The 57,671-nt window shown below is 66.8% G+C and carries 45 protein-coding genes (1 of these 45 running past the window's edge); 27 read left to right on the forward strand and 18 right to left on the reverse strand.

The window, feature by feature from the left end:
- The 10 genes from INR38_RS22745 to INR38_RS22790 all read left to right on the forward strand — a co-directional run.
- On the forward strand, positions 1 to 192 hold a 192-nt coding region (locus INR38_RS22745; RefSeq protein ID WP_207475998.1), incomplete at its 5' end, for a TonB-dependent receptor.
- Between the two features lie 119 nt (positions 193 to 311).
- A complete protein-coding gene (locus INR38_RS22750; RefSeq protein ID WP_207443300.1) occupies positions 312 to 818 on the forward strand; it encodes a sigma-70 family RNA polymerase sigma factor in 507 nt (168 codons plus the stop codon).
- Positions 797 to 1,810, forward strand: coding sequence for a FecR domain-containing protein (locus INR38_RS22755; protein ID WP_207443301.1), 1,014 nt, complete (start codon positions 797 to 799; stop codon positions 1,808 to 1,810). Before INR38_RS22750 ends, INR38_RS22755 begins: the two co-directional genes overlap by 22 nt.
- Positions 1,811 to 1,899: 89 nt before the next feature.
- Positions 1,900 to 4,392 (forward strand): TonB-dependent receptor, encoded by a 2,493-nt coding sequence (locus INR38_RS22760; RefSeq protein WP_207443302.1) that lies wholly within the window; start codon positions 1,900 to 1,902, stop codon positions 4,390 to 4,392.
- 126 nt (positions 4,393 to 4,518) lie between these two features.
- Positions 4,519 to 5,001, forward strand: coding sequence for a sigma-70 family RNA polymerase sigma factor (locus INR38_RS22765; RefSeq protein ID WP_183019228.1), 483 nt, complete (start codon positions 4,519 to 4,521; stop codon positions 4,999 to 5,001).
- 5 nt (positions 5,002 to 5,006) lie between these two features.
- A complete protein-coding gene (locus tag INR38_RS22770; protein WP_207443303.1) occupies positions 5,007 to 5,990 on the forward strand; it encodes a FecR domain-containing protein in 984 nt (327 codons plus the stop codon).
- A 141-nt stretch (positions 5,991 to 6,131) separates the two neighbouring features.
- Positions 6,132 to 8,666 carry a ferric-rhodotorulic acid/ferric-coprogen receptor FhuE gene (gene fhuE / locus INR38_RS22775; RefSeq protein ID WP_207443304.1) on the forward strand — a complete coding sequence of 845 codons (2,535 nt, stop codon included), beginning with the start codon at positions 6,132 to 6,134 and terminating at the stop codon, positions 8,664 to 8,666.
- 104 nt (positions 8,667 to 8,770) lie between these two features.
- The gene (locus INR38_RS22780) at positions 8,771 to 9,280 is read left to right on the forward strand and encodes a sigma-70 family RNA polymerase sigma factor (protein WP_047470604.1); all 510 of its coding nucleotides are present in this window, start codon (positions 8,771 to 8,773) and stop codon (positions 9,278 to 9,280) included.
- Complete coding sequence (locus INR38_RS22785; RefSeq protein ID WP_207443305.1) at positions 9,277 to 10,287, forward strand: FecR domain-containing protein; 1,011 nt, start codon at positions 9,277 to 9,279, stop codon at positions 10,285 to 10,287. Before INR38_RS22780 ends, INR38_RS22785 begins: the two co-directional genes overlap by 4 nt.
- 163 nt (positions 10,288 to 10,450) lie before the next feature.
- Entirely contained in the window at positions 10,451 to 12,997 is a 2,547-nt protein-coding gene (locus tag INR38_RS22790) for a TonB-dependent receptor (RefSeq protein ID WP_207443306.1), read from the forward strand.
- Positions 12,998 to 13,053: 56 nt separating this feature from the next.
- Here INR38_RS22790 and INR38_RS22795 read toward each other — a convergent pair whose 3' ends face one another.
- Positions 13,054 to 13,323, reverse strand: a complete 270-nt coding sequence (locus tag INR38_RS22795) for a hypothetical protein (RefSeq protein WP_207443307.1) — start codon at positions 13,321 to 13,323, stop codon at positions 13,054 to 13,056.
- A gap of 3 nt (positions 13,324 to 13,326) precedes the next feature.
- On the reverse strand, positions 13,327 to 13,707 hold the full coding sequence (locus INR38_RS22800; RefSeq protein ID WP_207443308.1) for a hypothetical protein: 381 nt from the start codon (positions 13,705 to 13,707) through the stop codon (positions 13,327 to 13,329).
- 407 nt (positions 13,708 to 14,114) lie between these two features.
- Between INR38_RS22800 and INR38_RS22805 the strand changes: the two genes are divergently transcribed.
- From INR38_RS22805 to INR38_RS22840, 8 genes are all read left to right on the forward strand, one after another.
- On the forward strand, positions 14,115 to 15,470 hold the full coding sequence (locus INR38_RS22805) for a sigma-70 family RNA polymerase sigma factor (protein ID WP_207443309.1): 1,356 nt from the start codon (positions 14,115 to 14,117) through the stop codon (positions 15,468 to 15,470).
- A gap of 132 nt (positions 15,471 to 15,602) precedes the next feature.
- On the forward strand, positions 15,603 to 18,098 hold the full coding sequence (locus INR38_RS22810) for a TonB-dependent receptor (RefSeq protein ID WP_207443310.1): 2,496 nt from the start codon (positions 15,603 to 15,605) through the stop codon (positions 18,096 to 18,098).
- 205 nt (positions 18,099 to 18,303) lie between these two features.
- Complete coding sequence (locus INR38_RS22815) at positions 18,304 to 18,639, forward strand: DUF3649 domain-containing protein (RefSeq protein ID WP_049801421.1); 336 nt, start codon at positions 18,304 to 18,306, stop codon at positions 18,637 to 18,639.
- A gap of 1 nt (position 18,640) precedes the next feature.
- Complete coding sequence (locus INR38_RS22820; protein WP_207443311.1) at positions 18,641 to 20,356, forward strand: PepSY-associated TM helix domain-containing protein; 1,716 nt, start codon at positions 18,641 to 18,643, stop codon at positions 20,354 to 20,356.
- A complete protein-coding gene (locus tag INR38_RS22825) occupies positions 20,353 to 20,730 on the forward strand; it encodes a DUF3325 domain-containing protein (protein ID WP_123691405.1) in 378 nt (125 codons plus the stop codon). Before INR38_RS22820 ends, INR38_RS22825 begins: the two co-directional genes overlap by 4 nt.
- 49 nt (positions 20,731 to 20,779) lie before the next feature.
- Positions 20,780 to 22,012, forward strand: coding sequence for an efflux RND transporter periplasmic adaptor subunit (locus tag INR38_RS22830; protein ID WP_207443312.1), 1,233 nt, complete (start codon positions 20,780 to 20,782; stop codon positions 22,010 to 22,012).
- Positions 22,012 to 24,006: an ABC transporter permease gene (locus INR38_RS22835; RefSeq protein ID WP_052155350.1), complete on the forward strand. Its 1,995-nt coding sequence runs from the start codon at positions 22,012 to 22,014 to the stop codon at positions 24,004 to 24,006. Before INR38_RS22830 ends, INR38_RS22835 begins: the two co-directional genes overlap by 1 nt.
- Before the next feature lies 1 nt (position 24,007).
- The gene (locus tag INR38_RS22840) at positions 24,008 to 25,477 is read left to right on the forward strand and encodes an efflux transporter outer membrane subunit (protein WP_207443313.1); all 1,470 of its coding nucleotides are present in this window, start codon (positions 24,008 to 24,010) and stop codon (positions 25,475 to 25,477) included.
- 70 nt (positions 25,478 to 25,547) lie between these two features.
- Here the strand turns inward: INR38_RS22840 and INR38_RS22845 are convergent, their stop codons facing one another.
- The 4 genes from INR38_RS22845 to INR38_RS22860 all read right to left on the reverse strand — a co-directional run bounded on the left by INR38_RS22845 (position 25,548) and on the right by INR38_RS22860 (position 30,567).
- Complete coding sequence (locus INR38_RS22845; RefSeq protein ID WP_013802791.1) at positions 25,548 to 26,822, reverse strand: acyl-CoA dehydrogenase family protein; 1,275 nt, start codon at positions 26,820 to 26,822, stop codon at positions 25,548 to 25,550.
- A 79-nt stretch (positions 26,823 to 26,901) separates the two neighbouring features.
- Positions 26,902 to 27,987, reverse strand: coding sequence for a phosphotransferase (locus INR38_RS22850; RefSeq protein WP_013802790.1), 1,086 nt, complete (start codon positions 27,985 to 27,987; stop codon positions 26,902 to 26,904).
- Positions 27,988 to 28,138: 151 nt separating this feature from the next.
- On the reverse strand, positions 28,139 to 28,858 hold the full coding sequence (locus INR38_RS22855; protein ID WP_012205125.1) for a Crp/Fnr family transcriptional regulator: 720 nt from the start codon (positions 28,856 to 28,858) through the stop codon (positions 28,139 to 28,141).
- Positions 28,859 to 29,028: 170 nt separating this feature from the next.
- Positions 29,029 to 30,567 (reverse strand): 3-hydroxyacyl-CoA dehydrogenase, encoded by a 1,539-nt coding sequence (locus INR38_RS22860; protein ID WP_207443314.1) that lies wholly within the window; start codon positions 30,565 to 30,567, stop codon positions 29,029 to 29,031.
- Between the two features lie 58 nt (positions 30,568 to 30,625).
- Between INR38_RS22860 and INR38_RS22865 the strand changes: the two genes are divergently transcribed.
- The gene (locus INR38_RS22865) at positions 30,626 to 33,385 is read left to right on the forward strand and encodes a hypothetical protein (protein ID WP_347566769.1); all 2,760 of its coding nucleotides are present in this window, start codon (positions 30,626 to 30,628) and stop codon (positions 33,383 to 33,385) included.
- 136 nt (positions 33,386 to 33,521) lie between these two features.
- Here INR38_RS22865 and INR38_RS22870 read toward each other — a convergent pair whose 3' ends face one another.
- The 5 genes from INR38_RS22870 to INR38_RS22890 form a co-directional block, all read right to left on the reverse strand.
- Complete coding sequence (locus INR38_RS22870; protein ID WP_207443315.1) at positions 33,522 to 33,794, reverse strand: hypothetical protein; 273 nt, start codon at positions 33,792 to 33,794, stop codon at positions 33,522 to 33,524.
- A gap of 115 nt (positions 33,795 to 33,909) precedes the next feature.
- The gene (gene thiE, locus INR38_RS22875) at positions 33,910 to 34,833 is read right to left on the reverse strand and encodes a thiamine phosphate synthase (RefSeq protein WP_207443316.1); all 924 of its coding nucleotides are present in this window, start codon (positions 34,831 to 34,833) and stop codon (positions 33,910 to 33,912) included.
- Between the two features lie 11 nt (positions 34,834 to 34,844).
- Positions 34,845 to 35,654, reverse strand: coding sequence for a thiazole synthase (locus INR38_RS22880; protein WP_013802786.1), 810 nt, complete (start codon positions 35,652 to 35,654; stop codon positions 34,845 to 34,847).
- Positions 35,655 to 35,686: 32 nt separating this feature from the next.
- On the reverse strand, positions 35,687 to 35,884 hold the full coding sequence (thiS, locus tag INR38_RS22885; RefSeq protein WP_012205130.1) for a sulfur carrier protein ThiS: 198 nt from the start codon (positions 35,882 to 35,884) through the stop codon (positions 35,687 to 35,689).
- Positions 35,885 to 36,003: 119 nt separating this feature from the next.
- Complete coding sequence (locus INR38_RS22890) at positions 36,004 to 37,122, reverse strand: FAD-dependent oxidoreductase (protein WP_084027393.1); 1,119 nt, start codon at positions 37,120 to 37,122, stop codon at positions 36,004 to 36,006.
- 354 nt (positions 37,123 to 37,476) lie between these two features.
- Between INR38_RS22890 and thiD the strand changes: the two genes are divergently transcribed.
- A complete protein-coding gene (gene thiD, locus INR38_RS22895) occupies positions 37,477 to 38,358 on the forward strand; it encodes a bifunctional hydroxymethylpyrimidine kinase/phosphomethylpyrimidine kinase (RefSeq protein WP_207443317.1) in 882 nt (293 codons plus the stop codon).
- Positions 38,359 to 38,406: 48 nt separating this feature from the next.
- On the opposite strand, the gene INR38_RS22900 is transcribed toward thiD, so the two are convergent.
- Positions 38,407 to 38,883: an SH3 domain-containing protein gene (locus INR38_RS22900; protein ID WP_207443318.1), complete on the reverse strand. Its 477-nt coding sequence runs from the start codon at positions 38,881 to 38,883 to the stop codon at positions 38,407 to 38,409.
- Between the two features lie 201 nt (positions 38,884 to 39,084).
- Between INR38_RS22900 and INR38_RS22905 the strand changes: the two genes are divergently transcribed.
- The 3 genes from INR38_RS22905 (at position 39,085) to INR38_RS22915 (ending at position 44,871) form a co-directional block, all read left to right on the forward strand.
- Positions 39,085 to 39,849 (forward strand): ankyrin repeat domain-containing protein, encoded by a 765-nt coding sequence (locus INR38_RS22905; RefSeq protein WP_012205134.1) that lies wholly within the window; start codon positions 39,085 to 39,087, stop codon positions 39,847 to 39,849.
- A gap of 115 nt (positions 39,850 to 39,964) precedes the next feature.
- Positions 39,965 to 42,166, forward strand: a complete 2,202-nt coding sequence (locus INR38_RS22910; RefSeq protein ID WP_207443319.1) for a TonB-dependent siderophore receptor — start codon at positions 39,965 to 39,967, stop codon at positions 42,164 to 42,166.
- Between the two features lie 584 nt (positions 42,167 to 42,750).
- The gene (locus INR38_RS22915; protein ID WP_207443320.1) at positions 42,751 to 44,871 is read left to right on the forward strand and encodes a S8/S53 family peptidase; all 2,121 of its coding nucleotides are present in this window, start codon (positions 42,751 to 42,753) and stop codon (positions 44,869 to 44,871) included.
- Between the two features lie 912 nt (positions 44,872 to 45,783).
- On the opposite strand, the gene INR38_RS22920 is transcribed toward INR38_RS22915, so the two are convergent.
- From INR38_RS22920 to INR38_RS22945, 6 genes are all read right to left on the reverse strand, one after another.
- Positions 45,784 to 46,569, reverse strand: coding sequence for a peptidylprolyl isomerase (locus INR38_RS22920; protein WP_123691391.1), 786 nt, complete (start codon positions 46,567 to 46,569; stop codon positions 45,784 to 45,786).
- 81 nt (positions 46,570 to 46,650) lie between these two features.
- Entirely contained in the window at positions 46,651 to 46,932 is a 282-nt protein-coding gene (locus tag INR38_RS22925; RefSeq protein WP_013802780.1) for a BolA family protein, read from the reverse strand.
- The gene (locus INR38_RS22930) at positions 46,929 to 47,528 is read right to left on the reverse strand and encodes a septation protein A (protein WP_207443321.1); all 600 of its coding nucleotides are present in this window, start codon (positions 47,526 to 47,528) and stop codon (positions 46,929 to 46,931) included. The genes INR38_RS22925 and INR38_RS22930 overlap by 4 nt, the downstream gene beginning before the upstream one ends.
- 126 nt (positions 47,529 to 47,654) lie before the next feature.
- Positions 47,655 to 48,068 (reverse strand): peptide-methionine (R)-S-oxide reductase MsrB, encoded by a 414-nt coding sequence (gene msrB, locus INR38_RS22935; protein ID WP_012205139.1) that lies wholly within the window; start codon positions 48,066 to 48,068, stop codon positions 47,655 to 47,657.
- Positions 48,065 to 49,603: a protein adenylyltransferase SelO gene (locus INR38_RS22940; RefSeq protein ID WP_071955434.1), complete on the reverse strand. Its 1,539-nt coding sequence runs from the start codon at positions 49,601 to 49,603 to the stop codon at positions 48,065 to 48,067. The genes msrB and INR38_RS22940 overlap by 4 nt, the downstream gene beginning before the upstream one ends.
- Positions 49,604 to 49,672: 69 nt before the next feature.
- The gene (locus tag INR38_RS22945) at positions 49,673 to 50,689 is read right to left on the reverse strand and encodes an AraC family transcriptional regulator (RefSeq protein WP_012205141.1); all 1,017 of its coding nucleotides are present in this window, start codon (positions 50,687 to 50,689) and stop codon (positions 49,673 to 49,675) included.
- A gap of 190 nt (positions 50,690 to 50,879) precedes the next feature.
- On the opposite strand from INR38_RS22945, the gene INR38_RS22950 reads away from it, so the two are divergent.
- From INR38_RS22950 to INR38_RS22965, 4 genes are all read left to right on the forward strand, one after another.
- A complete protein-coding gene (locus INR38_RS22950) occupies positions 50,880 to 52,592 on the forward strand; it encodes a carboxylesterase family protein (RefSeq protein WP_207443322.1) in 1,713 nt (570 codons plus the stop codon).
- Between the two features lie 102 nt (positions 52,593 to 52,694).
- Entirely contained in the window at positions 52,695 to 54,530 is a 1,836-nt protein-coding gene (locus tag INR38_RS22955; RefSeq protein ID WP_207443323.1) for a CocE/NonD family hydrolase, read from the forward strand.
- Positions 54,531 to 54,641: 111 nt separating this feature from the next.
- Entirely contained in the window at positions 54,642 to 56,279 is a 1,638-nt protein-coding gene (locus INR38_RS22960; protein WP_207443324.1) for a 3-(methylthio)propionyl-CoA ligase, read from the forward strand.
- 169 nt (positions 56,280 to 56,448) lie between these two features.
- Positions 56,449 to 57,671 carry the 5' portion of a branched-chain amino acid ABC transporter substrate-binding protein gene (locus tag INR38_RS22965; protein WP_013802774.1) on the forward strand. 13 nt of this gene lie beyond the right edge of the window, so 1,223 of the gene's 1,236 nt are visible here — the first part of the coding sequence; its start codon is at positions 56,449 to 56,451; its stop codon lies off the right edge, out of view.

Here is a 57,671-nt window from a genome sequence, read left to right on the forward strand (position 1 = left end):
TCGTTCACCCTGGTGGATGCCTCGCTGCGCTATGACCTGGGAAAGATGCGCAGTGACTGGCGCGGGGCCAGCGTGAGCCTGACGGTCAAGAACCTGTTCGACAAGTACCACACGGCGTCGTGCTTTTCCGCCAATGCCTGCAACTACGGCGAAGCGCGCAACATGGTGGTTCGGTTCGGGTACATCTGGTAGGCCTTGCGGCATCAGGCCGGTCGAAAGCGCGGTCGCACGCTCCCTGGCATGGATACAATCGAATAAGAATGATTCTTGTTTGATTGCGGGCCTCGCCCCCAAGGGAATCGGGACCCGCCATGCCATCCGCCTCCACCCCCCAGCACCGAGAAGCCGCCTCCCTGTACGCCGCCCACCATGGCTGGCTGCAGGGCTGGCTGCGCCGCAGGCTGGGCAACGGGGCGGATGCGGCGGACCTGGCGCAGGACACCTTTGTGCGCATCCTGGGCGTGCGCGACCTGGCCGGTGTGCAGGAGCCGCGTGCCTACCTGACCACGGTGGCCAAGGGCGTGCTCATCAACTGGTACAAGCGCCAGGCGCTGGAGCGCGCCTACCTCGAAGCCCTGGCCGCGCTGCCCGAGCCCGTGGCGCCGTCGCCCGAGCAGCGCGCCCTGGTGCTGGAGACACTGCACGAGATAGACACCATGCTGGACGCGCTGCCGCCCATCGTGCGGCGCACGTTTTTGCTGTCCCAGCTGGACGGCATGAAGTACGAGGACATCGCGCAGCAGCTGGAGGTCTCGCTCACCAGCGTCAAGCGCTACATGGCCCAGGCGTTTCGCCAATGCCTGGTGGCAATGGCGTGATGGAGACGCCCCTGCAAGCGCGCGTGCTCGACGAGGCCGCCGAATGGCTGATGCGCCTGCACGACAGCGGCGCCACCGACGCCGACCGCGCTGCCTGCGAGCGCTGGCGCCAGGCCGACCCCCAGCATGCCCTGGCCTGGGAGCGTGCCGAGCGGCTGCTGGGCAAGTTGGGCGGCCTGCCTGCAGCGCTGGCCATGCCGGCGCTGGACCGGCCCCGAAGCCACCGCGCCCAGCGCCGCGCCACCGTGGCCCGGCTGGCCGCGCTGCTGGCCGTGGCGCCTGCAGGCTGGCTGGCCTGGCAAGCCTGGTATGCGGCGGACCAGCGCGGCTGGGGCTCCGACCTGCGCACCGCCACCGGCGAGCGCCGCACCGAGCATCTGGCCGATGGCAGCCGCCTCCTGCTGGACACGGCCAGCGCGGTGGACATCCGGTTTGATGGCGCACTGCGCCTGCTCACCCTGCGCCAGGGTGCGATTTCCATAGAAACGGCGGCAGATACCGCCACACCGCACCGCCCCTTTGTCGTGGACACCGCCCATGGCCGGCTGCGCGCGCTGGGCACCCGCTTCACCGTGCGGCAGGAGGGGGGCAGGGCGGACGGCGGCCCCGTGCGCCTGGCCGTGACCGAGGGAGCCGTGGAAGTGACGCTGCGTGGCGCCGCCAGCCCGGCGCTGGTCGTTCAAGCCGGTCAGCAAACGGTATTGCGAGCGGGGGAGGTGACCTCGCCCCAGCCCCTGCAGCCCGAAGCCACGGCCTGGACCCACGGCATGCTGATGGCCGACGCCATGCCGCTGGCCGCGTTCTGCGCCGAACTGTCGCGCTACCGGCCCGGCCTGCTGCAGTGCGCGCCCGAGGTGCGCGCGCTGCGCGTGTCCGGCTCCTTCCCGCTGGGCGATACGGACCGGACGCTGACCATGCTGGCCTCCACCTATCCCGTCGACGTGCAGACGCGCATGCGCGGCTACTGGATCACCGTGGTCGCCAGGAACTAAAAAAATCGAGGCAGGGTGACACTTTTTCGGATCTCGGCTGGCAACGGGGAAAGAGCTTCTTTCTTCACCGTCTCCAAGGACCGATTTCCATGCCTGCCGTACCGATGCCGCACCCCGTCTTCCATCCCCTGGCGCATGCCGCCCGACTGGCCCTGCTGGGCATGGCATTGGCCGCAGGCGCCGTGCAGGCGGCCGAACCGGCACCTGCTCCCACACCTGCTCCCGCACCCGCTCCCGCAGCCCAGACCTACCAGATCGCGCCCGGGCCGCTGGGCCGCACGCTGGCCGGCGTGGCCACGGCGGCGGGTATTTCGCTGTCCTTCGATCCTGCGCTGACCGAAGGGCTGACCAGCCCGGCCCTTTCCGGGCACTACGCGCCGCAGCAGGCGCTGCAGCGCCTGCTGGCCGGCAGCGGGCTGGACATGGTGGCGCGCAGCGATGGCAGCTACACGCTGCGCAGGCAGGCCGCACCGGCCGGCGCTGGTGCCGGTTCCACCACGGTCCTGAACGAAGTGCAGGTGACGGCCCGCGCCGAGCGCAGCGCCACCAGCGAAGGCACGGGCAGCTACGTGGCCCGCGCGGTCACGGTGGGCAAGGGCGAGCAGGCGATCAAGGACATCCCCCAGTCCATCAGCGTGATCACGCGCCAGCGCATGGACGACCAGAACCTCAACACCGTGGACGACGTGCTGGCCAGCACCACGGGCATCACGATGTACGACAGCCCCATGGGCGGGCGCTATGTCTACTCGCGCGGCTTCCGCGTGGACACCTACCAGTTCGATGGCGTGAACCGCGCCTTCTACTACCCGCAGGCCGACAACTTCACCAGCAACGCCGCCACGCTGGACCGCGTGGAAGTGGTGCGCGGTGCCACGGGGCTGCTGCAGGGGGCGGGCTCTCCCAGCGCGGCCATCAACATGGTGCGCAAGCGCCCCCTGGCAGAGCGCCAGCTGGAGGTATCGGCCAGTGTTGGCTCCTGGAACAACCTGCGTAGCGAGATCGATGCCACGGGCCCGCTCAACGAGGCCGGCACGCTGCGCGGGCGCGTGGTCGCCAGCCTCAACAGCCGCGACTATTTCTACGACGTGGCCAGCAGCCGTACCGGCGTGCTCTACGGCGTGCTGGAGTACGACCTCACCCCCCAGACCCGGCTGACGGTGGGCGCCACCCACGAGCGGCTGCGCTCCACGCCGTTCTTCCAGGGCCTGCCGCGCTATGCCGACGGCGCAGACCTGCGGCTGCCGCGCTCCACCTTCCTGGGCGCGGACTGGAACCGCTGGGACAGCGAGCAGACATCGCTTTTTGCCGAGCTGCAGCACCGCTTCAACGCGGACTGGACCGTCAAGGCCACGGCGGGCTACACCCGGGAAAAGCACGACATGAAGTACGCCTTCGCCCTGGGGGCCATCAATCCCGCCACGCTGGCGGGCAACGAGATGTATGCCGGCCTGTTCGATGTCACCACCGACAACAAGACCCTGGACGTGGCGGTGGACGGCAAATTCGACGCCTTCGGCCGCCGGCATTCGCTGAGCTTTGGCGCCAACACGGGCCGCATGGTCAACGACAGCGACTATTCGCTGATCCGCATGGGCCTGCCCAACAACGTGTTCGACCCGAGCGCCGCCATCCGCGAGCCGTCCCGCGCGGAATTCCTGGCCAACCGCTATCGCGGCGATGAAAGCCGCACCCGCATGACCCAGTCCGGCGCCTACGGCGTGGCGCGGCTGGGCCTCACCGATGCGCTGACCCTGATCGGCGGCGCCCGCGTCACCCGCTTCACGGGCAGCAGCAACTACCGCAACACGGGCGAGGCCTACAACGACCCGTACAAGGAAAGTGGCGTCATCACGCCCTATGGCGGCCTGGTCTATGCGCTCAATGACCAGTGGTCGGCCTATGCCAGCTACTCCGACATCTTCCAGGCCCAGAACGCCGTGACGGCGGCCGGCGACCTGCTGGCACCTATCGAGGGGCGCAATCTGGAAGTGGGCATGAAGGGCGAATTGCTGGACGGCAGGGTGAACGCGGCCGTGGCCCTGTTCCGCATCGACCAGAAGAACCGCGCCGAAGAGGACCTGGTCAACCCCTGCTCGGCCAGCACCTACTGCTATGTCTCCGTGGGCAAGGTCCGCAGCCAGGGACTGGATGCGGAGATCAGCGGCGAGGTGGCGCGCGGCTGGCAGCTGTTTGCCGGCTACACCTTCAGCCATTTCAAGTACCTGGACAACACCTCCAATGCCGGCGTGGAGTTCGCCAGCACCTACACGCCCAAGCACATGCTGCGTGTCTGGAGCGACTACCGCCTGCCGGGCGAATGGAGCGCCTGGAACGTGGGCGGCGGCGTCAACTTCCAGACCGCCAGCTCGCGCGCGGTGGGCGCCATCACCGATGTGCAGCCAGCCTATGCCGTGTGGTCTGCCCGCCTGGGCTACCGCATCGACCGCAACTGGTCCGTGGCACTGAGCGTGGCCAACCTGTTCGACAAGACCTACTACCAGACCATAGGCGCGCCGGCCTGGGGCAATGTCTACGGCGCACCGCGCAGCGCGACGCTCACCCTGCGCGGCAAGTTCTGAAACACGGCCAGGAGGAACGGACTGCAGCAGCGGGCGGAAGAGCAGGGCCGCAAGAGGGTCGCAGTTGCCTATAATTGAGAATTATTCTCAATCTCGGGTCGCCGCGTGTCCAGCCCATCGCCCTCCTTGTCCGCCCATGTCGAATCCCTGTACCTGGCCCACCACGGCTGGCTGCAGGGCTGGCTGCGCAAGAAGGTGGGCAATGCCTTCGACGCGGCCGATCTGGCGCAGAGCACCTTCCTCAAGGTGCTGGGCGCCCAGGGCCTGGACCAGCTCCAGGAGCCGCGCGCCTACCTGACCACCATTGCGCGCAACCTGCTGATCAACCAGGTGCGGCGCCGCGCCATCGAGCAGGCCTATCTCGATGCCCTGGCCGCCATGCCCGAGCCCGTGGCGCCGCCGCCCGAGGTCCGGCTCATGGTGCTGGAGACCCTGGTGGAGATAGACCGCCGCCTGGGCCGCCTGCCCGCGCTGGCCAAGCAGGCCTTCCTGCTGGCCCAGCTCGAAGGGCTTGGCCATGGCGAGATCGCTGCCGAGCTGGGCATCTCCATCTCCACGGTCAAGCGGCATCTGGCCAAGGCGGCCATGCGCTGCTTCTTCCCGGAGTAGGCGGCATGCAGGCGTTCCCTTCCGCTTCTTCCCCCATTTCTGCCGAAGTGGCCCGCCAGGCCGTGCAATGGTGGCTGCAACTGAACTCCGGCAAGGCCCAGGCCCGGCAGCACGATGGCCTGCAGCGCTGGCGTGCGGCCAGCCCCGAGCATGAGGCCGCCTGGCAGCGCATCGAATCCATGGGCAGCCAGATGGCCGGCATCCCCATGCCGCTGGCGCGGGCCGCGTTGGCCGCACCCGGCTCGGCCGGCAGGCGCCGTGCGGTGCAGGCGCTGGCCGTGCTGCTGGTCTCGGGCGCAGGCTCTGCGGCCGTCGTGCGCTCGCAGGCCTGGCGCGGCTGGACGGCCGACGAGGTGGCTGCCGTGGGAGAGCAGCGCACGCTGCCGCTGCCCGATGGCGGCAGCGTGGTGCTCAACACCGGCAGCGCCCTCAATCTGCGCTACGGCGCGGCCGAGCGCGTGCTGGAGCTGGTGCGTGGCGAAATCCTCGTGCAGACCGCGCCGGACAGCCTGCACCGTCCCTTCATCGTGCAGACCGCCATGGGCGCCGTGCAGGCCCTGGGCACGCGCTTCACGGTGCGCGAGCGCGCGTCCGGCGTTGAAGTGGGCGTGCTGCAAGGCGCCGTGCAACTGCGGCCCGCGCATGCCCCGCATGCCGCGCAGCGCATCGATGCGGGAGAGCAGGGCACGTTCACGGCCCAGCAGGCCGTGCACTCCGGCGCGCTGGACACGGCGGCCAGCGCCTGGGCCGAAGGCATGCTGGTGGCCTCGCGCATGAGGCTGGAGGATTTCCTGGCCGAGCTGGGCCGCTACCGGCGCGGGCGCCTGGGCTGCGACCCGGCCGTGGCCGGCCTGCACGTCTCCGGCGCCTATCCGCTGGCCGACACCGACCGCGTGCTGGCCGCGCTGACTTCCTCGCTGCCCGTGGAAATCCACTCCTTCTCGCGCTACTGGGTGATGGTGCGGCCTGCCGGGGCGGCCAAGGCATGAGCGGCACGGCCTGCATGAAGGCCTTCGCACTTTCCTGAAAAAAATTTGAGCTGATTTGCCGGCGATGGCTGTCAACAGAGACAGGAGCGCACCGCAGCGTGCGCCAACGCTTCTCTACAACCATTGCAACAAGGCCTTTCCATGCGCCCTCAGACCATGCGCCAGAACTCCATGCGGCAGACTGCCGCCCCCACCGTCCGTCCATCCCAGGCAGCCCCGGCGTTGCGGCCCGTGGCGCTGGCGCTGCAGGTGCTGTGCGCGGGCACGCTGGCGGGGCTGGCCGCCGCGGGCGCCCTGGCTCCGGCACAGGCCTGGGCGCAGCCGGCTGCCGGTGCTTCGCAGCAACGCCAGTACGACATTGCAGCCGGCCCGCTGGAAAGCGTGCTCAACCAACTCGGGCGCGAGGCCGGCGTGCTGGTCACCTTCGGCTCGGCCGTCACCGAAGGGCTGCGCAGCGGCGGCGTGAGCGGGCGCTTCACCGTGGAGCAGGCACTGGACCGCGCCTTGCTGGGCACGCCGCTGGCGGCCGTGCGCTCTGCAGGCGGCGGCTACACCCTGCGCGAGATGCCCGTGGTGCCTGCCGCCTCCGGCGCGGCGGGTGCTGCGGGTGCGGCAGGCGCGGGGTCCTCCCAGACACTCAGGACCGTGCTGGTCACGGCCTCGGCCCAGGCCAGTCCCACCACCGAAGGCTCGGGCTCCTACACCACGCCGGCCACGGCGGCGGCCACGGGCCTGAGCCTGTCGCTGCGCGACACGCCGCAGTCCGTCAGCGTGCTCACGCGCCAGCAGATCGAAGACCAGGGCCTGCTCTCGCTCAACGACGCCATGCGCAGCGTCACCGGCATCCATGTCGTCAGCTCGGACAGCGACCGCTCGGACTTCTACTCGCGCGGCTTCTACGTGGACAACCTGCAGTACGACGGCGTGCCCACCTCCATCGGCCTGTCGTTCTACGGTGACTCGGGCACCGATACCACCATCTATGACCGCGTCGAAGTGGTGCGCGGCGCCACGGGCCTGCTCACGGGTGCGGGCAATCCGTCGGCCTCCATCAACATGGTGCGCAAGCACGCCAACAGCAAGGTGTTCACGGGCTCGGCCTCGGCCAGCGTGGGCTCGTGGAACCACCATCGCGGCACGGTGGACCTGTCCATGCCGCTGACGCAGGACGGCCGCATCCGCGCACGCGTCGCCGGCATGGCCGAAGAGCGCGACTCCCATGTGGATCTCTACCACGCGCGCAAGCAGGTCTTCTACGGCGTGATCGATGCCGACCTCACGCCCGACACCACGCTCAGCGTGGGCGCCGACTACCAGTCCAACCGGCCCACCGGCTCGACCTGGGGCGGCCTGCCGCTGGTCTTCACGAACGGCATGCCAGCCGACTGGAGCACCTCCAAGACCACGGCCGCGAACTGGACGCGCTGGAACAGCACCAACAAAAACATCTTCGCCAACCTGCAGCACCGCTTTGGCAACGACTGGAAGCTCAAGGCCAACTTCGTGCACCGCGACAGCGCCTACGACGCCAAGCTGCTGTACCTCATGCGCCAGCCCGACATCACCACCGGCCTGGGCATGGCTGCCCTGCCCAACTACTCCGAATACAGCTTCCAGCAAAACAGCGCCGACCTGCAGGTGACGGGCGGCTGGGAACTGGGCGGGCGCCGCCATGAGGCCGTTGTCGGCCTGAGCAGCAGCCGTGCCCGCGAGCACAAGGCCGGCCATGCGCGCACCAGCCCCCTGCAGGACGTGGGCAACTACTACCAATGGGACGGCTCCTATGCCGAGCCCACCTGGGGGCCGCTGACCACCAGCAGCCTGGACCACACGCGCCAGGACGCGCTGTACGGCGCGCTGCGCCTGTCGCTGGCCGATCCGGTCAAGCTCATCGTGGGCGGGCGCCAGAGCAGCTGGAAGGTGCGCAGCCTCAGCGAGGTGCGCGACCACAACGTCTTCATCCCCTACGCAGGCCTGGTGCTGGACCTGAGCGAAGGCTTCTCGGCCTATGCCAGCTACACCGACATCTTCCAGCCCCAGAACTACCGCGACCGCGGCGGCAGCTACCTGGACCCCGTGGCGGGCAAGAGCTTCGAGATCGGCATCAAGGGCGAGCACCTGGACGGCAGGCTCAACAGCTCGCTGTCCGTCTTCCGCATCCAGCAGGACAACGTGGCCCAGCTGGACGAAGGCCAGGTCGTGCCCGGCACCACCGACTTCGCCTACTACGGCGCCAAGGGCGTGACCAGCAAGGGCTTCGAGGCCCAGGTCTCGGGCGAGCTGGCCACGGGCTGGAACCTGTCGGCCGGCATTGCCCACACCGTCGCGCGTGACGCCCAGGGCCTGTCCATCAACGCCTGGGCGCCCAAGACCCAGGCCCAGCTGTTCACTTCCTACCGCCTGCCCGGTGGATGGAATCAGCTCACCGTGGGCGGCGGCCTGCAATGGCAAAGCCGCACCCGCGCCAGCGTCTTCGTGGCGGGCAATGACCTGGTCTTCGAGCAGAAATCCTTCGCCACCGCCAGCCTCATGGCGCGCTATGCCTTCAGCCCCAGGCTCTCGCTGCAGCTGAACCTGAACAACCTCTTCAACAAGAAGTACTACGTCAACATCGACGGCCAGGGCCAGTTCGGCACGCCGCGCCAGGCCATGGCGGTGCTGAACTACAAGTTCTGAGTGGACAGGGCGGCGGGGCAACAGCGCAGGCCAACCGTTAGAATGCAAATGAGAATTGATCTCATATTTCGGGCCAGCCGCCCACGCATTCCTCCTCCCGCGCCATGCCTGCCGCCGAAACCTCCCTTCACCGCGAAGTCGCCACGCTCTACACCGACCACCACGGCTGGCTGCAGGGCTGGCTGCGCAAGAAGCTGGGTGATGTGCACCAGGCGGCCGATCTGGCGCACGACACCTTTGTGCGCCTGCTGGCGCGCGACGAGCCTGTGCAGGCGCGTGAGCCGCGCGCCTTCCTGACCACGGTGGCGCAGCGCGTGCTGGCCAACCACTACCGGCGCCAGCAACTGGAGCGCGCGTATCTTGAGGCGCTGGCCCAGGCGCCGCAGTCCTTTGCCATCTCGCCCGAGGAGCGCGCGCTGCTGCTGGAGGCGCTGGACGAGATCGACCGCATGCTCGACGGCCTGCCTGCTCCCGTGCGGCGGGCCTTTCTGATGGCCCAGCTGGACGGCATGAAGCAGGCCGACATTGCGCGCGAGCTGGGCCTGTCGCTGACCACCGTCAAGCGCTACCTGGTGCAGGCCGGCATGCACTGCTATTTCGCGGTGGATGCATGACGGCGCCGGGAGCCGGCCTGCCGCCCGAGGTAGCGCGCAGCGCCATCGAGTGGTGGCTGAAGCACCAGGAGGGCGGCCTGTCCGATGAGTTGGCCCGCGAATGGCAAGCCTGGCAGGCCTGGCGCGCGGCCGATCCCCTGCACGAGCAGGCCTGGCAGCGCATCACTGCCGTCAACCAGCGGCTGGCTGGGCTGGTGGCGCCGCCGCAATCACCGATAGCCCGGGCTGCGCTGGCTCCGCGTGGTTCCGCTCGCCGGCGCGTGATCCGGTCCCTGGCCGTTGCGGCCTTTGGTGCCGGCATTGCTTGGCAGCTGGAGCAGCGCCTGCCCTGGCAAGGGTGGGTGGCCGATGCACGCACGGCGTGGGGCGAGCGTCGGCAGATGGCGTTGCCGGACGGCACGCAGATCGTGCTCAACGGCGCCAGCGCGCTGGACATCGAATACAGCCGGCGGCACCGCCGCCTGCGCCTGCTGCAGGGCGAGGTGCTGGTCACCACGGCCAATGACACCGAGCAGCCCGCCCGGCCCTTTGCCGTGCAGACCACTGCGGGCGAGGCGCTGGCCCTGGGGACGCGGTTTTCCGTGCGTGCGTTCGCGGATGGTGATTTCCAGGTGGGTGTGTTCGAAGGTGCCGTGCGCCTGACCCCCCGGCTGGCCGGCCACAGTGTGCTGGTGCTCAGCGCGGGCGAGCAGGCCACGCTGCGGGCCGATGGCGTCTCGCCAGCCACCGCCGTGCATGAGGACAGCACCGCCTGGACCGAGGGCATGCTGGTGGCGCGCGGCATGCCGCTGGCCCGGATGCTGGAGGCGCTGCAGCCGTACAGCGATGCGGCCCTGGCCTGCGAGCCCGAAGTGGCCAACCTGCGCATCTCCGGCACCTATCCGCTGGCCGAGGTGCCGCGCGTGCTGGCCGTGATCGGTGCGCTGCCGGGACTGGAGCTGCGCTCCATGACGCGCTGGTGGGGCCGGCGCGAGGTGGTGGTGGGCAAGAAATCGGCAGGGGCTTGAAGGGGTCTGCGCAGTTTTTTTGAAGAAATCTGCGCCCGGGGTGGTCTGTTTCGAGAACTCGCGGGACATGGAGGAAGAGGGGGGCTTGCCATGCCGGGCCCGCCCATCGATTCGTCCATCCATCCGTTTGTCTTTTCCTTCCAGGCCCAGTCCTTCGCACACCATGGCATATCCCTCAGCGCCCCGGCGCTTTCCCTGCGCCTTGCGCCCCTCCGTCGTCTCGTCCCGTGGCCTGTTGCTGGCTTTGGCCTGCGCGGGGCTGGGCAGCAACCTGTGGGCGCAGGCGCCTTCGCCGTCCGTCAACACCACGGCCGCCACAGCACCCACACGCAGCTACCAGATTCCGGCGGGCACGCTGGAGGACGCGCTCAACCGCTTCGGGCGCGATTCGGGTTTGCTGCTGTCCTTCACCCAGGACCAGGTCCAGGGCCTGCGCAGCCCGGGGCTGCAGGGCAGCCACACCGCGCAGGCCGGCCTGGCCGCGCTGCTGCAGGGCACGGGGCTGGAGGCGGCGGTGCAGCCGCAAGGCGGCTATGTGCTGCGCCAGCGCGCCGTGCCCGATGCCCGGGCGCCAGACGTTGCCCCGCGCTCGGTGTCGCTGGCCGAGGTGCGCGTGGCCGCGCGCCGCGCCGGTGACGGCACGACCGAAGGCACGGGCTCCTACACCAGCCGCGTGACCAGCATTGCCTCCAAGACGGACCAGTCGTTCCGCGAGATTGCGCAGTCGGTATCGGTGGTCACACGCGAACAGCTCGACGACCAGCGCGTGACCGATGTGACCGAGGCCCTCAAGCTCACGCCCGGCGTGGTCGTGGCCAATACCGTGGGCGACTTCTATTCGCGGGGCTTTCAGATCACCAGCATGCAGATCGACGGCGGCGCGCCGCTGGCTTTGGGCGCCTACACCTATTCGCCGCAGCAGGACATGGCCTTCTACGACCGCGTCGAAGTCATGCGCGGCGCCTCGGGCCTGCTGGGCGGCGTGGGCGATCCGGGCGGCATCATCAACCTGGTGCGCAAGAAGCCGCTGGCCCAGCGGCAGTTCAAGGCCGCGCTGTCGGCCGGCTCCTGGAGCCGGCGCGGCGTGGAGCTCGATGCCAGCGCGCCGCTGGCCGACGACGGCCGCGTGCGCGGCCGCGCCGTGCTGTCCTACCACAAGGGTGACTCCTACATGGACCTGCGCAGCAGCGAAAAGCCGTCGCTCTACGGCGTGCTGGAGGCCGACCTCACGCCAGACACCCTGCTGACCGTGGGCGGCAGCTACGGAAAGACCCATGAGAACGGCGACTATGCCGGCCTGCCGCGCTTTGCCGACGGCAGCAGCCTGGGCCTGCCGCGCCACACCAACTTCACCCAGCCCTGGGCCTATTACGACTACGAGACCAAGGAGCTGTTCGCCCAGCTCGAGCACAAGTTCGACAACCGCTGGAAGGCCAAGCTCAACGTCTCGCGCGTGGAGACCGAGCTGGACCGTTTCTGGGTCTACATGGGCGGCGCCATCAACCCGCAGACCCTGGCGGGGGCGGTCTGGCGCGGTGGCCACATCCAGTCCGGCAATACGCAGGAGGTGGTGGACCTGAGCCTGGGCGGTCCCTTCCAGCTCATGGGCCGCACGCATGAATTGCTGCTGGGCGCGGACTGGCAGCGCGTGGAAAGCTTCTGGCAAAGCGCCAATTTCACTGGCAGCGGCACCGTGGCCAGCAATCCGTTTGCCCCCAGCATCTGGACGCCGCCCACGGAAACCTACTTCAACACCCGCTACGGCCCTTGGGGCCAAAAGCAGATGGGCGGCTATGGCGTGCTGCGCCTGCATCCCACGGACAGGCTGCACCTCATCCTGGGTGCGCGCGCCAGCCGCTACGACTTCCAGCAGTCGGTCTGGAACCTGGATGCGCAGGGCAACCGCACGCCCTGGTCGAACACGCCGTTCAAGGAACCCACCAAGATCACGCCCTATGGCGGGGTGATCTATGACCTGAACAGCCAGTGGTCGGCCTATGCCAGCTATTCGTCCATCTTCAAGCCGCAGGCGCTGAGCATGGCCGGACCGGCGCCGGGCACCTCGCTGCCGCCGGTCAAGGGCGCCAGCTACGAGGCCGGCCTCAAGGGCGAGCTGATGGACGGGCGGCTGAACGCCACCTTCAGCGTCTTCAATGTGGAGCGCACGGGCACGGCCGTGGTGGACCCGCGCTACGAGACCAGCAACAGCCGCTGGAGCGGCAACTGCTGCTACCTGGCACAGGGCAAGGTCACCAGCCGGGGCTTCGACATGGAACTGGGCGGCGAGCTGCAGCCCGGCTGGCAGCTGGCAGCGGGCTACACCTTCAACAACACCCGCGACCGCAGCACCGAAAAGACCTACAGCAGCATCACGCCGCGCCACCTGTTCAAGCTGTCCACGGCCTATACGCTGCCGGGCGAGCTGTCGCGCTGGAAAGTGGGCGGCAGCGCCCAGATCCAGAGCACGCACTACGTCAGCGGCACGGCGCTGTCGGCGGCGGGCACGTCCGTGCCCTTTGACTTCACGCAGGGCGGCTACGCGCTGTGGAATGCCATGGTGCAGTACCGCATCGACCCGCGCTGGACGGTCACGCTGAACATCAACAACCTGCTCGACAAGACCTACTACCAGACCCTGGGCACAACGTTCAGCAACAACCTGTATGGCGCACCGCGCCACGCCATGCTCACGCTGCGCGGCAGCTTCTGAGGACGGCGGCGCAGGCGTTCGGGCCGCCGTTGTGCAGCCAGCGGCCTTGCGGGGGATCACACCACGCGCCGGGCCTCCACCTTCACATGGCCGGCCAGCAGGTCGGCGCTGTCGCGGATGGCGCGCAGCGCATGGGCCAGGGCCTGCTGGCTGTGGTGCTCCTGCGGTGCATGCACTGCCGCCAGGGCCAGTTGCGCCAGGGCCGAGATGGCGGTGCAGTTTTCCTGCACGCTGCCGTGGATCTCGGTGATGGCGCTGGTCAACTGGTGCAGGCTGGGTGGCTGTGTCCTGGGGGAGTCCTTGTCCTTCTCCTTGTCCATGGCCATGCCTCAGCCCTGCGGGCGCACCGGCTCATGGGTGCGGCATTCGAGCAGTTGCGCCATGGCTTTGGCGGCTGCCTCGGCCGCTTCGGCTCGGCGCATCTCGGCCGCGTCTTCGAATCCGCAGCCCATGGCCTGGGCCTCGGTGCCGGCGTAGTCGGCCAGTGTCTCGGCGCTGTCGCGGATGCTTTGCAGGGCGCGGGCCACCACGTCCATGTGGCGATGGCCCTTGGGCGTCTCCAGCCATGCCAGGGCCAACTGGGCGATGGAGGAAATCTCTGCACAGCCTTGCTGCACGAGATGGTCCACCTGGGTGAGGGCATTGGACAGCTGCCCGGTGCTGTGGCTGTCCGTGGCGGGGGTGGGCTGGTTTGGCTGGGTGGAGGTCATGCCATGTCCCTCCGTGTCTGGCGCTGCGTGGATGGCAAGCGTGAGGGAGGGAGCGCGCAAAGAAAGGGCGCGCGGGTCTGCCCGAGAAAAACGGTACTCATGTTTCGATGCTCCATTACGTATCGAATCCACGGGCCATTGCAATCTGCATTGGCTGGTGGATTCGGTGTGCAAGCCTCGCTTTCGGAGAGGCGGTGCCGCTTGCTAATGGGTGTTTTGAAGCACCGGCCCCGGGACAGGGGGCTGGTGCGGATGATAGCGCGTGCGGCGTGCGCAAAGTCGCTTCGCGGCCCGTTGCACCTTGCGATCGCGCCCTTTCGGGGATGGCCCAGGGACCGCTGAAAGAGCCCGGCATGCATTGCGTTTATTGAGAATGATTCTTCTTTGCGCGGTTATGATCCAGCCCCATGGATTTGTCCGCCTCCTTCACCCGCGCTCTGCTTTCCGGCTTTGACCGGGCTTATGCCGACCTGGTGCGTGCCGCCACGCGCAGCACGGGCAGCCGCGAGGAGGCGGGCGACCTGGTGCACGACACCTGGCTGCGGCTGGCGGAACACGCGCGCAGCGCCCCGGCCGAGGGCGCAGACCTGGCCGGGGCCGCGAATCCGGCCCAGATGCCGCGCGACGCCACGGCCTATCTGGCCGTGATGGCCCAGCACATGGCGCTGGATGCGCACCGCCGCCGCCAGCGCCATGCCCGCTACCTGGGCGAGGCGGCAGTCCATGAACAACTGGCGCCCAGCCATGCGCCCGATGTGGCCGACTCCGTCATGTACCGCCAGGCGCTGGCCGTGCTGGAGTCCGCCTTGCACAGCCTGCCCGAGCGCTGCCGCGCCGCCTTCATCGCCCACCGCGTGCAGGGCGAGCGCCAGCCCAAGATCGCCGAGCGCCTGGGCGTCAGCCTCAACACCGTGGAGCGCGACCTGATCCAGGCCAGTGCCTGCATAGAGGATGCGCTGCACCGCTGGCGCGGTACGCGGCCCGGCAGCGCCGTTGCACGACATGCAGGTCGGCGGCGCAGCCTGGCCGCGCTGCTGGGCGTGGCCGGTTTCGGCCTGGGCGGCAGCCTGGGCTGGCAGCAATGGCGGCATTACCGCGACACGCATGTGCAGTGGCAGGCCGGCTGGTCCAGCCTGCGCGGCCAGCAGGTGCGCCATGGCCTGCCCGATGGCTCCAGCCTGCTGCTGGACGCGCTCAGCAGCGCGCAGGTGGAGTATTTCGCCACGCGGCGCGTGGTGCAGCTGACGCAGGGCGCAGCCTTCTTCGAGGTGGAGCGGGACGAGGACCGGCCCTTCACCGTGCAGGCCGGCGGCGTGCGCGTCACCGTGCTGGGCACGCGCTTCGGCGTGGAACTGGCCACGGGCGCCCAGGGGCAGGAGCGGGTCACGGTGCAGGTGGAGTCGGGGCGTGTGCGCGTGCAATCCGACGCGGATGGCGGGCGCTTCTATGAATTGTCTGCAGGCCATGGCCTGCGCATGGAAGGCACGGTGGCCACGCAGACCCGGGGCGATGCGGGGCAGGCGGCCTCCTGGCGGCATGGCGAGCTGGTGTTTGCCGACGCCACGTTGGGCGAGGCCCTGGCGCGGCTGTCACGCTATGCGCCGTTCGACCTGCAGGCCACGCCCGAGGCCGCGCGCCTGCCGCTGAGCGGGCGCGTGCGCATCGCCAAGGCCCATGCCTGGGTGCGGGCGCTGCCCCATGCGCTGCCGGTGCAGGTGCGCATGCAGGCCGATGGCGGCCTGCTGGTGGCCGCGGCGGGCTGAGGCGTGACGGTGGCAAGAGCAACTGCATGCGCACGGCAGCGGGGCGCACATTGTTTTTCAGGAGTTTTCCTGGCCAGTCGTCATGGCAGTGATCCCTGTGGGTCCCTTCCATCACTGCCAAGGACGATTTCCATGCATCCGCTTTTCCCTTCTTCGGGCGCCTGCCGCGCCGCCCTCCATCCGCTGGCCCATGCCGTGCTCTGCCTGGGCCTGGCCATGCCGCTGCAGGCGGCGCTGGCCCAGCCGGCCGCACAGACGCTGCGCTTCGACATAGCGGCGCAGCCGCTGGCCAGCGCGCTGGACCAGTTCGCGCGGCAGGCCGGGCTGCAGCTGGTGTTCACGCCCTCGCTGGCCGCCCAGCGGCAGGCGCCGGCCGTACGGGGCGAGCTGCCGCTGCGCCAGGCGCTGGATGATTTGCTGGCCGGCAGCGGCCTGCAGGGCCATGTGCAAGAGGGCACGCTGACCGTGCAGCCCGTCGCCGCCGTCGAAAAGACGCTGGCCGAAGTGCGGGTGAGCGCGCGCCGGGCCATCGACGGCACGACCGAGGGCACGGGCTCGTACACCAGCCGCGTGACCAGCATCGCCTCCAAGACGGACCAGTCGTTCCGCGAGATCCCGCAATCGGTGTCGGTGATCACGCGCCAGCAGCTCGACGACCGCCGCATGACCGACATCCGCGACGCGCTGGCCGCCACGCCCGGCATCACCACCAGCCAGATCAATTTCGACTCCACCTATTTCTATTCGCGCGGCTTCCAGATCGACAGCATGCAGATCGACGGCGGCGCGCCGCTGAACATCGCCCAGTACACCTACAGCGTCAACCAGAGCATGGACTTCTACGACCGCGTGGAGGTGATGCGCGGCGCCTCGGGCCTGCTGGGCGGCGTGGGCGACCCGGGCGGCATCATCAACATCGTGCGCAAGAAGCCGCTGGCCGAGCCGCGCTTCGTGGTGCAGCAGTCCATCGGCAGCTGGAACAACTACCAGACCATGGTGGATGCCACGGGGCCGCTGGCTCTTGATGGCCGGGTGCGCGGCCGGGCCGTGCTGTCCTACCAGGACACGGACCAGTTCGTGGACATCAAGCACACGCGCGCTCCCCAGTTCTACGGCGTGGTCGAGGCGGACCTGACGCCCGACACCCTGCTGACCGTGGGCATGAGCCGCAGCAAGATCCGCACGCGCGGCGATGGCGGCGGCGACGTGCCGCGCTACAGCGACGGCAGCGATATCGGCCTGCCGCGCCACACCAGCTTCACCCAGCCCTGGGCCACGGGCCGCAAGGACAACAGCGAGCTGTTCGGCGCGCTGGAGCACCGTTTTTCCGCACGCTGGAAGGGCAAGCTCAACCTGACCCGCAGCAAGTCCAGCTATGACGGCTCCACGGTGTTCGGCTACGGTGCGCTGGACCCCGCAACCGGCCTGGGCGTGAACTGGAACGGCGGTGGCCACTACCTGTACGAGAACCGGCAGACCGTGCTGGACGCCAGCCTGGCCGGCAGCTTCGACCTGGGCGGGCGCACGCACGAGATCCTGCTGGGCATGGACCGGCAGAAGGTGGAGAGCTTCTGGAACGTGGGCTATTCCACCGATGCCACGGGCGTGGAGCCCATCGATGTCTACAACCCCGGCGCCTGGCGCCCGGCGCCGGCCGGCGAGATCTCGCGCCGCTACAACCCCTGGGGCCAGGACCAGTCGGGCGGCTATGGCGTGCTGCGCCTGCATCCGACGGACCGCCTGCATGTGATCGTGGGCGCGCGCTATGCCAAGTACCGCTTCAACCAGGTCTATGAGTCGCTGAATGCGGCGGGCCAGTGGGAATTGGCATCGGGCAGCCGCTTTTCCGAGCCGGCCAAGTTCACGCCGTATGGCGGGGTGATCTATGACCTGAACAACCAATGGTCGGCGTATCTGAGCTATTCCTCGATTCTCAAGCCGCAGGCGCTGTCCAAGTCGGGGCCTCCTCCGGGCAATTCGCTGGACCCGGTCAAGGGCAAGAGCTATGAGGCCGGTTTCAAGGGCGAATTGGCCGATGGCCGGCTCAATGCCACATTCAGCCTTTTCAACGTGGTGCGCACGGGCACGGCGGTGACGGATACGCGCTATCCGAGCAATCACGAGGAATGGTCGGGCAATTGCTGCTTTCTGCCGCAGGGCAAGGTGACCAGCCGCGGCTTTGACGCCGAGATCGGCGGCGAGCTGCGCCCGGGCTGGCAGATCGCGGCCGGCTACACCTACACCACCACGCGCGACAAGACCGAGGATGCGCCCTACAGCAGCATCACGCCGCGCCATCTGCTCAAGCTGTCCACGGCCTATGTGCTGCCGGGCGAGCTGTCGCGCTGGAAGATCGGCGGCAGCGCCCATATCCAGAGCAAGCACCATGTGCGCGATACGCTGTATGACGCCGACTGGAATGAAGTCGGCCGCTACAACTTCACCCAGGGCGGCTATTCGGTCATCAATGCGATGGTGCAGTACCGGATCGATCCGCGCTGGACGGTTTCCCTGAATCTCAACAATATCTTTGACAAGACGTACTACCAGACCGTGGGCTATGCGAGCGGCGGCAATTTCTATGGAAAGCCGCGCAATGCGGTGCTGACGCTGCGCGGCACCTTCTGAGGGCCGGGGCGGGGTCCAGGAGGGCCCGCCCCAGTCCGACCCAGGCCACTGGCCGCAATGGCGAAAACCATTGCGGCTGGCCTTTTTTTCGATCTCGTTTGTCATGTATGAGGAGGGCCTTGAGGGCCGCCGCATCACGGCATCCGTTTTGGCCCCTTGTTTGCACGCATTCGTGCGTTCCTGTGCTTATCCGAATACCCATTACATGCCCCAATCCCAACCCGCTGATCCTGCAGATATCACCCAGGCCGACAGGCCCGTCCATCCGGGCCTGCTTGTCCTGTCCCGCCTGCTGGCTGCCGTCTTCGGCGGCTATGCGCTGGCCAGCGCGCTGGCGGCCTTCCTGGCCGCTGCGCTGCCCGGCGCGCGTGTCGATGCCGTGATCGCCGGCATGCAGTGGAGCTTTGCGCTGCACGCGCTGGCGGTGATCTGGGCGTTCTCGCCGGTTTCGGCGGGCCGGGTCTGGCTGGGGTTGCTGGTGCCTGCGGCCCTGATGGGCGGCGCCGCGCTGCTGCTGGCGCGCAATGGCGCGGGAGGCTGAGATGGCAAAGGCGCAGATCGGCAAGGTCCCCGGCAGCGGCGCTGCCACGGGCGGTTTCCGCCAGGCCCAGGCCTGGCTGCATACCTGGTGCGGGCTGTGGTTTTCGTGGCTGCTGTTCGCGGTGTTCCTAACGGGTTCGCTGGCCGTGTTCCAGGAAGCCATCACGCACTGGATGACGCCCGAGCACCATGCCGAGGAGGCGGCCGAGGCGGCAGCGCGCGCCGCCGCACCGGCCGGGCAGGGTGCGGACCTGGGCCAGCGCCTGGCCTGGGGCGCGGCCTACATGCAAAAGCACCACCAGGGCGCGCAGATGTGGGAGATCTGGCCGTCCGACGACAAGGGCGGCGGCGACCTGCATGTCTACTGGTTCGACGCCAACCGCCAGTACGCCGATGCCGAGCTGGACACGGCCACGGGCGAGGAAATGACGGCAGGCCACGGCCACGGTGCCGCGCGCGCCACCATGGGCGGCAACCATTTCGTGGACTTCCACTATGAACTGCATGCAGGGCAGGTGGGGCTGTGGGTGATCGGCATTGCCGCCATGGCCATGCTGGTGGCACTGGTCAGCGGCGTGATCACGCACAAGCGCATCTTCAAGGACTTCTTCACCTTTCGCGCACGCAAGGGCCAGCGCAGCTGGCTGGACGCGCACAACGCCGTTGCGGTGCTGACGCTGCCCTTCCAGTTCATGATCGCCTATACCGGCATCGCCATCTCCAGCCTGAGCTTCATGCCCGTTGGCGTCTGGACGGTCTATGGCACGGACCAGGCCGCCCGCACGGCCTTCATCGCCGACATGACCGAGGCCGGGCCGCCCGCGCCTTCCGGCAAGCCCATGGCCGTGCCGGATCTGGAGTCGTTTGCGCGGCGCGGCCAGGAGCTGATGGGCCAGGCGGTGCGCGCGGTGGTCGTCAACCATCCCGGCGATGCATCGGCACGCATCGGCGTCTACGGCTGGAACAGCGATGACCGTGCGCATCAGCGCCTGAGCCCCAATTCGGGCATGGCCATGTTCTCGGCCGCCACGGGCGAGGTGCTGCAGGTACGCCTGCCCGGCGGCGCCGACGGCGGCACCCCCTCGCTGGCCCAGGCGGTCATGGGCGGGCTGCACATGGTCAAGTTCGGCGGGCTGGCCATGAAGTGGCTGTACTTCCTGTGCGGCCTGGCGGGCGCGGCCATGATGGCCACGGGCGCCATTCTCTTCATGGTCAAGCGCCGCAGCCGCCACCAGGGCGAGTTCGGCAGCGCCACGGCGCGCGTGTACCGGCTGATCGAGGGCCTGAACGTGGCGGCCATCGCCGGGCTGGGCCTGGGCTGCATCGGCTACCTGTGGGCCAACCGCCTGGTGCCCGTGGGCCTGGCGCACCGCGATGACTGGGAGCTGGCCGTGTTCTTCGGGCTGTGGGGCCTGGCGCTGGTGCATGCGCTGGCCTGCGCGCCGGCCACGGCCTGGCGCCAGCAGATGGGCCTGCTGGCCATGCTGTGCCTGCTGCTGCCGCTGCTCAACTGGATCACCGTGGGCGAGCCGCTGTCGGCCCACATGCTGGAGGGCGACTGGGAAAGCGCCGGGGTGGAGCTGTTCTGCCTGGCCACGGGGCTGGCGGCCGCCTGGGCCTGGCGCTGGCTGGCGCGGCGCGGCGCAGGTGCCGCCGCCAAGGCAAAGACGGCCAAGGGGCAGGCCGCCGTGGCAGGCCGCTCGGAGGTGCAGGCATGAGCACGTTGCACGCATCCCTGGCCGCACTGGCCCTGGCCTTTGCAGGCATGGCGGCCCTGGCCTTTGCCATGGACCGCCACTACGAACAATTGACCGGCGCGCGCGAGTTGCCGGCCCGCCGTGGCCCGCAGTTGCGCAGCCTGGGCACGGCGCTGCTGGCGCTGGCCCTTGTGCCCGTTGTCTCGGGCTGGGGCGGCACGGTGGGCTCGGTGGCCTGGCTGGGCTTTGTGTCCGCCGGCGCGCTGATGGCCGTGGCCCTGATCAGCGCCCATGCGCGCTGGGCGGCGCGGCTGGCCTGGTTGGCTGGCGTGCTTGCCGTGGCGGATTTGGCGTGGATTGTTTTCAGTTTCGGTACTACGGGGTTTTTCAGATGAGTTTCCTGCTTTCGTTCCAGTTCGGGGTGTGTGTGGTCGGGAGGCAAGCATGACGCGCACGCAGCAACGCTGGAAAGCCATCGCCGTGGCGGTGGTCCTGTTGGCGGCGGCCGGGGGCGCGGCCGCCTGGTGGTCCAGCCGGCCTGCCGTGGCCTACCAGACCGAGACCGTGGCGCGCACCGATATCGAGTCCACCGTCACGGCCATCGGCACGCTGCAGCCACGCCGCTATGTGGACGTGGGCGCCCAGGTGTCGGGCCAGGTCACCCGGCTGCGCGTGGAGCCCGGCGCCCAGGTGGAGAAGGGCGCGCTGCTGGTGGAGATCGACCCCAGCGTGCAGCGCGCCACGGTGGATGCGGGGCGCGCCTCGCTGGCGGGCCTGCGCGCCCAGCTGGCCGAGCAGCAGGCGCTGCGCAAGCTGGCCGAGCAGCAGCTCACACGCCAGCGCCAGCTGGCCCGCGACGGGGCCACGCGCGAGGAAGATTTGCAGACCGCAGAAGCCAACCTGGCCGCAGCCGGCGCCCGCATGGAGCATCTGAAGGCCCAGATCGACCAGACCCAGGCCACGCTCAAGGCCGACGAGGCGCGCCTGGGCTATACGCGCATCTACGCGCCCATGGCGGGCACCGTGGTGTCGGTGGAGGCGCGTGAAGGCCAGACGCTGAATGCCACCTACCAGACGCCCAACATCCTGCGCATTGCCGACCTGTCGGCCATGACGGTGTGGACCGAAGTGTCCGAGGCCGACGTGCGCCGCGTGCGCGACGACATGCCGGTGTACTTCACCACGCTGGGCGGCGCCGACCAGGCCAGGCCCCGGCGCTGGTCCAGCAAGGTGCGCCAGGTGCTGCCTTCGCCCTCTACCAGCCAGGCGCCGGCCGGCGGCAATGCGGGCCAGGCGCCTGCGCCCGCCACCAAGGCCGTGGCCTATACCGTGCTGTTCGATGTGGACAACGAGGACGCCGAGCTGATGCCCCAGATGACGGCCCAGGTGGTCTTCGTCACCGGGCAGGCCGGGCAGGCGCTGACCGTGCCGCTGATGGCCGTGGCCGACAAGGCGGGAACGACTGACAAGGCGGAAAAGGCAGAGAACGCCGAGAAGGCCGGCAGCACGCAGACCGTGCGCGTTCTGGACGCCAAGGGCCAGCCCGAGCAGCGCACCGTGCGCCTGGGCGTGCGCAGCCGCCACCAGGCCGAGGTGCTGGAGGGCCTGCAGGAAGGCGAGCGCGTCATCGTCGGCGAGACGCCTCTGGACCGTGGCCCGCGGTGGCTGCAATGGTGATGGGGCAGGGCATGCAGGCCGGCGCGCCGCTGACCGCACCGCTGATAGAGCTGCGCGGCATCACCAAGCACTACGGCGGCGGCGACAGCGGCCAGCCCGCCGTCACCGTGCTGCACGGCATCGACCTGGAGATACGCGCGGGCGAGTTCGTGGCCGTGGTGGGCAGCTCGGGTTCGGGCAAGTCCACGCTGATGAACATCCTGGGCTGCCTGGACCGGCCCAGCGAGGGCAGCTACCACTTCCAGGGCCAGGACGTGGCCACGCTGGACTCGGACGCGCTGGCCTGGCTGCGGCGCGAGGCCTTCGGCTTCGTCTTCCAGGGCTACCACCTGATCGCCAGCGAAAGCGCCAGCGAGAACGTGGAAATGCCCGCCATCTACGCGGGCCTGCCCAAGGAAGAGCGCGTGCGGCGCGCCCGTGCGCTGCTGGAGCGCCTGGGACTGGGCTCGCGCCTGGGCAACCGGCCCAACCAGCTGTCGGGCGGGCAGCAGCAGCGCGTGTCGATTGCGCGCGCGCTGATGAACGGCGGCCAGATCATCCTGGCCGACGAGCCCACGGGCGCGCTGGACTCGCACAGCGGCGCCGAAGTCATGGCCCTGCTGCGCGAGCTGGCCGACGCGGGCCACACCATCATCCTCATCACCCACGACCGCACTGTGGCCGCCCAGGCGCGCCGCGTGATCGAGATCAGCGACGGCCGCATCACCAGCGACAGCCAGCGCGACGATGCCGCAAACGGGGTGAATGCGGGTGCCGCTGCCCTGCCGCTCACGCCGCAGCGCGGCAGCGCCGGCGCGCCCTGGCTGGCCGAGCTGTTCGAGGCCGCGCGCAGCGCCTGGCGCGGCATGCGCATGAACCGCGTGCGCACCAGCCTGACCTTGCTGGGCATCGTCATCGGCGTGGCCTCGGTGATTGTGATGCTGGCCATTGGCGAGGGCGCGCGGCGCAAGGTGGTCGAGCAGATGGGGACCATGGGAACGGCCATCCTCTACATGGGCAGCAAGCCGCCGGCCACGGGAGGGCCGGCCGGGCAGATGACCGAGGAAGACCTGGCCGCCGTGCGCGAACTGCCCGAGATACGGCGCGTCATGCCCGTCATCGGCGACCCCATCACCGTGCGCTACGGCAAGGCCGACAAGCAGATCTATGTGTTCGCGGCCAGCGAGGAGATGCCCCTGGTGCACCACTGGAAGCTGGCCCAGGGCCGCTACTACACCGAGGCCGAGGACCGCGACCTGGCGCCCCTGGTGGTCCTGGGCCACAAGGCGCACCAGCACTTCTTCCCCGACACGCCCAACCCGCTGGGCCGCCAGCTGATCATCGGCACGTCGGCCTTCGAGGTCATCGGCGTGATGAGCGAGCGCGGCGCGGACTCGGGCGCGCAGAACTATGACGACATGGTCTTCATTCCCTACCGCTCGGGCCGGGCGCGCGTCTACCAGTCGCAGACCCAGCCCGACTATGTGGTGATCGAGGCCATGTCCTCCGACGTGGTGCACGAGGCGGAGGAGGCCATGCGCAAGCTGCTGCTGGCGCGCCACGGCGGGCGCGAGGACTTCGGCATCGGCAACGCGGCCGCGCGCATCCAGGCCGAGGCGGCCACGCGCCAGAGCATGGCGGTGATGCTGGGCCTGATTGCCGCCGTCTCCCTGGTGGTGGGCGGCATCGGCGTGATGAACGTGATGCTGATGACGGTGCGCGAGCGCACGCGCGAGATCGGCATCCGCATGGCCACGGGCGCGCGCCAGCGCGACATCCTGCGCCAGTTCCTGACCGAGGCCAGCCTGGTCACCTTCGTGGGCGGCACGGTGGGCCTGCTGGCCGGGCTGGCCGTGGGCGTGGTGCTCATCGTGGCGGGCGTGCCCGTGGTGTTTTCGGTGCGCGCCATGCTGGGCGCCTTTGCCTGCGCCGTGGTGACGGGCCTGGTGTTCGGCTACATGCCGGCCAAGACGGCGGCGCGGCTGGACCCGGTGCGTGCGCTGGCGGGAGAGTGAGATGAAAGACATGAACGACAAGACGATGCCGGCGCGCCGGGCGCCGGCGCGCCTGGGCTGCATGGCCCTGGCCCTTGCGGCCCTGGGCGGCTGCGCGGCGCAGCAGACGATGCCGGACCGGGAGGCGCCTGCGCTGGCCGCTTCGTGGAAGCAGCAGGGCGAAGCCGTCCCTGCCTCTGTTTCACCGCAGTGGTGGCAGGCCTTTGGCAGCGCGGAGCTGGGCGGCATGGTGCAGGCCGCCCAGGACCAGAGCCTGGACATGGCTGCCGCCATGGCCCGCGTGCGCCAGGCCGAGGCGGCCACGCGCCAGGCAGGCGCGGCGCTGCTGCCGTCGCTCAGCGGCGAGCTGCGCGCCCAGCGCATGAACCATGCACAGGTGGCGGGCGGGCAGGCCAGCGTCTATGGCGCCGCGCTGACGGCCTCGTATGAGGTGGACTTCTGGGGCCGCAACCGCGCCACGCGCGATGCGGCGGCGGCGGCCTGGCAGGCCAGCCGCTTCGACCAGGACACGGTGCGCCTCACGGTCACCGCCCAGGTGGCCCATGGCTGGCTGCAGGCCGTGGCGCTGCGTGAGCGCCAGGCCATTGCGGCGCGCAATGTGGCCAATGCCGAGCGGCTGCTGGGCCTGGTGGAGTCCCGCGCGCGCGCAGGTGCCGCCACCCAGCTGGAGCTGGCACAGCAACGCGGTCTGGTGGCCAGCCAGCGCCAGGCCCTGGCCACGCTGCGCCGCCAGGGCGAGGATGCCGATGCCACGCTGGCCGTGCTGCTGGGCCAGGCCCGCCGCCCCGCGCTGGCCACGGACTCGCTGCAGGCCCTGCAGCTGCCCGAGATCGGCCCAGGCCTGCCCACGCAACTGCTGCAGCGCCGGCCCGACATTGCCAATGCGGAAGCGCAGCTGGCCGCCGCCAGCGCCAACCTGCAGGCCGCCCGTGCTGCACTGTGGCCCCGGCTGACCCTCACGGGCAGCGCGGGCACCAGCGCGGGCCGCGCCAGCGACTGGCTGCGCGAGCCGGTCTATTCGCTGCTGGCCGGACTGGCCGGCCCCATCTTCGACGGCGGCCGTCTGGCGGCCGAACGCGATGGCGCCCAGGCCCGGCGCGAGGAGCTGCTGGCCGGCTATTACAAGTCCATCGTCGCCGCCTATGGCGATGTGGACCTGGCGCTCAACGCCGTCTACGGCTTGAAGGCCCAGGCCGAGGCCCAGGCCGAGGTGCTGGCCCAGGCCCGCCAGGCCGTGTCGCTGGCCGAGCTGCGCTACAAGGCCGGTGCGGAAAGTCTGCTGTCCCTGCTGCAGGCCCAGACCACGCTGTACGCGGCCCAGGACGATGCCGTGCTGCAGCGCCTGCTGCAGCTGCAGGCGCGCGTGGCGCTGTACCGGGCGCTGGGCGGGGGATGGGAGGCGCCTGCCATGGGCGCTGAAATGCCGGAAAGGCAGGCACAAAAAAGCCAGGAGGCATTGCCACCTGGCTGAGAGGGAAGGGCCAGGGCCGCCACCCGATCCTGTCGGGTGCGCGGCCTCAGGCCTCAGGCTTGAAGCCTGCTCAGCTGCCGCGCGTGATGGGCACGCCGGCATCCTTGCCGTAGGCGCCGTACTTGCCCAGCTCCCACTTGGCGATGGCGTTGCGGTGCACCTCGTCCGGGCCGTCGGCAAAGCGCAGCGTGCGCGCGTGGGCGTAGGCGCTGGCCAGCGGGAAGTCGTCGCTCATGCCGCCGCCGCCGTGCACCTGCATGGCCCAGTCGATGACCTGGCAGGCCATGCTGGGGGCCACGACCTTGATCATGGCGATCTCGCTGCGTGCCACCTTGTTGCCGGCGATGTCCATCAGCCAGGCGGCCTTGAGCGTGAGCAGGCGCGCCATGTCGATGCGGCAGCGTGCCTCGGCGATGCGTTCCTGCGTCACGGTCTGCTGCGCCACGCTCTTGCCGAAGGCGATGCGCGAGCTGGCGCGCTTGCACATCAGCTCCAGCGCGCGCTCGGCCAGGCCGATCAGGCGCATGCAGTGGTGGATGCGGCCGGGGCCAAGGCGGCCCTGGGCGATCTCGAAGCCACGGCCCTCGCCCAGCAGGATGTTGCCAGCGGGCACGCGCACGTTCTCGAAGTACATCTCCATGTGGCCGTGCGGCGCATCGTCATAGCCCATGACGTTGAGCGGACGCACGATGCGGATGCCGGGGGCGTCGCCGGGCACGATGATCATGCTTTGCTGCGAGTGCTTGGGCGCATCGGGGTCGGTCTTGCCCATGGTGATAAAGACCTGGCAGCGCGGATCGCCGGCGCCCGAGATCCACCACTTGTGGCCGTTGATCACGTACTCGTCGCCCTGGCGCTCGATGCGGGTGCAGATGTTGGTGGCGTCGGAGGAGGCCACTTCGGGCTCGGTCATGGCGAAGGCCGAGCGGATCTTGCCTTCCAGCAGCGGCTTGAGCCAGCGCTCCTTGAGTTCGGTGCTGCCGTAGCGCGCAATGGTCTCCATGTTGCCGGTGTCGGGCGCAGAGCAGTTGAACACCTCGCTGGACCATGGCACGCGGCCCATGATCTCGGCCAGCGGCGCGTATTCCTGGTTGGTCAGGCCGCCGCCCTTGTAGCCTGCGGCCTCGGCGCTGTCCACGGGCAGGAACAGGTTCCACAGGCCTTGCTCCCGGGCCTTGACCTTGAGCTTCTCGATGGTCTGCAGCGGCGTCCAGCGCTTGCCTGCGGCGGTGTTGGCTTCCATCTCGGCGGCATAGTCCTTTTCGCCGGGATAGATGTGCTCGTCCATGAACTTCAGCAGGCGTTCCTGCAGGTCCTTGGTCTTGGGCGAATATTCAAAGTCCATGGATGCGCTCCTTCTCTTGGCTTGTCGCTTGTGGTGGAAACGGGGTGATCGGTGAGTGATGGGGGCTGGTCTGGATGGCTCAGCTGCGCTGGGCGAAGGACCAGGCCAGCTCGGCCATGGGCCGGGCGGTGTCGCCCGAGGCCTTGGCCTGGGCGCTGGAGGCCGTGCCGGCTTCCACGCGCTTGGCAATGCCCTGCAGGATGGCCGCGATGCGGAACATGTTGTAGGCCATGTAGAAGTTCCAGTCGGCGCGCAGCGTGTCCACGTCCTTGAGGCCCGTGCGCTCGCAGTAGCGGCGGATGTATTCCTCTTCGCCGGGAATGCCCAAAGCCGCCAGGTCCTTGCCTGCGATGCCCCGGCCCAGCGTGGCGGGGATGTGCCAGCTCATGCAGTGGTAGCTGAAGTCGGCCAGCGGGTGGCCCAGGGTGGACAGCTCCCAGTCCAGCACGGCGATGACGCGCGGCTCGGTGGGGTGGAACATCAGGTTGTCCAGGCGGAAGTCGCCGTGCACGATGGACACGCGCGAGGCATCCAGCGCGCTGGCCGGCATGTGGGCGGGCAGCCACTGCATGAGCTGGTCCATCTCGGGGATGGGCTGGGTGACCGAGGCCACGTACTGCTTGCTCCAGCGGCCGATCTGGCGCTCGAAGTAGTTGCCGCTCTTGCCGTAGTCGGCCAGGCCCTGGGCCGCGAAGTCCACGGTGTGCAGGGCCGAGATCACGCGGTTCATCTCGTCGTAGATGGCGGCGCGCTGGGCCGGCTCCATGCCGGGCAGGGACTGGTCCCAGAGCACGCGGCCTTCCATGCACTCCATGATGTAGAAGGCACGGCCGATGATGGACTCGTCCTCGCACAGCGCATACATGTGGGGCACGGGCACGTCGGTGCCGGCCAGGCCCTTCATCACGCGGAACTCGCGCTCGATGGCATGGGCCGAGGGCAGCAGCTTGGCCACGGGGCCGGGCTTGGAGCGCATCACGTAGCTGCGGCCCGGGGTGATCAGCTTGTAGGTGGGGTTGGACTGGCCGCCCTTGAACATCTCCACCTGCAGCGGGCCGGCAAAGCCCTGCACATGGCCCTGCATCCAGGCTGTGAGCGCGGGCACGTCGAATGCGTGCTGGTCGGAGACGGGGCGCGTGCCTACGAAATGGTCGAAAGTGCTCATGGGGCAGTCAGTCCTGTGATCGGTTCGCAAACCGGTTCTAGAAAGGGGTGCGGCCGCGCGGCACGGGCGCGGCAAGGCACCGGCCGGCGCGAACGTCCGGTCGGTGAAGGAAAGGGTTGTGTGTACGCGGCGCGGTGGGGGCCGCGCAGGTTCAGGCGTCGGGCGCGGCGATGCGCAGCAGCGTGTCGCGGTCGCAGACCACCAGGCCACCCGGCTCGATGCGGATGGCGTTCTCGCGCTCCATGGCCTTGAGTTCCTGGTTCACGCGCTGGCGCGAGGCGCCCAGCAACTGCGCCAGTTCCTCCTGCGCCAGGTGCAGGCCGATGCGGATCTCGCTGCCATCCGACAGGCTGGTCACGCCGTAGCTGCGCACCAGGTGCAGCAGCTGCTTGGCCAGGCGCGCGCGCAGCGGCAGGGTGTTGAGGTCCTCGACCAGGCCGTAGAGCTGGCGGATGCGCCGTGCATGCAGGCGCAGCATGGCTTCCGAGAACTCCACATGCATGGACAGGATTTTCTTGAAGTCGGTCTTGGACACGCACAGCAGCGTGGTCTCGCCGTGTGCATAGGCATCGTGCGTGCGCTTGTCCCCGTCCAGGATGGCCACGTCGCCGAACCAGATGCCCGGCTCCACGTAGTCCAGCGTGATCTGCTTGCCCGTGATCGAGGTCGAGCTCACGCGCACCGCACCCCGGGCGCAGGCGATCCATTCCTCGGGCGGTTCTCCGCGTGCGCAGATGAGCGTGCCATCTTTGAACCGTTTGACGTAAGCGCATCGAAGAATGTCGTGCCGAAGCGATGGAGAAAGTGATGAAAACCAGCGACCGGAATTGATCGCTTCACGTTCTTCGATGGTAAGAATCGGGTCGTCCATGGCCTGTCTTTTGCGTGACTGATGACGGTCACATTGTCGCGTGTGGGACCGCCGCGGCGCAGCATGCCGCCGGCGGGCCTGTCACTTCGGTGTCTGGGCCTGCCGAAAACGGGGCAGGGCGGCGAAAAAAAGGCGACCCGTCGTGCATCGGGTCGCCGGCTTTGCAGGGCTTATGGCTCCTCGTGCGTGAGGCTCAGCCCCAGCGCGCCACGGCGGCGCAGCCAGGGGCTGGGGCGGTAGCGTGGATCGCCGTAGACGGTCTGCAGGTTGAACAGGACCTCCAGCATGTTGGTGGGGCCCCAGCGGTCGCCCATGGCCAGCGGGCCCATGGGATAGCCCAGGCCCAGGGTCACGGCCTTTTCCAGGTCGGCCGGGCTGCCGATGCCCTGCTGGCAGATGTCGCTGGCGATGTTGACGATGGAGCCCACCACGCGCTGCGTGACGAAGCCGCCGCTGTCGCGGATCACGCTGACGGCCTTGCCGTCGCTCGCAAAAAGCGCATGGGCGGCATCGCGCATGTCGGTGCGCGTGGCCGGCGTGGTGGCCAGCACGCGGCGGCGCGTGTCGGCGTCGGCGATCAGCATGTCGATGCCCATGGTGCGCGTGCAGTCCAGCCGCTCCACGGCAGCCACCGTGGTCACGTCCAGGCCCAGCGGCGCCACCAGGATCAAGGCCTGCTCGGTCGGTGCCTGCGCGGTTTCAATGCGCGCGCCCAGGCTCTTGAGCAACTGGTAGATCTCGTTGCGCCGGGCCGCGCGTGCGGACACCCAGACCGGTGGCAGCGTCTGCACCTGCGGCACGGCAGGCTCGGCAGGCTGCTCGGCGCGGCCTTCTGCATAGCGGTAAAAGCCCTGGCCGGTCTTGCGGCCCAGCAGGCCGGCCGCCACGCGCTGCGCGGCAATGGGGCTGGGGCGGTAGCGCGGCTCCTGGTAGTACTGGTGGTAGATGTGCTCCATCACGGCATGGGTGACATCCAGGCCGGTGAGATCCATCAGCTCGAACGGGCCGAGCTTGAATCCCACCTGCTCGCGCAGGATGCGGTCGATGGTGGCGAAGTCGGCAATGCCTTCCTGCACGATGCGCAGCGCCTCGGTCACATAGCCTCGGCCCAGGTGGTTGACCAGGAAGCCCGGCGTGTCCTGCGCACGCACGGGCGTGTGGCCGAAGCTGCGCGCGAACTGTGCCAGCGTGGCGCAGGTGGCCTCGTCCGTGGCCAGGCCACGCACGATCTCCACCACCTTCATCAGCGGCGCCGGGTTGAAGAAGTGAAAGCCGGCAAAGCGCTGCGGGTGCTTGAGCGCCGTGGCCAGCGTGGTGATGGACAGGGCCGAGGTATTGCTGGCGATGAGAGTCCCGGGCGCAACGATGGCCTCCAGCTCGCGCAGCAGGGCCTGCTTGGCGTCCATGCGCTCGACGATGGCCTCTATCACCAGGTCGCAGTTCTTGAAGGCATCGAGACCGTCCACCACCGTCAGCCGGGCCTTGCAATCTGCGGCCTGCTCACTTGTTATTTTTTGTTTCTTCTGCAGCGTGTCCCACAGCGCAAGCAGCTGTTGTTGCGCTTGTGCGGCAGCGCCGGGGCGGACATCCTGCAACAGCACCCTGGCGCCTGCCTGGGCGGCCAACTGGGCAATGCCTTGCCCCATGATGCCTGCGCCTATCAATCCGACGTTTCCGATAGGAGAAATGTTGTTTTGGATCATATACATAGAGGAGGTGTCCTACAGGTGTCTATGCAAAAATGCAAGCGTTCAAAGAAAGGCTGATGTGAGAATTTGTAGCACCATTCTCGGCGTCGCCCTGTCCTCCATGGCCTGGAACGCGTCCGCATTGTCGTTGGGCAGTCCTCGGGGCAACGTGGTGCTGGGCGCTCCGTTCGACCTGGTGGTGGGCTTGCAGCCCGATAGCGGAAACGACGCCGGCAGCTCCTGTGTGCGCGCCGAGCTGCTGGCCGGTGACAGGCCCATCGAATCCTCGCGCGTCAGTGTCAGCCCGACCTCGTCGGGCAAGGCCGTGCGGGTGCAGGCCCGCTATACGGTGGACGAGCCCATCGTGACGCTCAAGCTGTGGGCGGGCTGCGAAGGTGGCGGCATCAGCCGCAGCTATACGCTGCTGGCGCAGCTGCCAGATTCGGTGGACGCCACAGGCAACCAGCCCATCAATGTGCGTGAACTGGCAGCAGCGCAGCCTGCGCTGCCGACCGTGGGCGCCGCAGCAGCAGCCGGTGCTGGCGCTGGTGCAGCCGGTGTGGCTGGCACCGCTTCTGAATCTTCTTCGACACCCTCCCGCGCGGCCAGTGCCCGGTCGGATGCGCGGCCTGCCACGGCGCCCGCTCCCAAGGAGGCGCAGCCCCAGCCCAAACCAAAGCCCAGGCCGAAACCCAAGGCCGCGGCCGAAAAGTCCAAGCCTCCCGTGGGTGTGACCGCCCAGGCCCAGGCCGGGCAGCTGCAGGCGGGCCTGCGCATCGAACCGCGCCTGCGCATGGAGCCGGTGGAGGAATGGCTGGGCACGGGCGGAACCCCGGGCGCCGCTGGAGCAGCCGGAACACCCGGAACACCCGGAACACCTGGAACACCCGAAGGCGGCGCCGCATCTGCGGCTCCCATGTTCGATGCCGGCAGCGAGCAGCTGGCTGAGGCCAACAAGCGCGTGCAGGCGTTGGAGGCCGAGATGGCGGCCTTCAAGAAGCGCGACGGCGTGGACCGTGGGCAACTGGCCCAGTTGCGGGCCGAGCTGGACGCAATGCGCCAGGAGTCCGGCGGCTCGTCCTGGCTGTTCAATGCGCTGTTGCTGGCCCTGATTGCCGCCGTGGCCGTGATCGGCTGGATGGCCTGGCGCATGCGCTCGGGTGCTTCGCTGTTCTCGCGCGAGCAAAACGCCTGGCGGGAATCGGTGGAGCGTTCGTCGCAGGACCCCGTGCCGTCGACCCCGCCGCATGTGCGCGATGACGAGATCCACACCCTGCCGCATTCCCTGGATCCCCATAGGCCCACGCGGCCCATGGCTCCCAGCCTGCGTGAGCACCGGCCTGCGGCACCGCAGCAGGACGACCGCCGGGGACCGGATACCCTGGCTTCGCCCTATGTGCAGCGCGGCGCCCAGATGCGTCCCGGCGTGACCTATGAGCTGCATGAGGATGTGGACCCTGGCGACTTCGGCCCGGCCACCATTCCCGTGCCTGTGTCCGTGCATGCCGAGCTGGAAACCGAGCCTGCACCGCAGGCCCCGGCACCTGTGCGCACATCCGGGCCCGAGGCCATCAAGGCCAGGCGCATGGTGCAGCCCGGCGAACTGTTCGACGTGCAGCAACAGGCGGAATTCTTCATCTCGGTGGGGGAGCACCAGCAGGCCATCGAGCTGCTGCGCTCGCATATCGACACGCATGAGGATTCCTCGCCGCTGGCCTATCTGGAGCTGCTGCACCTGTACTACACGTTGAGCCGCCGCGACGATTTCGACCAGCTGCGCGCGCGTTTTGCCAGGCATTTCAACGCCCGCGTGCCGGCCATGCCGGGCTTCACCGACAAGGGCAGCAGCCTGCTGCAGGGCTATCCCGAGCAACTGGCGCGCATCGAGGCCCTGTGGCCCGTGGACGAAGTCGAAACTTGCCTGGCGCACTACCTGTTCAAGCAGGACGGTGCACCCGACCCCGATGCGCCGGCCCCCTTCGACCTGGCGGCCTTCGACGACCTGCTGCTGCTGCTGTCCATTGCGCGCACCTCACCTGCCGGAACACGCGGCGAACCCGGCCCGCGCGAGCGCACCACGCCGCGCATGGTGGCGGGCACGGCCGCAGCCGGCGCAGCCACGGCCGGCGCGGCGGCCTTCACAGCGGCTGCAGAAGCCACGCCTGCGCAGGCTCCTGCATCCGCGGCCACGGGCGTGGACTGGATGGCAGAGCTGCAGCCGCCGATAGAACCTGCACAGCCGCAGCCGGGCTCAGTGACGCCGCTGGAGCCGGGCCTGGAGTTCACCCCCATGGACACGCTGCCCCTGTCCACGGGTGCAGTCGGTGGAGGCGACAGGCCTGCGAGCAGCGCACCGGACTCGTTGTCCGCGCCGCTGCACTTCGAGCTGCAGCCCCTGAACTTCGATCTGGATCAGGCCGGCCAACTGCCCGCAGGCCAGGTGCGCGCCGTTCCCCTGGGCGAGGCGCCTTCCTTCATCCACGATGAGTCGGCACCGCTGCTGGACATAGACCTCACGGACCTGGGCGAGAACGAGCTGCCGCATGTCGATGTGCCCTCGCGCTTTCCGCCCGTGACGCTGTCGGTGCCCGGCTCGGGTGCCGTGGGTTTCAGCAGCCACAATCTCAAGGCGCCGCTGGACATGGACCTGGCGCTGGACAAGTGGGAGCTGGAGCCGCCCGACACCGTGCGTGAGCACCGTGGCCTGGACGAGCCGCTGAGCCGCTCGGTGGACATGCTGCTGTCGCGCGAAACCGATCCGGCCTTTCGCACCGCGCTGCCTGATGCGGAAGCCGACAACGGGAAGGACAAGCACAATGATCCGCCGCTGAGGGGGTGATGGAGCGCAGGGCACCTGTTGAATAAATAAAGGGAGCCATTGCTCCCTTTATTTATTGGCTGATCAGCGCTGGCTGTCGTGTGGCAGATTGCTCAAATGCAGTGTCCTGGCAAATTCGTAAATTTACGGAGATTTGTCACTGAGGAAGCAGAAGGTCCTCTCTTATCTCGCCATTGCTACCAAACAGTTCAAGATAGCCGTCATCGGAAATATCGGTTAGCTGATATTCTGTTTTTTGGAGTTCGGGAAAATCCAAGTTTGTTTTTATGTCTGAGATGGTGTGCGCTTGAACTGATAGAGAAAAGCCTGCACTGAACACGAAAGCCGCAACCAGACTCGCATGAAGCCCTCTGACTCTGAAGTACCGAGGCAGCAAAAGACGGGCGGGACCATTGTCTGCGGTTCTCATCGGCGACCTTTCGGAGTTGGGGCAGCCCATTCTAGTTTTACGACTTCCGCAAGAGAAGTGCATTCGCGCCATCGAACGGCGCAGGCCGATGCATTTAGATGATCGCCCTGCACTTTCAGGCCGACGCCTGCATGCTGGCCATCAACTCGCGTGCCGCCGCTTCAGGATCCTCGGCATTGACCAGTGCCCGCACCACGGCCACCGAGCCCACGCCCGTGGCGCGCACGGCCGGGAACTGGTCGGCCGAGATTCCGCCGATGGCCACCAGCGGATAGCGCTGCATCAGCCGCACATAGGCGCCCAGGCGCGCCAGGCCCTGCGGAGCCGTGGCCATTTTCTTGAGCGTGGTGGGGAAGACGGCGCCCAGCGCGATGTAGCTGGGCTGCACGGCATGGGCGCGCACCATTTCGGCATAGCCATGCGTGCTCACGCCCAGGCGCAGGCCCGAGGCGTGGATGGCCTGCAGGTCGGCGCCGGCCAGCGCATCCAGGTCTTCCTGGCCCACATGCACGCCATAGGCGCCGGCATCGATGGCCTCGCGCCAGTGGTCGTTGATGAAGAGCAGGGCGCCCGTGCCTTCCACGGCGGCCACGGCGGCGCGCACTTCGCGGGCGATGGCGTCGCGGTCCTCGGACTTGAAGCGCAATTGCACGGTGGGGACACCGGCGCGGGCCATGCGTCCCACCCATTGCGCATCGGGCAGCACGCCGTACAGGCCCAGGGACCTTGGGCAGTCCGGGAAGGCCAGTGCGGGATCGGCCCCCTCCAGGCCGAAGTCGCGCGGATCGTCGGGCCATAGCGTGGCCTCGAAGCGGCCCCTGCGCAGCGTCTGCGCCTGCCAGGCACGGGCCAGCGTCTCGGCGTCGATGGCGATGAAGCCCAGCGCGCTGCAGGCCTGCAGTGCCGCAAGATAGGCCGGTTCCTGGCGCTGTGCCTGCGGCACGGGCTGGGAGGGCAGTGCGGAGCCTTCAGGGGCGAAGGTGGCGCCGTGCAGGCGCACGATGGCATCTGCCCAGGATTGGATGGAGTCGTTGCTCATGGCCGGTCTCCTCAGCCGTGGTGCCAGAACGGCGTGCCCAGCACGGGCGTGCTGGGCTGGGCGGCAGATTGCTCGGCCATGGCGCCGGCGCGGTGGGCGGCGTGGCCGGCGTTCACGGCATCGGCAAAGGCGCCGGCCATGGCCACCGGGTCTTCGGACAGGGCCACGGCCGTGTTCAGCAGCACGGCGTCATAGCCCCATTCCATGACCTGGCAGGCATGCGAGGGCCGGCCCAGGCCCGCATCCACGATCAGCGGCACCTTCAGGCGTTCGCGCAGCGTCTGCATGGCGTAGGGGTTGACGGGGCCGCGGCCCGTGCCAATGGGCGCCGCCCAGGGCATGACGGCCTGGCAGCCCACATCCACCAGGCGCTGGCACAGCACCAGGTCCTCGGTGGTGTAGGGCAGGACCTGGAAGCCGTCCTTGATGAGGATGGAGGCGGCCTCGACCAGGTTCAGCGTGTCGGGCTGCAGGGTGTAGTCGTCGCCGATCAGCTCCAGCTTGATCCAGGGGGTCTCGAAGACTTCGCGCGCCATCTGGGCCGTGGTCACGGCTTCCTGCACGGTCATGCAGCCGGCGGTGTTGGGCAGCACGGGCACGTTGAGCTTTCTGAGCAGTTCCCAGAAGCTGGCGCCGGTCTCGGCGGCATTGCTGCCCTGGCGGCGCAGCGAGGCCGTGACCATGGCCGGGCGCGCGCGCTGCACGGCGGCTTCGAGCACGGCGGGCGAGGGGTAGCGGGAGGTGCCCAGCAGCAGGCGGCTGTCAAAGCGCTGGCCGTACAGGACCAGGCTGTCGTCGGAGGAAGGGGCGGAAGTCGTCATGGCGTGAGGCAATGGGAGAGTCGGATGGGGCATCAGCCGCCGGTCACCGGCGAGATCACTTCGAGGCGGTCGCCGTCGTTCAGCGCCTGCTCGGCATAGCGGGCCTTGGGCACGAAGACGGTGTTGATGGCCACGGCAAAGGGCGGGCGCGGCGCAAGCTGGGCCAGCGCGTCGGCCACGGTGGCTCCGTCGCTCAGTTCGGTCGCTTGCTGGTTGATGGTGATGTTCATGGCGGCTGGGGGAAACGAAAGGCGGGTACGGGGGGCTTGTTCGATCTTAGGCAGGGCCGGGCCTGGCGACCCTGCGTGCATGTCCGGTCTGTTGTGCGTGAAAGTGCCGTGCGTGCCGTTCAGGCGGCTGCCTTGTGCTGCGATGGCGCATGCTCGACGGCAACATCGAAGCGGCGGGCCAGTTCGGAATCACCGCTGTCGAGCAGCTCCAGCACCACGTCCAGCATGGCCGGGGCGATCATGAAGCCATGGCGGTACAGGCCGTTGACCTCCATCACGCGCGGCGCGCTCCAGCGCACGGCCGGCAGATTGTCGGGCAGGGTGGGGCGGCACTGGGTGGCGATCTCGACGATGCGGCCCTCGGCAAAACCCGGATGCACGGTGTAGGCGGCACTCAGCAGCTCCAGCGTGGAGCGCACGCTGGCCGGCGACATGTCGTCGGACTCGATCTCGGTGGCGCCGATGACGAAGAGGTGGTCCTCCTTGGGCGCAATGTAGATCGGGTAGCGCGGATGGATCAGGCGCGTGGGCCGCTGCAGCGTGACCTCGGGCGCGTGGATGCGCACCACCTCGCCGCGCACGCCGCGCAGCGCAGGCCACTGGCCGCGTGCGCCCAGGCCCCGGCAGTCCAGCACCCAGTCGGGCTGGCCCGGCGTGCCGGGTTGGAAGTCGGCCAGCTCGCGCGGCTGGTTCCAGTGCTGCTCCACGCCCAGGCGTGTCAGCGTGGCGTGGAGTGAGGCCAGCAGCTGGCGGTTGTCCAATTGGCCCTCGCCCTGCAGGTACATGGCCTGGGCAAAGCGCCGCTCAAGCGCGGGCTCGCAGTCGTGCAGGGCCTGGTCGGCCAGCGGCTGCAGCGCGGGAAGGCTGGGGTTGATGCGGCGGTTTTTCTCCAGCAGGCCGAAAAAGCGCTGGGCATCGCCCGCGTCCTGGCGGTGCCAGAGGATGAGGGTGCCGTTTTGCTGGAAGAACACGGGCGCATCGAGCTGGGCCAGCAGTTCGGGCCAGCGCGTCAGGCCGTGCTGGCCCATGCGCACCACGCCGGGCTCGGTGATGGCCGATTCGGCCAGGGGCGCGAGCATGGCGGCTGCCACGCGGGCCGCGGCGCCATCGCCTTCGGGGCCGTGGGCGTCGTATACGGCAATGCCGTGGCCGCGACGGGCCAGCGCCAATGCCAGCAGCCGGCCCATGAGGCCGCCGCCCAGAATGGCGATGCGGGAAGAAGCTTGTAGAACGGACATGTGCATCTGGTGGTCAAGTGCGCCCATGCCCGTGGGACTGCCGGCCGGCTGTCCGCGCACAGGGCATGTGCTGGACAAAACGCGGCGTACCACCCCGATTGATTGAAACTCCCCACGCCAGCATGACCTGGATCGGGTGCAGGGGCGCTGCGCGGCAAGGTGCCTGTGGTGCAGGCTTGTGCGGCAGGGGGCTGGTCGCCCCGGGGCCCCAGGGTGTTTCTCAGTCACGCATCGGCGAGGCGGGCCAGGCCCTGTTTCACCGACGGGACACCCCTGTTTCGTCCGTCAGCAGGCATTACAGCACATCCCGCAGCTGCCGGTATTGACCATGCGCATGGGTGATAATTTTCGCCCATGACTGCCGACCACTCCCCTTCGACTGCCGCATCCCCCGAACCGGCTCCCGCCGCGCGCAAGCGCTATGCCCGCGTGCTCATCATCGCGGGCTCCGACAGCGGTGGCGGCGCCGGCATACAGGCCGACCTCAAGACCTGCAGCGCCCTGGGCTGCTACGGCATGACGGCCATCACGGCCATCACCGTGCAGAACACGCTGGGCGTCAGCGGCATCCACGGCATTCCCGTGGATATACTGCGCGGCCAGATCGATGCGGTGGTCGAGGACATCGGCGCCGACGCCGTCAAGATCGGCATGCTGGCCACGCCCGAGGTGGTGCAGGTGGTGGCTGATGCCATCCGCCGCCACCAGTTGCGCAACGTGGTGCTGGACCCCGTGATGGTGGCCACCAGCGGCGACCGGCTGATCGCGCCGGAAACCGCCTCCGTGCTGGTGCGCGAACTGTTCCCCCTGGCCACCGTGGTCACGCCCAACCTGGACGAGGCGGCGCTGCTGCTGGGCCACTCCATTGAGGGCATAGATGCACTGGACGGCGCCGTGCAGGAACTCCTGGCGCTGGGCGCGCCTGCCGCCTTGCTCAAGGGCGGGCACTTGTCGGGCGATCTGGTGGTGGACCTGCTGGGCCAGGGCAACGGCCAGCGGCTGCGCCTGCAGTCGCAGCGCATTGCCACGCACAACGGGCACGGCACGGGCTGCACGCTGTCTTCGGCGATTGCCTCGCACCTGGCGCTGGGCCTGCCGCTGGAGGCGGCCGTGGCCCAGGCGCGCGAGTACATCCTGGGCGCGATTGCGGCCGGTGCCGATGTGTTCACGGGCGCCGGCCATGGTCCGCTGAACCACGGCTATGCGCCGCGCGCGCAGGTCGTGGTCAACGGCTGAACGTCCAGCCAGACGTCCAGGTAATCAGCCCAGGTCACCAGCCCCAGGTCACCAGCCCCAGGTCAGGCTGCGCGCCACCCAGCCCTTTTGGCCGTTGTCGCGCTGGACCTGGGCCCAGGAGCCCTGTTTCCTGAGCGTGCGCACCACTTCCATCTCAGCCAGCTTGCCCACCACGCGATGGTTCTGGCCCGGGCCGGCGCGCAGGTTGGCGGTGCGCCCGGTCACCACCATGTGCGGGGTCTTGCCGGTCAGCGGCGCATGCACCCAGCCCAGCGTGCTCTCGTTGTCCCTGACGCGCAGCCACTGGCCCTTGCGCTGCACCACCTGCAGCGGATAGCCCTTGCCCAGTTCCCACAGCGTGGCCGAGCGCGTGGTGGGCTGCTGCCGCACATTGACGCTGGATCCCTTGACGCTGACGAACTCGCGCGCATGGGCGGCGGCCGGGGCCAGGGTGGTGGTGAGGACGGCGAGGGCGGTGGCGGCTGCGGCCAGCCAGCGGGCGGCACGGCGTTGATTGCAAGGCACGGGAACGGGTCTCCTTTCGTTCGAGGTCGGCTGGCGCGCGGAGACTTTCCAGCGCGGGCCGAGCCCAGGGAAAGCGCGTGGGATCAGGCGATGCCGCTATAGTTCCTGAATGAAACTGACGGGCGGCACCCCGGGTTCGCGTGCAATCGCCCGGGCTTGCCGTACGCTTGCCGCACCACAGTGTTTTCCAGGAGGGCTTGTATGCACCATGCTGTTTCCCGATCCGGCGCGCAGGGCCGGCACGCGGCGATTCTGACGGCCTGCCTTGCGGCGGGACTGGCGGATGTCCAGGCGCAGGAGGCCCAGGCCGTTGCCGCAGCCGCCGAGGGCCGCGACGCGGCCAAGGCGCAGGAGGGTGTGGTGAACCGCCCCGAATTCGGCCCCGCGCTGCTGGCGGCCGCCCAGGCGGGCGAAGCGCTGCAGGTGCGCGACTGGCTCAAGCGCGGCGCGCCGGTGGATGTGCGTGATCCGCAGGGCAACACTCCGCTGCTGCTGGCCGTGCGCGGCAACCATGTCGAGGTCGCGCGCTCCTTGCTGGTCCACGGGGCCAATCCCAATCTCAAGAACGACCTGCAGGACAGCGCCTATCTGCTGGCCGGTGCCCTGGGCCGGCTGGAAATCCTGCGCATGACACTGTCCTATGGTGCCGACCTGCAAAGCGTCAACCGCTACGGCGGCACAGCGCTGATCCCCGCCTGCGAGCGCGGCCACGTCGATACCGTGCAGGCCTTGCTGGCGGCCGGTGTGCGGGCCGACCATGTGAACCGGCTGGGCTGGACCTGCCTGCTCGAAGCCGTTTTGCTGGGCGATGGTGGCCCGCGCTACCAGGACATCGTGCGCCAGCTGATCACGGCGAAGGCGGACCTCAGCCTGCCCGACAAGGATGGCGTCACGGCCCTGGCCCACGCCCGCCAGCGCAGCCAGCATGAGGTGGAGCGGCTGCTGCAGGAGGCGGGAGCGCGCTGATCGGCGCAAGCGAAAACGACTGAAATCGAGGTCTGAACACCAGAATCAGACGGATCTGATTGCTTGGGAAAGGTCTTGTTGCAAATGATTTCCATTTTCAACAAAGGCCCTTGCCATGCGCACTTCAGATTGCCGTTCCCGACCTTTCGTCTCCGGCCCCCAGTCATGCCTTTATTCGGTCTTCGCTGCGGCGCTGGTCACACCCGCATACGCGCAGGATGTGACACCTGAGGATCGCCAGGTCCAGCTGGCGCCGGTCACCGTTTCGGGACCGCGCACCGCCGGCTCGCGCACCGAGGCATCCGACTCGGTCAAGTACGCCAAGCCGCTGCTGGACGTGCCCCAGACCATTACGGTGGTACCGGGGCAGGTGCTCCAGGAACAGAACGCCCTGAGCCTGCAGCAGGCGCTGTCCAATGTGTCGGGCATCACCTTCAATGCGGGCGAGGGCGGTGCGGGCTCGGGCGACAGCATCAACATCCGCGGCTTCAGCGCCAACGCCAACCTGCAGATCGACGGGCTGCGCGACAGTGGGCAGAACAACCGCAGCGACCTCTTCAACACGGAGTCTGTCGAAGTCATCAAGGGCCCGAACTCGGTCTTTGGCGGGGCAGGCACCTCGGGCGGCAGCATCAACATGATCAGCAAGCAGCCCAAGGCCCATGACTTCACCGAGGCCGACGCAGGCCTGGGCACGGCCAGCTACCGGCGCCTCACGCTCGACACCAACCGGGTGCTGGCTGGCGGCAAGGCCGCCATGCGCCTGAACCTCATGGGCCATGACAGCGACGTGGCCGGGCGCGACACCATCTTCAAGCGGCGCTGGGGTGTGGCGCCCTCGCTGGCCCTGGGATTGAATTCGCCCACGCGCGTGACTCTCAGCTTCTTCCACCAGAACGATGACAATCTTCCCGACTTCGGCGTGCCGGCCTTTCGCGGCAAGATGCTCGATGGCGTCTCGCGCAATGCCTACTTCGGCTGGCGCAACCTTGACCGGGAAAAGATCAGCCAGGATGCCCTGACCGCGAAGATCGAGCATGACTTCGCCTCGGGCGCCAAGCTGCAGAACCTCTCGCGCTACTCGCGGCTGAGCCGCGATACCGTGATCTCTGCCTCGCATGTCGATCTCCGGGGCATGCAGCCTGGCTACTACCGGCCCGCAGGGCCCCAGGCCTATGGCCGCGATGCGGCCACCACCCTGTGGATCAACCAGACCAACCTGACACAGCGCTTCGACACAGGCGTGCTGGGGCATACGCTGATCACGGGCTTCGAGATCGCGCGCGAGACCTATGACCGCACCACCTCTTCCTACAACATCAACCGGCAGTTCCCGGCCGGCGGCTATCCGCTGGCCCGTCCGCCCGGATACTGGACGGGCACCACGGACTTGCAAAACAGCGGAAGGAACGAAACCAGCCTGGACACCCGCGCGCTGTATGCCACCGACTCCATTGCGCTGGGTCCGCGCTGGGATCTGAACCTTGGCCTGCGCTATGACTGGATCGACGGGCGCTCCAACGTCACAACGGCCGCTGGCATGCGCACCGCGGTGGACAGCTCCGACGGCCGGCTCAGCGGCCGCACGGCTCTGAGCTTCAAGCCCGCCGACAATGGCCGCATCTACCTGGCCTACGGCACGGCCTTCAATCCTTCCGCCGAATTCCTGGTCTCCACGGGCTCGGGCCTGGATGCGGCCACGGCCTCGCTGGCACCCGAGAAGAACACCAGCCTGGAACTGGGAACCAAGTGGGATGTGCTGGACCGCCAGCTGGCGCTGACCGGCGCCCTGTTCCAGGTGGACAAGACCAATGCCCGCGAGCAGATGGCCGATGGCAGCTATCTGCTGGCCGGAGAGCAGCGCGTGCGCGGGCTGGAGCTCGGTGCCGCAGGCAAGGTGACGCCGCAATGGGATGTCTTCGCCAACTACACCTTCATGGCCAGCAAGACCCTCAAGTCATTGAACGAGCCTGCGCGTGTGGGCCAGGCGCTGGGCAATACGCCGCGCCATTCGCTGAACCTGTGGACCACCTATGCATTGCCCCAAGGCTGGACGGTGGGCTATGGGGTGCGCTTCGTGGGCACGCGCAATGTCACCTCGGCAGGCGATGGGAAGCTCTCTGCCTATTGGGTGCACAGCGCCATGGTCGGCTATGAACTCAACCGGCAATGGAAGCTCAGGCTCAATCTCGAAAACATCGGCAACAAGGCCTATGTGGCCGGCGTGCGCCAGCGCCTGGGCGAGCAGTCGCGCTCCTCGGCCGTTGAATACGGCGAAGGCCGCACGGCCCGGGTAACGGCAACCTATCAGTTCTGAGCCTCGGGATTCGTTCGCTAGCGCGCGGCCAATTCGGCTGTGCAGCAGGTGTTGACACACCAGCTGGTACGCAGCAATCGCCAGCGCGCTTGGGAGGGTCTGCAAACCTCGTTTAGCAGACCCTGTTCATGCCAGAGACGGCATGGCCTGCCCAGTTGAGCTGCTATCTGCCTTCTAAAGCCTGTTTAACAATCTCACCGTGCCTGGTTCGGGCCTTGCACTCCATTTTTGCTCCTCGATGACTTCCCCTGGGGTCCCTGTGAAATCTCGTTTTCTGGAATTTCACCCAATCAGATCAATAAGTTGCGATCGATAGGTTGCTATTAAAAGGCGGGTCGCAAACTCTATTTAGGGAGTTGGCTTGAAACGGCAATTACAAGTTACTGCCGGGAATTTGATAGAAGGTCAATGGCTAGAACTGAATTGCATGCTACTTGTGAGGCTATTGGGTTATCAGTGGTTCTATCTTTTTTAATTTTTTGATTGAATGAAAATTCAAGGCGGCGTTTTCTTGGATGAATAGGTTAATTGTTATTTAACATTAAAGAGTGTGCTGGGTTTAATTATTTAATTTAGGTGAAATAATGTCTTTAAAGATCATTCCTGCAGTTTTGGTGTCGCTTTGTTCTGTGGCTTACTCCGCACAGGATAAAAATGGCAGTGATAATTTTTCGCATGAAAATGTTGATATTGTTTCTCTTGAAAATGAAGCAAGAAATAATAAGTACGTGCATGTCTTAATTGACATGAATGTGATGAACTCAATTCATGATCTACAGAAAAATTCAAAAATCAACTTTGAAATAGAACAAGAGGATTTGCTTGAGAGCATCAAGGGATATTATGTAGAAGGTGCCGTCTGGAAAGGCTCGCTGGGTCAGTTATCTGTATATGTGAACAATGTTGGTCTTGAAAAATTGTCCAAAAATCCATTGGTCAGAGCGCTTGTTCCTGCAAATGATTCTGGAATGATTTATGATCCATATGGTGATATTGAAAAAATAGAACGAGAGATAATAAGCAATGGTATCGCAATCGTAAGCGTCATTCCTGCAAGTTCTATCGATGGTGAAATGAAAGGGCGTGCATTGGGTTCATCTGACCCCATGCAAAGGAAGAGAGATTTTATTAAATCTCTGCACGCCGAGAATTTTGGAAAACTCTGGATGGATGGGGCTAGATCGCTAAATGGAGAGCTATCTTCTTTGGCTGAAATTCAGTCCATTAATTTGGAGGTAAAAATAGAAGGTCTATATGAATTGAAAAATAGAAAAGATATAAGATCAATAAGATTGATCAACAAGAAATATATGAGGTTGGATTCTGATATTAATGGATCGGGTATTCATTTGGATCCAGCGGCAATAGATGAAGCAGAACTGTCAGGACATGCGGCGATCATTATCCATTTGAAACGCTGCCCTGGGTATACCCCAATTTCCGGTATATTGACGCCTGAGGAGAAAAAATCACAGGCTGAGGAGATTAGAAAGATTTTCTCTGAAATAGTAGAAAAAGTTGAGCCTGGAGCCACGGAAAGACTGCAGATTGTGGAAGGAATCGCATCTGCTGCGATCGAATTGAAACTAGAATCAATTCTTCGCTTATATAAAAATCCTGACTATCGAATTGAGAAAATTGATTTTAGTAAGCCGATAGGGGAGCTATCTCTTAACACCAGTACAGCAGGCGGTGTGGGTGGGACTAATGCTCAGTATATATGGCAATATACAAGAGGGGCTTCTCAATGGATTGCGGTGATTGATAGCGGTGTGCAATCTATGCATCCCATGTTTAATAACAAGACTATTTTTCAGGCTTGTTATGGCACAAATAACGCAAATCATTACACTACATGTCCCGTGCCTGATGTCAATGGGGATACCTTGCCAGATACCTTTTTTGGTGCTGCAGAGCCTTGTGGGTTTTTAGCCCATCCAACACCGAATTTTCCGACCAATCACATATGTGCGCATGGTACCCATGTTGCCGGTATTGCTGCCGGTAGAGGGGGGCAACATCCTCAAGGAGGTCTCTTGAATGGCGTTGCTATTGATTCGAATATAATTGCAATTAATGCAATATCGAGGCAGCGTTCGAATCCTAATAATGGCGTGGTATATGATATCGATCTTGTTAAAAGTCTTGATTACATTCGTCAGTTAAGAGTTGCGAGGTCGTATGAGTTGACTGTAAATTTGAGTATTTCTGGATTGAGCTCGTTGGCATCTGCATATCAAAGTAGCTGTAATGGAGTCAATCCCCAGGTCAGCGATCTTGTTGCAGATCTAAAATCCCGGGGAGTAGCGGTGGTTGCATCTACTGGCAATAATGGCATAAGGGGAGGTATTGGTTATCCGTCATGTATTTCAGGTGTTGTAAAGGTTGGGTCAATAAATAAGTATACGGGACTATTCTCTAATTTTACCAATATTGGTAATCCAATAATGTATTCCGGACAATTTTTTCTTGCCCCAGGAGGGGGAATTGCGTCCGCTGTACCGACCAGTCAATATGGTGTGGCAGATGGAACTTCAATGGCAGCACCGCATATTGCTGGGGCGATCGCTTTGATAAAAGCAGCTGCCCCTAATGCGACTGTTGATGATGTTAATAGTTTTATAGTGCTAAAGCATTCGGTTCCTAAAGAGATTATTCTTTCTCCAGGTAATAGCGTAATCGTCAGGTCATTGAAATTCTCGTAAACTGATTTTGTGTAGCCAGAGTTGGAGGCCTTGAAGTCGAGAACATCCGACTCCAGAAACTACTGGCCGAAGTGCACCTCGACCTGGGCGCTCTCAAGGTCGAGGCTCGGCGCAAACGCCAGCCCCGCAAGACAGACGCAAGGCCATCGCTAAGATGCGGGACACCCCTCAGATCTCTGAGCGGCGGGCTTGTCGTCTTGTGGGGCTGTCCCGGGATGTCTGGCGGCATCCACAGCTACCCGATGTACACACGGCGTGCTTGGCTGAACGCATCCAGGCATGTAGCCATGCAGTGGCGGCGCTTTGGGTATCGCCGTGTGTAAGACATGCGCTAGGGAGAGTTTCCTGGCACCAACCAAAAGAAGGTGTTTCGCCTTTGCCGTGAGCAAGGCTTGGCCGTGCGCAAGCGCAACATGGGCAAGAAGTACCGTGGCGAGCGCACACCGCTGGTGGCCGCGACATGGGTCATCAAATACGGAGCCTGGACTTTGTCAGTGGCTCGTTGAGCAACAGCAGGCGCATCAACTGCTTGATCATTGCCGATGACTTCAGCCATGAGTGCGTGGCCATCGCGGTAGATTCGTCGATGCCCGGCGGGCACATACGCCTCCACAATCCTTGAGCGAGCTGTAGGCTTCCAGAGGCGACCCAGAGGCCATCAGGTCGGACAGCGGGTCAGCGTTCACCCGTAGAGCCTTTATTCAGTTAACCTGCCAACTCTTGGGCCTCTCTAGGAATGATTGGCAAGGCGGCAGGGCAGGTCGTCATGCCCCCCATTTTGACCTGTTTCGGGGAAGTGCAAGTGGCAGTCAGCCCCACGTGTCGATACAAGGACGCAGGCAAAAAAGAGCCCGCGCAAGGCGGGCTGGTGATGGTCAGGCCGACGGCAAAAACCGCCGACTCGTACGCATCTTACTGGATCTTGGCCTTTTCGCGCAGCGATTCCTGGAATTGCGCCAGCTTTTGCTGTTGCAGCTGCTTCACGATCTCAGGTTTGACTTCCTCGAACTTGGGCAGCTCGGCCTGACGCACGTCGTCCTGGCGGATGATGTGGTAGCCGAACTGGGTCTTGACCGGCTCCTGGGTCATGCCACCCTTTTCGAGCTTGATCAGGGCTTCGGAGAACTCGGGCACGTAGTTGCCGGGGTTGGCCCAGTCGAGGTCACCGCCACGGGCGCCGGATCCGGGGTCCTTGGACTCCTTCTTGGCGATGTCTTCAAACTTCTTGCCGGCCTTGATCTCGGCAATGATGGCCTTGGCGCGGTCTTCCGACTCGACCAGGATGTGGCTGGCCTTGTATTCCTTGCCGCTGTTGGCAGCGACGGCCTTGTCGTACTCGGCCTTGGCTTCGGCGTCGGTCACGGGGTTCTTCTTCTGGAAGTCCTCGAACAGCGCGCGGATCAGGATGGTCTGGCGGGCCAGTTCCATCTGCTGCTTGTAGGCTTCGCTGTTGGCCAGGCTGCGCTTGTTGGCTTCCTGCATGAAGATCTCGCGGGCGATGACTTCTTCCTTGATCTGCCCTTCCAGCTCGGGCGTCACGGGGCGGCCGCTTTGCTCGATCTGTTGCTTGAGCGCTTCGGCGCGTGCCTTGGGCACAGCCTTGCCGTTGACGACGGCGATGTTCTGGGCCGAGGCGGACAGGGCCGCGGTGCTCAGCACGGCGGCAGTCACCAGGCTGGTCAGAAGCTGTTTTTTCATGCGAATTCCAGATATGAAGGAAAAATTGATTCTATAGCGCGGATACGCAACAGGCTCCGAATCGTCGGAGCCTGTAAAAGTTCAAAGAACCTCGATGGCGATGGCGTGTGCGCCCTGGTCAATGAATTCTTGCAGCGCATCATACACAAGGCGATGGCGTGCCACGCGTGGCTTGCCTTGAAACAAAGGTGACGCAATGCGCACGCGGAAATGCGTGCCGAAGCCGGTACCGTTGGCGCCCACATGGCCGGCGTGCTGGTGGCTCTCGTCGATCACTTCCAGGTGATCGGGGGCGAGGCGCTCGCGCAGCACGGCCTGCATGGCTTCGGCGGTGATGGGCAGTGGATGGGCGGGCGCGCTCATGGCTGCTTGTCCTGCTGCACGCCAGGCGGGGGCAGGGCGTCGGGCCTGGCGGCTGCTGCCTCGCCCTTGTCTTCCTGCATGAAGCGGCTCATGTAGATGGCCTGGCCGATCACGAAGACCAGCATCAGCCCCATGCCGCCGAACAGCTTGAAGTTGACCCAGGTGTCGGTGTCGAAGCGGTAGGCGATGACCAGGTTGAGCGCGCCCATGACCGCGAAGAACGCCGCCCAGCTCCAGTTCAGGGTGCGCCATGCGTCGTCGGGCAGTTGCAGCTGCGCGCCCATGACCGAGCGCAGCAGGTTCTTGCGGAACACCAGCTGGCCTATCAACAGGGCGCTGCCCATGAGCCAGTACAGCACGGTGGGCTTCCACTTGATGAAGGTGTCGTTGTGGGCCAGCAAGGTGGCGCCGCCGAACAGCACGATCACGCCCAGGCTCACCCATTGCATGGGCTCGACCTTGCCGTGGCGCACGCGCAGATAGGCGATCTGGGCAATGGTGGCGACGATGGCCACGGCCGTTGCCGTGTAGATGCCCCAGACCTTGAAGGCGACGAAGAACAGGATGATGGGGAAAAAGTCGATCAGTAACTTCATTGGAAGGTTTCGATGGGCTTGGAGTCAGGCATGGGGCCTGAGCTTGGCAGGCGCATTGTGGCGCAGCCGGCGCGGCCCGGCATCGGTGCAGGGCCGCATGGCCTGGGGTTTTTGCGGGCCTGGAGCCTAGGCCTTGGGCGGCTCGAATTCCAGCGATGCGGAATTCATGCAGTAGCGCAGTCCTGTGTCGGAGGGGCCGTCGGGGAATACATGCCCCAGGTGGGCGCCGCACTGGCTGCAGACGGTTTCGGTGCGTACCATGCCGTGGCTGCGGTCCACGATTTCGGTGATGGCGCCGGGGATGGCGCGGTCGAAGCTGGGCCAGCCGCAGCCGGCGTCGAACTTGGTGTCGGAGTCGAACAGCTTGCTGCCGCAGCAGATACAGTGGTAGCTGCCATCGGCCCAGAACTGCTCATAGCGGCCGGTGAACGGGCGCTCGGTGGCTGCATGGCGTGTCACCTGGAAGGCGGCAGGTTCGGCGCCCTTGGCCTGCAGCTCGGCCTGCCATTCCTGTTCGGTCTTGTGGATGGGAAAGCTCATGATGAACAGCTGATCTCGATGGAGGAAGCCCAGTCGGGCGGGAAGCCTGCCCATTCGGCATGCTCGGCGTGGGGGTCGAACGGAGTCTGCAGCACGGCCAGCAATTGGCGCACGGGAGCGAAGTCACCGGCCTTTGCGGCGCGGATGGCCATCTCTCCCAGGTGGTTGCGCAGCACGAAGCGCGGATTCGATTCTTGCATCAAAGCGGCGGCCGCCGCGGCATCCGTGCCTGCCAGGTGCCGTGCGTACAGGGCTGCCCAGCGGTCGAAGGCCTCGCGGTCCAGCACCAGGTCGCGCACGGGCTCGAGGTCGAGGTCCGTGCCGGCACCGGCACCGGCAGCCACCGCATCGGTCAGGCGGCTGAAGAAGATGGTGTAGTCCACCGCGTTGTCGGCCATGAGCTGCAGCAGCGGGTTCACCAGGGCGGCAAAGCGCCCCTCGGCGGGCGGCGTGCCTGGCGCATCTTCGGGCAGGCCCAGCTTGCGCAGCATGAGGGCGCCATAGGCCTGCGGAAACACCTGCTTGTATGACTCCAGCGCCGCAATGGTCAGTTCCTCTTCGCCGATCAGCGGCAGCAGGGCCTGGCCCAGGCAGTACAGGTTCCAGTAGGCCACCTGGGGCTGGCGGTTGAAGGCGTAGCGGCCCTGGGTGTCACTGTGGTTGCAGATATGGCCGGGGTTGAAGGCATCGAGGAACTGGAAGGGCCCGTAGTCGATGGTCAGGCCCAGGATGCTCATGTTGTCGGTGTTCATCACGCCATGGCAAAAGCCCACGGCCTGCCAGTGCGCCAGCAGCCGCGCCGTGCGCTCGCTCACGGCCTGCAGGAAGTTGGCGTAGGCGTTGCCGGCCAGTGCCTCGGCCGTGCGGCATTCGGGGTAGTAGCGGTCGATCACGTAGTCGGCCAGTTGGCGCAAAGGCGCTATCTGGTCGCGCGCCGCAAAGTGCTCGAAGTGGCCGAAGCGTATGAAGCTGGGCGCCACGCGTGCCACCACGGCGGCGGTCTCGATCTCTTCGCGGCGAATGGGGGCGGGCGATCCGGTCAGGCTCAGCGCGCGCGTGGTGGGAATGCCCAGGGCGTGCATGGCCTCGCTGCACAGGAACTCGCGGATGGACGAGCGCAGCACGGCGCGCCCGTCGCCCATGCGCGAGTAGGGCGTGCGGCCCGCGCCCTTGAGCTGAATCTCTTGGCCCGAGGCGGTCTCGCCAAGCAAGATGGCACGGCCGTCGCCAAGCTGGCCGGCCCAGACGCCGAACTGGTGGCCGCTGTAGACGCTGGCCAGCGGATGGCTGCCGGGCAGCACGGCATTGCCGGTGAGCGCCTGCAGGGCCTCATCGGAGGCCAGCCACTGCGGGTCCAGGCCCAGCAGCTCGGCGGTGCCGGTGCTGGTGGCAATCCAGTGCGGCTCGGGCAGCGGCGTGGGGCGCAGATGGGTGAAGAAGTCCGGGCCCAGGGCGGCGAAGCCGTCTTGCCAGGAGATGGGAGGGCGTGGGGAGGTCGCCGGAGCCTGGCCTTCGGCGGCAGCATGCAGGTTCATGCGGGAATTGTCCCCCAGCGCCTATGCCCCGTGGGGCGCAAGGTTCATGCGCGCATTCACCCCATGCATTCACGCACGCAGTTGCTGCCGGTACTGGCCCGGCGGCATGCCGAACCAGCGGCGGCAGGCGCGAAAGAGGTTGCTCTGGTCCACAAAGCCCAGCAGGTCGGCCACCTCGGCCAGGCTGCGGCGCGGCTCGCCCAGGTACTGCAGGGCCAGCTCGCGCCGGGTTTCGTCCAGCAGTTGCTGGTAGCTGGTGTCTTCGGCCTGCAGGCGGCGCTGCAAGGTGCGGTCGGTCAGGCCCAGCAGGCTGGCCACGTCTTCGCGGCGCGGCTCGCCCTGGGGCAGCAGGCGCGCGATCTCGTGGCGCACGCGCGCGCCCACGCCGGCCTGGCCCAGGTGGTCGAGTTCGGTTTCGACCAGCTTTTCGTGCAGTGCCAGCAGTTCGGGGTTGTGCGTGGGAATGGGGGCGAGCAGGTCGGCCTCGGACAGCAGGAAGCGGTTCGCGTCCTCGCCGAAGCGCGGCAGCAGGCCGAAGGCTGCGCGGTAGGCGGCCTCGTGCGAGGGGGCGGGCGCCTCGGCCATGAACTCCACGGCCAGCGGCCGGACATCGCGCCGCGTCAGCCAGTTGCACAGCACCAGCAGCGTGAGCACGGCGAACTCCACGCGCTGGCGCGGCACGGGCCTTGTGGCGCCGATGTGATGTATGGACAACCAGTAGCCGCGCGCATCGCGCTCCAGCGTGAAGGACGTTGCGTCCGAGATCACGGCCATGTGGCGTTCCAGGTCGCGGAAGCCGGCCAGCAGGTGCGGGCCCGAAGCCAGCGAGTAGCCGACCAGATCGATGTTGCCGTGGCGCGCGGCCAGTTGCCGGTCCAGCCCCAGCGTGGGATTGGCGGACTGGGCCACGGCCAGCTCCCAGAGCCGGCTCACGCGGTCCACATCGGTACGGGCCTGCGAATGCTGCAGTGCGGCAAGGTCGATATCGGCTGCGGCGCACAGGCTTTGCGGGGCCAGCCCTTCGGTGGCCATCATGTCCAGGATGCCGCGCACCCAGGCGGCGGAGCTGCTGCGCTGCGTTGTCATGACCGGGTTTTCCTGGGCCATTCGGGGCGCTGTTTGCGTTCTGAAGTCACTGTTTTGGCGTGGTTGCGATAGCGGCGTTTTGCCGCGCTGTTCCTAGAATTTTTGCAGCGCGGCGAACGACTGCGCAGTGTGACCCATGGGCCCGGCGCGGCCCATACGGGAAACCCCAAAAACCATTCAGGAGACAAGCATGCGCACAGGACAGCGGTGGATGGCTGGCGGCATACGCCTGGCCGTGGCTTCAATGGCTTTGTGGCTCGCGGCCTGCGGCGGCTCGGGCGGCGGAGGCCCCGAACTGCGCGAGACGGCCTACGGCCCCTTGCGCGGCGTGGACGATGGCGCCGCCACGGGCACCTATTACTGGAAGGGCGTGCCCTTTGCCCAGGCGCCTGTGGGCGCGCTGCGCTGGCAGCCGCCGGCCGAGCCCAAGGCCTGGGAGGGCGTGCGCGAGGCGCGCCAGTTCGGCAATGCCTGCCTGCAGATCGGGCGCATGTACGGCCCGGGAGCCAACAACCGCTTCGACGACACCATTGCCTCCACCCTGGGCCAGCCCGTGGGCAGCGAGGACTGCCTGACGCTCAACATCTGGCGCCCGGCCAGCGGTGCCGAGAAGCTGCCGGTGCTGGTGTTCATCCACGGCGGCAGCGCCATCTCGGGCTATACGGCCGATCCGCTGTATGACGGCGCGGCCCTGGCGCGCGCCGCCAATGCCGTGGTGGTGACGGCCAACTACCGGCTGGACATCCTGGGCTACATGCACATGCCGCAGATGCAGGCCGGCGCGCCGGCCACGGGCAACTTCGCGCTGCTGGACAACCTGCAGGCGCTGCGCTTTGTGCAGCGCAATATCGCGGGCTTTGGCGGCGATCCGGGCAATGTCACGCTCATGGGCCAGTCGGCAGGTGCCACCAATGTGCTGGCGCTGCTGGCGGCCGAGTCGGCGCGCGGCCTGTTCCACAGGCTGGTGCCCATCAGCGGCGGGCTGTCGCTTCCATCCAACCTGCCGGCCGGCGTGCTGGCCACGCTCAAGCCGGCTTCGGCCTACGCCACCCAGTCCGCGCTGCTGCTGGCCCATCTGATGGTGGCCGATGGGCTGGCTGCCGATGTGGCGGCTGCGGCCACGGTGGCTGCCGGCTGGACACCGGCGCAGATTGCGGCCTACCTGCGCGGCAAGGACGCGCGCGTGCTGCTGCAGACCCTGGTGGCCAAGGGCCTGACGGGCGCGGGACCGATTCCCGACGGCCTGCTGCTGCCCACCGATCCCATGGCTGCGCTGGCTGCGGGCCAATACAACCGCATGCCCGTGATGGCCGGCTACACGGCCGAGGAGGGCAAGCTGTTCGCGCCCCTGCTGGCGGCGCTGGGCGGCAAGCCGGGCTTCAGGATCGATGATGCGGCGCGCTTTCGCATGATGCAGTCCTTCGATGCGCAGTCGCCCAACGCGCCGGTCCTGGCCGACATCATCGATGCCGCCTACCTGCCCGTCGATACGCCGGTCACCGGCTACAACGCCCGCATGGCGCAACTGACCCATCTGTTCGCCGATCCCAGCCGCGACCAGTTGCTCAACACGCTGCGCACCCGGCAGGCCGAGGTCTGGAGCTACCGCTTCGACTGGGCGCGCCAGCCCGCGCCCTGGAACACGGTCTACGGCGCGGCCCATGCCTTCGATCTGCCTTTTCTCTTCGGCAACTTCGGGCCCTCCGTGTTCTCCCGCGTGACCAACAGCACGGCCAATGCCCCGGGCCGGCTGGCGCTGTCGAACGCCATGATGGCCAGCCTCAAGGCCTTCATGCAGACGGGCAATCCGCAGAACGCGGCCCTGGGCCAGACATGGAAGCCCTGGCCGTCCAGCCTGATCTTCGACGCCGAGCCGGGCGCGACCAGCATCCGGCTGCAGTGAGAGAGCCGTTGAGCGGGCAGGTGAGCGAGTAGATGAGCGAGCAGGGGCTTGCCGCGGCAAGCCCCAAGAGATAGCCAACAACAACGAAGGAGACAAGTACCCATGACAGTCAAGACCGTTTTCACACATGCCTGGCGCTGGCCGCTGGCGGGGGCCATTGCGGCCGCCGCCGTGGGCCTGGCCGCCTGCGGAGGGGGATCGTCGGGCATGCCCGCGCCCATGGGGCCGGGCCAGCAATCGGGCTACATCACCCTGCCGGACGGCAGCAGGATGCGCTACTCGCTGTTGCTGCCCGAGGGGCAGGGCCCGTTCCCGCTGCTGGTCGAGTACGACGGCTATATCTCGGGCTCGTACCCCAACATCAGCAGTCCCTGGACCAAGGAAGGCTATGCGGTCATGGGGCTGAACGTGCCGGGCACGGGCTGCTCCACGGGGGATGACAAGGTGTTTGACGCCAGCGTAGGTGCGGCCGGTGCCTTTGCCATCGAATGGGCCGGGCGGCAGGCCTGGTCCAACGGCCGCATCGGCATGATCGGCTACTCGTACTCGGGCTACAACCAGCTGTGGGTGGCGGCACACCGGCCCAAGGGGCTGCTGGCGATCACGCCCAGCAAGAATGTGGGCGATCCCTACCGGGACGTGGGCTATCCGGGCGGCATTGCCAACATCGGCTTTCCGGCGCAGTGGTGGAACGGCTTCCCGCGCATCTGGCGCACGGCCGCCGACCTGGCGGTGAAGAACGGCGGCGACACGGAATGCGCCAAGACGGTGGCCGACAACATCGAGAAGATCAAGCGGCCCGAGCTGGACCTGATCAAGTGGCTGGACAACCCCTATGCCGATGGCCTGTACCTGGAGCGCAGCGCCATGCTGCAAAGCGGCAAGATCAATATCCCCACGCTGGGCACGCAGTCCTGGCAGGACGAGCAGATCGGCCCGCGCTCGGGCTACTACGAGGACACCATTGCGCCCGACAGGATGTGGCTGGTCAGCTCCAACGGCGACCACCACACGAACATCACCTCGGACCATATCGACCAGACCTTGAAGCGCTTCCTGGCGCGCTTCGTCAAGGGCGAGGACAACGGCTTCGACAAGGAGCCGCGCGTGCGCCTGCTGCAGGAGATGCAGACCACGGACGCCAAGGCCCTCAATGGCGGCGCCAAGCTCATGCCCACGGGCGAGGCCCGGTTTGACCGGCTGCCTGTCCAGGTCAAGCCCCTGCGCCTGTGGATGCAGCCCGGCCAGGCGCTGGGCGACAGCGCACCCGCCTCAGGCACGGCTTCGTCCAGCTACCGCTATCCGGCCCTGAGTCCGCAGGTGAACAACCCGGCGGCCGAAGGCTGGCCCGCCGTGCCCGCTTCGGAAAAGGATGGCCAGCTGGTCTTCACCACGGCGGCCCTGCCGCAGGACCTGAGCTTCTATGGCGAAGGCTCGGCCGACCTGTGGCTCAGCGCCACGGCCGCCAATACCGACATCCAGGTCACCGTATCCGAGGTGCGGCCGGACGGGCAGGAGATGTTCGTGCAGCGCGGCTGGCTGCGTGCGTCCAAGCGTGCGCTCGATGAGAGCCGTTCCACGGCGCTGCGTCCCTGGGGTGCCTACACACGGGACAAGGATGTGCCACTGGTCGCCGGCCAGCCCCAGTTGATGCGGGTGGAGATCCAGAAATTCGCGCATGTGTTCCGCGCCGGTTCAAGCATTCGCGTGACAGTGGATTCGCCATCGCAGACCGGATACTGGATCTTCGGCAACGACAAGACGCCGTCCACGAACACGCTGTGGCATGACGCGGCGCATGCCTCCAGCATCGTCCTAGGGTATATCCCATACGAGCATGCGAAGACGCTGCCGAGTTGCGACAAGACAATGCGTCAACCATGCCGGAAAAACAATGCGCCTGTCCCTGCCGGGATCGGACCCAGGGCGCCGGCCTGAGCCACCCTCCATGCGGGCAGCGGCATCGCGCACCAGGTCCTCGGCCTTGCGCGAATCCGCGGTCCGCAGTTCACGACGTTCACGAAGTTCAATCACCTTAGGAGCCTATAGATGCTGGGTCTGATGCAAAGCCAACCACTGTTGATCTCGTCGCTGATCGACTTCGCCGACCGCCACCATGGCGATGCGGAGATCGTCTCGCGCAGGGTGGAGGGCGATATCCATCGCTATACGTACCGCGACCTGGCACGGCGTTCGCGCCAGCTGGCGAACACGCTGGACGGCCTGGGCCTGCAGCCCGGCGACCGCGTGGCCTCGCTGGCCTGGAACGGCTACCGCCACATGGAGATGTACTTCGGCGTCAGCGGCTCGGGCCGCGTGCTGCACACGGTCAACCCGCGCCTGCACCCCGACCAGGTGGCGTGGATCATCAACCACGCGGAAGACCGCGTCATGTGCTTTGACCTGACCTTCCTGCCCATCATCCAGGCCGTGCATGCCAAGTGCCCCACGGTGCGCCAGTGGGTGGCGTTGTGCGATGCGGACCACCTGCCCGCCGACAGCGGCATTCCGGGCCTGGTCAGCTACGAGGACTGGATTGGCGGCCAGCCCGACCAGTACCAGTGGCCCGAATTCGACGAGAACACGGCCTCCAGCATGTGCTACACCAGCGGCACCACGGGCAACCCGAAGGCCGTGCTCTACAGCCACCGCTCCACCACGCTGCACGCCTACGCGGCCGCGCTGCCCGATGTGATGTGCATATCGGCGCGCGACTCGGTGCTGCCCGTCGTGCCCATGTTCCACGTCAACGCCTGGGGCATTCCCTACTCGGCCGCGCTCACGGGCTGCAAGCTGGTGTTTCCCGGCCCGGCGCTGGACGGCAAGTCGCTGTACGAGCTGATCGAGGCCGAAGGCGTGACCTACGCGGCCGGCGTGCCCACGGTCTGGCAGATGCTGCTGGGCCACATCAGGCCGGGCGGCCTGCGGTTTTCCACGCTCAAGCGCACGGTGATCGGCGGCTCCGCCTGCCCGCCGGCCATGATCACGGCCTTCCAGGACGAGTTCGGCGTGGAGGTGCTGCATGCCTGGGGCATGACCGAGATGAGCCCGCTGGGCACGCTGTGCACGCTCAAGAACAAGCAGCTGCAGCTGCCCAAGGACGAGCAGATGAAGATCCTGCAAAAGCAGGGCCGCGCCATCTACGGCGTGGACTTGCGCATCGTCGACAGCGACGGCACCGACCAGCCCTGGGACGGCAAGAGCTATGGCGACCTGCTGGTGCGCGGCCCCTGGATCGTGGACAGCTACTTCAAGGGCGAGAGCCCGCTGGTCAAGGACGCGCAGGGCCGCGGCTGGTTCCCCACGGGCGACGTGGCCACCATCGACCCGGACGGCTTCATGCAGATCACCGACCGCAGCAAGGACGTGATCAAGTCCGGCGGCGAGTGGATCAGCTCCATCGACATCGAGAACATCGCCATGGCCCATCCGGCCGTGGCCATGGCCGCCTGCATCGGCATGCCGCATCCCAAGTGGGACGAGCGCCCCATCGTCGCCGTGGCGAAGAAGCCCGGCGCCGAGGTCACGCGCGAGGAACTGCTCAAGTTCTACGAGGGCAAGACCGCCAAGTGGCAGATCCCCGACGACGTGGTCTTCGTCGATGCCATTCCGCTGGGCGCCACCGGAAAAATGCTCAAGACCCGGCTGCGCGAGCAGCTGGCCGGCTACCGGCTGCCGGGGCTTTGAGCCGTTGCGGGCGGCCACCGGGCCAGGGCATGCGGGGGCATGTCCTGGCCGGGGCGGCCGGTCCGAGTCTCGTCGGCGATAGCCGCTAGGGGCAATCACCGATCAGGGCAGGGCACAGGGGCCATTACCCTGGGCCTCGCCCAGAAACCACCACAAGAGGAGACGCTTCATGAAGTTTGCGATCAAGGCATTGACGGCATCCCTGGCCCTGGCTTGCGCCACGGGCGCCATGGCCCAGAAGGGCGAGACGGTGAAGGTTGCGTGGATCGACCCGCTGTCCGGCCTCATGGCCGCGCTGGGGTCCAACCAGCTCAAGAGCCTGCAGTACATCGCCGAGGAGCTCAACAAGGGCACGGCCTCGGGCGTGAAGTTCGAAATCATCGGCATCGACAACAAGCTCAGCCCGCAGGAAACCACGGCGGCCCTGCGCTCGGCCATGGACCAGGGCGTGCGCTACGTCTTCCAGGGCAACGGCTCGGGCCCGGCCCTGGCCATCATGGATGCGCTGGAAAAGCACAACGCGCGCAACAAGGGCAAGGAAGTCGTCTACCTCAACTACGCGGCCGTGGACCCGGACCTGACCAACAGCAAGTGCAGCTACTGGCACTTCCGCCTGGATGCGGACACCTCCATGAAGATGGAAGCGCTGACGACCTATATGAAGGACGTGCCCGAGGTCAAGAAGGTCTACCTGATCAACCAGAACTACTCGCACGGCCAGCAGGTCTCCAAATACGCCAAGGAGATGCTCAAGCGCAAGCGCCCCGATGTGGAGATCGTGGGCGACGACTTCTCGCCGCTGGCCCAGGTGCGCGACTTCGCACCCTACATCGCCAAGATCAAGCAGTCGGGCGCCGACTCGGTGATCACGGGCAACTGGGGCTCGGACCTGGCGCTGCTGATCAAGGCCGCCAGCGACGCGGGCCTGAACAACGTCAAGTTCTACACCTACTACGCCATCGCCACCGGCGCGCCCACGGCCATGGGCGCGGCTGCGGCCGACAAGGTCTACATGGTGGGCTACGGCCACATGAACCTGCCCGGCCCGCTGGACCGCATCACCAAGGGCTACAAGGCCAAGTTCAACGACGACATGTACACGGGCTCGCTGTACTCGGGCCTGACCATGCTGGACCAGGCCTTCCTGCGCGCCAAGACCACGGACCCGGCCAAGGTGGCTGCCACCATGGAAGGCATGAAGTTCAACAGCCTCAACGGCGAAGTGGAGATGCGCAAGAGCGACCACCAGCTGCAGCAGGGCCTGTTCATCGCGCGCTGGGAAAAGGCCGGCGGCAAGTACCCGATGGATTCGGAGAACACCGGCTACACCTTTGTTCCCGTGAAGTACTACGAGCCCTATGTGGCCAGCACGCCGACTTCATGCGAGATGAA

It is taken from the genome of Delftia sp. SD018, assembly GCF_017355445.1.
Lineage (GTDB): Bacteria > Pseudomonadota > Gammaproteobacteria > Burkholderiales > Burkholderiaceae_C > Comamonas > Comamonas acidovorans.

Bases quoted from the DNA above. Each gene is read 5' to 3' on its own strand.
- INR38_RS22750 (WP_207443300.1), top strand. From the start codon at position 312: ATGCCATCCGCCTCCACCCCCCAGCACCGAGAAGCCGCCTCCCTGTAC.
- INR38_RS22755 (WP_207443301.1), top strand. From the start codon at position 797: ATGCCTGGTGGCAATGGCGTGATGGAGACGCCCCTGCAAGCGCGCGTG.
- INR38_RS22760 (WP_207443302.1), top strand. From the start codon at position 1,900: ATGCCTGCCGTACCGATGCCGCACCCCGTCTTCCATCCCCTGGCGCAT.
- INR38_RS22770 (WP_207443303.1), top strand. From the start codon at position 5,007: ATGCAGGCGTTCCCTTCCGCTTCTTCCCCCATTTCTGCCGAAGTGGCC.
- fhuE (WP_207443304.1), top strand. From the start codon at position 6,132: ATGCGCCCTCAGACCATGCGCCAGAACTCCATGCGGCAGACTGCCGCC.
- INR38_RS22780 (WP_047470604.1), top strand. From the start codon at position 8,771: ATGCCTGCCGCCGAAACCTCCCTTCACCGCGAAGTCGCCACGCTCTAC.
- INR38_RS22785 (WP_207443305.1), top strand. From the start codon at position 9,277: ATGACGGCGCCGGGAGCCGGCCTGCCGCCCGAGGTAGCGCGCAGCGCC.
- INR38_RS22790 (WP_207443306.1), top strand. From the start codon at position 10,451: ATGGCATATCCCTCAGCGCCCCGGCGCTTTCCCTGCGCCTTGCGCCCC.
- INR38_RS22795 (WP_207443307.1), bottom strand. From the start codon at position 13,323: ATGGCCATGGACAAGGAGAAGGACAAGGACTCCCCCAGGACACAGCCA.
- INR38_RS22800 (WP_207443308.1), bottom strand. From the start codon at position 13,707: ATGACCTCCACCCAGCCAAACCAGCCCACCCCCGCCACGGACAGCCAC.
- INR38_RS22805 (WP_207443309.1), top strand. From the start codon at position 14,115: ATGGATTTGTCCGCCTCCTTCACCCGCGCTCTGCTTTCCGGCTTTGAC.
- INR38_RS22810 (WP_207443310.1), top strand. From the start codon at position 15,603: ATGCATCCGCTTTTCCCTTCTTCGGGCGCCTGCCGCGCCGCCCTCCAT.
- INR38_RS22815 (WP_049801421.1), top strand. From the start codon at position 18,304: ATGCCCCAATCCCAACCCGCTGATCCTGCAGATATCACCCAGGCCGAC.
- INR38_RS22820 (WP_207443311.1), top strand. From the start codon at position 18,641: ATGGCAAAGGCGCAGATCGGCAAGGTCCCCGGCAGCGGCGCTGCCACG.
- INR38_RS22825 (WP_123691405.1), top strand. From the start codon at position 20,353: ATGAGCACGTTGCACGCATCCCTGGCCGCACTGGCCCTGGCCTTTGCA.
- INR38_RS22830 (WP_207443312.1), top strand. From the start codon at position 20,780: ATGACGCGCACGCAGCAACGCTGGAAAGCCATCGCCGTGGCGGTGGTC.
- INR38_RS22835 (WP_052155350.1), top strand. From the start codon at position 22,012: ATGGGGCAGGGCATGCAGGCCGGCGCGCCGCTGACCGCACCGCTGATA.
- INR38_RS22840 (WP_207443313.1), top strand. From the start codon at position 24,008: ATGAAAGACATGAACGACAAGACGATGCCGGCGCGCCGGGCGCCGGCG.
- INR38_RS22845 (WP_013802791.1), bottom strand. From the start codon at position 26,822: ATGGACTTTGAATATTCGCCCAAGACCAAGGACCTGCAGGAACGCCTG.
- INR38_RS22850 (WP_013802790.1), bottom strand. From the start codon at position 27,987: ATGAGCACTTTCGACCATTTCGTAGGCACGCGCCCCGTCTCCGACCAG.
- INR38_RS22855 (WP_012205125.1), bottom strand. From the start codon at position 28,858: ATGGACGACCCGATTCTTACCATCGAAGAACGTGAAGCGATCAATTCC.
- INR38_RS22860 (WP_207443314.1), bottom strand. From the start codon at position 30,567: ATGTATATGATCCAAAACAACATTTCTCCTATCGGAAACGTCGGATTG.
- INR38_RS22870 (WP_207443315.1), bottom strand. From the start codon at position 33,794: ATGAGAACCGCAGACAATGGTCCCGCCCGTCTTTTGCTGCCTCGGTAC.
- thiE (WP_207443316.1), bottom strand. From the start codon at position 34,833: ATGAGCAACGACTCCATCCAATCCTGGGCAGATGCCATCGTGCGCCTG.
- INR38_RS22880 (WP_013802786.1), bottom strand. From the start codon at position 35,654: ATGACGACTTCCGCCCCTTCCTCCGACGACAGCCTGGTCCTGTACGGC.
- thiS (WP_012205130.1), bottom strand. From the start codon at position 35,884: ATGAACATCACCATCAACCAGCAAGCGACCGAACTGAGCGACGGAGCC.
- INR38_RS22890 (WP_084027393.1), bottom strand. From the start codon at position 37,122: ATGTCCGTTCTACAAGCTTCTTCCCGCATCGCCATTCTGGGCGGCGGC.
- thiD (WP_207443317.1), top strand. From the start codon at position 37,477: ATGACTGCCGACCACTCCCCTTCGACTGCCGCATCCCCCGAACCGGCT.
- INR38_RS22905 (WP_012205134.1), top strand. From the start codon at position 39,085: ATGCACCATGCTGTTTCCCGATCCGGCGCGCAGGGCCGGCACGCGGCG.
- INR38_RS22910 (WP_207443319.1), top strand. From the start codon at position 39,965: ATGCGCACTTCAGATTGCCGTTCCCGACCTTTCGTCTCCGGCCCCCAG.
- INR38_RS22915 (WP_207443320.1), top strand. From the start codon at position 42,751: ATGTCTTTAAAGATCATTCCTGCAGTTTTGGTGTCGCTTTGTTCTGTG.
- INR38_RS22920 (WP_123691391.1), bottom strand. From the start codon at position 46,569: ATGAAAAAACAGCTTCTGACCAGCCTGGTGACTGCCGCCGTGCTGAGC.
- INR38_RS22925 (WP_013802780.1), bottom strand. From the start codon at position 46,932: ATGAGCGCGCCCGCCCATCCACTGCCCATCACCGCCGAAGCCATGCAG.
- INR38_RS22930 (WP_207443321.1), bottom strand. From the start codon at position 47,528: ATGAAGTTACTGATCGACTTTTTCCCCATCATCCTGTTCTTCGTCGCC.
- msrB (WP_012205139.1), bottom strand. From the start codon at position 48,068: ATGAGCTTTCCCATCCACAAGACCGAACAGGAATGGCAGGCCGAGCTG.
- INR38_RS22940 (WP_071955434.1), bottom strand. From the start codon at position 49,603: ATGAACCTGCATGCTGCCGCCGAAGGCCAGGCTCCGGCGACCTCCCCA.
- INR38_RS22945 (WP_012205141.1), bottom strand. From the start codon at position 50,689: ATGACAACGCAGCGCAGCAGCTCCGCCGCCTGGGTGCGCGGCATCCTG.
- INR38_RS22950 (WP_207443322.1), top strand. From the start codon at position 50,880: ATGCGCACAGGACAGCGGTGGATGGCTGGCGGCATACGCCTGGCCGTG.
- INR38_RS22955 (WP_207443323.1), top strand. From the start codon at position 52,695: ATGACAGTCAAGACCGTTTTCACACATGCCTGGCGCTGGCCGCTGGCG.
- INR38_RS22960 (WP_207443324.1), top strand. From the start codon at position 54,642: ATGCTGGGTCTGATGCAAAGCCAACCACTGTTGATCTCGTCGCTGATC.